48 protein-coding genes and 2 pseudogenes are annotated in these 56,890 nt (G+C 63.4%); 19 read left to right on the forward strand and 31 right to left on the reverse strand.

What is annotated here, in order from left to right; translation table 11 throughout:
• The 4 genes and pseudogenes from A9974_RS29295 to asnB (A9974_RS05330) form a co-directional block, all read left to right on the forward strand.
• Positions 1–549: pseudogene (locus A9974_RS29295) on the forward strand (hypothetical protein); the annotation flags it as partial.
• A 98-nt stretch (positions 550–647) separates the two neighbouring features.
• Positions 648–2,552, forward strand: a complete 1,905-nt coding sequence (locus tag A9974_RS05320) for a nucleoside-diphosphate sugar epimerase/dehydratase (protein ID WP_183003112.1) — start codon at positions 648–650, stop codon at positions 2,550–2,552.
• Positions 2,549–3,676, forward strand: coding sequence for a glycosyltransferase (locus tag A9974_RS05325; protein ID WP_183003113.1), 1,128 nt, complete (start codon positions 2,549–2,551; stop codon positions 3,674–3,676). Before A9974_RS05320 ends, A9974_RS05325 begins: the two co-directional genes overlap by 4 nt.
• A 21-nt stretch (positions 3,677–3,697) precedes the next feature.
• Positions 3,698–5,593 carry an asparagine synthase (glutamine-hydrolyzing) gene (gene asnB, locus A9974_RS05330; RefSeq protein WP_183003114.1) on the forward strand — a complete coding sequence of 632 codons (1,896 nt, stop codon included), beginning with the start codon at positions 3,698–3,700 and terminating at the stop codon, positions 5,591–5,593.
• Here asnB (A9974_RS05330) and A9974_RS05335 read toward each other — a convergent pair.
• From A9974_RS05335 to A9974_RS05355, 5 genes are all read right to left on the reverse strand, one after another.
• The gene (locus A9974_RS05335) at positions 5,583–6,761 is read right to left on the reverse strand and encodes a glycosyltransferase (protein WP_255468038.1); all 1,179 of its coding nucleotides are present in this window, start codon (positions 6,759–6,761) and stop codon (positions 5,583–5,585) included. The genes asnB (A9974_RS05330) and A9974_RS05335 overlap by 11 nt on opposite strands.
• Complete coding sequence (locus A9974_RS05340) at positions 6,742–8,013, reverse strand: hypothetical protein (protein WP_183003115.1); 1,272 nt, start codon at positions 8,011–8,013, stop codon at positions 6,742–6,744. The genes A9974_RS05335 and A9974_RS05340 overlap by 20 nt, the downstream gene beginning before the upstream one ends.
• A gap of 29 nt (positions 8,014–8,042) precedes the next feature.
• On the reverse strand, positions 8,043–8,951 hold the full coding sequence (locus tag A9974_RS05345) for an NAD(P)-dependent oxidoreductase (protein WP_183003116.1): 909 nt from the start codon (positions 8,949–8,951) through the stop codon (positions 8,043–8,045).
• Between the two features lie 11 nt (positions 8,952–8,962).
• Entirely contained in the window at positions 8,963–10,537 is a 1,575-nt protein-coding gene (locus A9974_RS05350; protein ID WP_183003117.1) for a hypothetical protein, read from the reverse strand.
• 66 nt (positions 10,538–10,603) lie between these two features.
• The gene (locus tag A9974_RS05355) at positions 10,604–11,746 is read right to left on the reverse strand and encodes a DegT/DnrJ/EryC1/StrS aminotransferase family protein (protein WP_183003118.1); all 1,143 of its coding nucleotides are present in this window, start codon (positions 11,744–11,746) and stop codon (positions 10,604–10,606) included.
• 120 nt (positions 11,747–11,866) lie between these two features.
• Between A9974_RS05355 and A9974_RS29630 the strand changes: the two genes are divergently transcribed.
• Genes A9974_RS29630 through A9974_RS05375 form a run of 4 tightly spaced genes read left to right on the forward strand, consistent with a single transcriptional unit; the run spans position 11,867 to position 14,353 of the window.
• Positions 11,867–12,508: a hypothetical protein gene (locus A9974_RS29630; RefSeq protein WP_183003119.1), complete on the forward strand. Its 642-nt coding sequence runs from the start codon at positions 11,867–11,869 to the stop codon at positions 12,506–12,508.
• A 53-nt stretch (positions 12,509–12,561) separates the two neighbouring features.
• Complete coding sequence (locus A9974_RS05365) at positions 12,562–13,182, forward strand: hypothetical protein (RefSeq protein WP_183003120.1); 621 nt, start codon at positions 12,562–12,564, stop codon at positions 13,180–13,182.
• 9 nt (positions 13,183–13,191) lie between these two features.
• The gene (locus A9974_RS05370) at positions 13,192–14,127 is read left to right on the forward strand and encodes a ketoacyl-ACP synthase III (protein ID WP_183003121.1); all 936 of its coding nucleotides are present in this window, start codon (positions 13,192–13,194) and stop codon (positions 14,125–14,127) included.
• Positions 14,120–14,353, forward strand: a complete 234-nt coding sequence (locus A9974_RS05375) for an acyl carrier protein (RefSeq protein ID WP_183003122.1) — start codon at positions 14,120–14,122, stop codon at positions 14,351–14,353. Before A9974_RS05370 ends, A9974_RS05375 begins: the two co-directional genes overlap by 8 nt.
• 45 nt (positions 14,354–14,398) lie before the next feature.
• On the opposite strand, the gene A9974_RS05380 is transcribed toward A9974_RS05375, so the two are convergent.
• From A9974_RS05380 to A9974_RS05420, 9 genes are all read right to left on the reverse strand, one after another.
• On the reverse strand, positions 14,399–15,376 hold the full coding sequence (locus A9974_RS05380) for a bifunctional 2-polyprenyl-6-hydroxyphenol methylase/3-demethylubiquinol 3-O-methyltransferase UbiG (protein WP_183003123.1): 978 nt from the start codon (positions 15,374–15,376) through the stop codon (positions 14,399–14,401).
• Between the two features lie 97 nt (positions 15,377–15,473).
• Positions 15,474–16,976 carry a glycosyltransferase family 4 protein gene (locus A9974_RS05385; protein WP_183003124.1) on the reverse strand — a complete coding sequence of 501 codons (1,503 nt, stop codon included), beginning with the start codon at positions 16,974–16,976 and terminating at the stop codon, positions 15,474–15,476.
• A gap of 25 nt (positions 16,977–17,001) precedes the next feature.
• A complete protein-coding gene (locus tag A9974_RS05390) occupies positions 17,002–18,402 on the reverse strand; it encodes a hypothetical protein (protein WP_183003125.1) in 1,401 nt (466 codons plus the stop codon).
• Between the two features lie 7 nt (positions 18,403–18,409).
• Positions 18,410–19,639 (reverse strand): GNAT family N-acetyltransferase, encoded by a 1,230-nt coding sequence (locus tag A9974_RS05395; protein WP_183003126.1) that lies wholly within the window; start codon positions 19,637–19,639, stop codon positions 18,410–18,412.
• Complete coding sequence (locus A9974_RS05400; protein WP_183003127.1) at positions 19,636–20,502, reverse strand: class I SAM-dependent methyltransferase; 867 nt, start codon at positions 20,500–20,502, stop codon at positions 19,636–19,638. The genes A9974_RS05395 and A9974_RS05400 overlap by 4 nt, the downstream gene beginning before the upstream one ends.
• Positions 20,486–21,820, reverse strand: coding sequence for an ABC transporter ATP-binding protein (locus tag A9974_RS05405; protein ID WP_183003128.1), 1,335 nt, complete (start codon positions 21,818–21,820; stop codon positions 20,486–20,488). Before A9974_RS05405 ends, A9974_RS05400 begins: the two co-directional genes overlap by 17 nt.
• Positions 21,817–22,653 (reverse strand): ABC transporter permease, encoded by an 837-nt coding sequence (locus A9974_RS05410; protein ID WP_183003129.1) that lies wholly within the window; start codon positions 22,651–22,653, stop codon positions 21,817–21,819. The genes A9974_RS05405 and A9974_RS05410 overlap by 4 nt, the downstream gene beginning before the upstream one ends.
• Positions 22,654–22,655: 2 nt before the next feature.
• Positions 22,656–24,533 (reverse strand): asparagine synthase (glutamine-hydrolyzing), encoded by a 1,878-nt coding sequence (gene asnB, locus A9974_RS05415; protein WP_183003130.1) that lies wholly within the window; start codon positions 24,531–24,533, stop codon positions 22,656–22,658.
• Between the two features lie 2 nt (positions 24,534–24,535).
• Entirely contained in the window at positions 24,536–25,513 is a 978-nt protein-coding gene (locus A9974_RS05420) for an NAD-dependent epimerase/dehydratase family protein (protein ID WP_183003131.1), read from the reverse strand.
• 324 nt (positions 25,514–25,837) lie between these two features.
• Between A9974_RS05420 and A9974_RS05425 the strand changes: the two are divergent.
• From A9974_RS05425 to A9974_RS05435, 3 genes and pseudogenes are all read left to right on the forward strand, one after another.
• Positions 25,838–26,392 (forward strand): annotated as a pseudogene (locus A9974_RS05425) (carbon monoxide dehydrogenase subunit G); the annotation flags it as partial.
• Entirely contained in the window at positions 26,362–27,714 is a 1,353-nt protein-coding gene (locus tag A9974_RS05430; protein ID WP_183003158.1) for an MFS transporter, read from the forward strand. The pseudogene A9974_RS05425 and the gene A9974_RS05430, both read left to right, overlap by 31 nt.
• Positions 27,715–27,727: 13 nt before the next feature.
• Complete coding sequence (locus tag A9974_RS05435; protein ID WP_183003132.1) at positions 27,728–28,612, forward strand: DMT family transporter; 885 nt, start codon at positions 27,728–27,730, stop codon at positions 28,610–28,612.
• On the opposite strand, the gene rfbC is transcribed toward A9974_RS05435, so the two are convergent.
• The 15 genes from rfbC to A9974_RS05510 form a co-directional block, all read right to left on the reverse strand.
• Positions 28,609–29,160 carry a dTDP-4-dehydrorhamnose 3,5-epimerase gene (gene rfbC / locus A9974_RS05440; protein ID WP_183003133.1) on the reverse strand — a complete coding sequence of 184 codons (552 nt, stop codon included), beginning with the start codon at positions 29,158–29,160 and terminating at the stop codon, positions 28,609–28,611. The two genes, A9974_RS05435 and rfbC, sit on opposite strands and share 4 nt — an antisense overlap.
• Positions 29,160–30,053 (reverse strand): glucose-1-phosphate thymidylyltransferase RfbA, encoded by an 894-nt coding sequence (gene rfbA, locus A9974_RS05445; protein ID WP_183003134.1) that lies wholly within the window; start codon positions 30,051–30,053, stop codon positions 29,160–29,162. Before rfbA ends, rfbC begins: the two co-directional genes overlap by 1 nt.
• Entirely contained in the window at positions 30,050–31,102 is a 1,053-nt protein-coding gene (rfbB, locus tag A9974_RS05450) for a dTDP-glucose 4,6-dehydratase (protein ID WP_183003135.1), read from the reverse strand. The genes rfbA and rfbB overlap by 4 nt, the downstream gene beginning before the upstream one ends.
• 63 nt (positions 31,103–31,165) lie before the next feature.
• A complete protein-coding gene (clsB, locus tag A9974_RS05455) occupies positions 31,166–32,377 on the reverse strand; it encodes a cardiolipin synthase ClsB (protein ID WP_183003136.1) in 1,212 nt (403 codons plus the stop codon).
• Positions 32,374–33,240, reverse strand: a complete 867-nt coding sequence (locus tag A9974_RS05460) for an endonuclease/exonuclease/phosphatase family protein (protein ID WP_183003137.1) — start codon at positions 33,238–33,240, stop codon at positions 32,374–32,376. Before A9974_RS05460 ends, clsB begins: the two co-directional genes overlap by 4 nt.
• A 323-nt stretch (positions 33,241–33,563) precedes the next feature.
• On the reverse strand, positions 33,564–35,351 hold the full coding sequence (aspS, locus tag A9974_RS05465) for an aspartate--tRNA ligase (protein ID WP_183003138.1): 1,788 nt from the start codon (positions 35,349–35,351) through the stop codon (positions 33,564–33,566).
• Positions 35,352–35,390: 39 nt separating this feature from the next.
• Positions 35,391–36,056, reverse strand: coding sequence for a DUF502 domain-containing protein (locus A9974_RS05470; RefSeq protein WP_183003139.1), 666 nt, complete (start codon positions 36,054–36,056; stop codon positions 35,391–35,393).
• A 17-nt stretch (positions 36,057–36,073) separates the two neighbouring features.
• Complete coding sequence (locus A9974_RS05475) at positions 36,074–36,403, reverse strand: FmdB family zinc ribbon protein (RefSeq protein WP_183003140.1); 330 nt, start codon at positions 36,401–36,403, stop codon at positions 36,074–36,076.
• Positions 36,404–36,650: 247 nt separating this feature from the next.
• Positions 36,651–37,934, reverse strand: coding sequence for a putative Na+/H+ antiporter (locus A9974_RS05480; RefSeq protein ID WP_183003141.1), 1,284 nt, complete (start codon positions 37,932–37,934; stop codon positions 36,651–36,653).
• Positions 37,935–38,084: 150 nt separating this feature from the next.
• Positions 38,085–38,981, reverse strand: a complete 897-nt coding sequence (locus A9974_RS05485; protein WP_183003142.1) for a hypothetical protein — start codon at positions 38,979–38,981, stop codon at positions 38,085–38,087.
• Positions 38,978–40,909 (reverse strand): iron-containing redox enzyme family protein, encoded by a 1,932-nt coding sequence (locus A9974_RS05490; protein ID WP_183003143.1) that lies wholly within the window; start codon positions 40,907–40,909, stop codon positions 38,978–38,980. The genes A9974_RS05485 and A9974_RS05490 overlap by 4 nt, the downstream gene beginning before the upstream one ends.
• A gap of 35 nt (positions 40,910–40,944) precedes the next feature.
• On the reverse strand, positions 40,945–41,853 hold the full coding sequence (locus A9974_RS05495) for a fatty acid desaturase (RefSeq protein WP_183003144.1): 909 nt from the start codon (positions 41,851–41,853) through the stop codon (positions 40,945–40,947).
• Entirely contained in the window at positions 41,837–42,613 is a 777-nt protein-coding gene (locus A9974_RS05500; protein WP_183003145.1) for a sterol desaturase family protein, read from the reverse strand. The genes A9974_RS05495 and A9974_RS05500 overlap by 17 nt, the downstream gene beginning before the upstream one ends.
• A gap of 124 nt (positions 42,614–42,737) precedes the next feature.
• Positions 42,738–43,631: a 4-hydroxy-tetrahydrodipicolinate synthase gene (gene dapA, locus A9974_RS05505; protein ID WP_183003146.1), complete on the reverse strand. Its 894-nt coding sequence runs from the start codon at positions 43,629–43,631 to the stop codon at positions 42,738–42,740.
• 308 nt (positions 43,632–43,939) lie between these two features.
• Positions 43,940–44,425, reverse strand: coding sequence for a GAF domain-containing protein (locus tag A9974_RS05510; RefSeq protein WP_183003147.1), 486 nt, complete (start codon positions 44,423–44,425; stop codon positions 43,940–43,942).
• Positions 44,426–44,595: 170 nt separating this feature from the next.
• Between A9974_RS05510 and A9974_RS05515 the strand changes: the two genes are divergently transcribed.
• The 5 genes from A9974_RS05515 (at position 44,596) to A9974_RS05535 (ending at position 49,332) form a co-directional block, all read left to right on the forward strand.
• Positions 44,596–45,798: a PLP-dependent aminotransferase family protein gene (locus A9974_RS05515; protein ID WP_183003148.1), complete on the forward strand. Its 1,203-nt coding sequence runs from the start codon at positions 44,596–44,598 to the stop codon at positions 45,796–45,798.
• 100 nt (positions 45,799–45,898) lie between these two features.
• Positions 45,899–46,825 (forward strand): 4-hydroxybenzoate octaprenyltransferase, encoded by a 927-nt coding sequence (gene ubiA, locus A9974_RS05520; RefSeq protein WP_183003149.1) that lies wholly within the window; start codon positions 45,899–45,901, stop codon positions 46,823–46,825.
• A gap of 70 nt (positions 46,826–46,895) precedes the next feature.
• Complete coding sequence (locus tag A9974_RS05525) at positions 46,896–47,300, forward strand: DUF1090 domain-containing protein (protein ID WP_183003150.1); 405 nt, start codon at positions 46,896–46,898, stop codon at positions 47,298–47,300.
• 317 nt (positions 47,301–47,617) lie between these two features.
• A complete protein-coding gene (locus A9974_RS05530; RefSeq protein ID WP_183003151.1) occupies positions 47,618–48,013 on the forward strand; it encodes a DUF4148 domain-containing protein in 396 nt (131 codons plus the stop codon).
• Between the two features lie 200 nt (positions 48,014–48,213).
• Positions 48,214–49,332 (forward strand): saccharopine dehydrogenase family protein, encoded by a 1,119-nt coding sequence (locus A9974_RS05535; protein WP_183003152.1) that lies wholly within the window; start codon positions 48,214–48,216, stop codon positions 49,330–49,332.
• Between the two features lie 19 nt (positions 49,333–49,351).
• On the opposite strand, the gene glcC is transcribed toward A9974_RS05535, so the two are convergent.
• Positions 49,352–50,116 (reverse strand): transcriptional regulator GlcC, encoded by a 765-nt coding sequence (glcC, locus tag A9974_RS05540; RefSeq protein ID WP_183003153.1) that lies wholly within the window; start codon positions 50,114–50,116, stop codon positions 49,352–49,354.
• Positions 50,117–50,354: 238 nt separating this feature from the next.
• Here glcC and A9974_RS05545 point away from each other — a divergent pair, with 238 nt between their 5' ends.
• The 3 genes from A9974_RS05545 (at position 50,355) to A9974_RS05555 (ending at position 54,431) form a co-directional block, all read left to right on the forward strand.
• Positions 50,355–52,529 (forward strand): malate synthase G, encoded by a 2,175-nt coding sequence (locus A9974_RS05545; protein ID WP_183003154.1) that lies wholly within the window; start codon positions 50,355–50,357, stop codon positions 52,527–52,529.
• Between the two features lie 121 nt (positions 52,530–52,650).
• Entirely contained in the window at positions 52,651–53,268 is a 618-nt protein-coding gene (locus A9974_RS05550; RefSeq protein ID WP_183003155.1) for a TetR/AcrR family transcriptional regulator, read from the forward strand.
• Between the two features lie 308 nt (positions 53,269–53,576).
• Positions 53,577–54,431: a cysteine hydrolase gene (locus A9974_RS05555; protein ID WP_183003156.1), complete on the forward strand. Its 855-nt coding sequence runs from the start codon at positions 53,577–53,579 to the stop codon at positions 54,429–54,431.
• Positions 54,432–54,494: 63 nt separating this feature from the next.
• Here the strand turns inward: A9974_RS05555 and A9974_RS05560 are convergent, their stop codons facing one another.
• A complete protein-coding gene (locus tag A9974_RS05560; protein WP_255468040.1) occupies positions 54,495–56,369 on the reverse strand; it encodes an autotransporter outer membrane beta-barrel domain-containing protein in 1,875 nt (624 codons plus the stop codon).
• Between the last annotated feature and the right edge of the window lie 521 nt (positions 56,370–56,890).

Below are 56,890 nucleotides of genomic sequence, written 5' to 3' on the forward strand. Positions count from 1 at the left end.
GCACCCGCCCCCGCCGCAAGCCCATCTACGCCCCTGGGCAACACGGCCCCGCCGGCGATTGCCCCCGCACCGGCAGGCGCCAATGCCTCGCCGGCCCCTGCCGCGGTTCCCGCGTACCCCCACGCCCCCGCGGCAAACGTGCGGATCCAGGCCAAGGACGGCGATGAATCCACCGCCTTCCGGGCCCGGCTGGCTATGGACATGATCGCCGAATGGCGCACCCTGCCCGGGTGGCAATGGCTCACCGGGCTGGGCGCGGGGCAATTGAACCTGATCTGGCCCGGCAACAAGGCGCCCTGGGCCTCGCCCCACTTTTTCTGGCTGGAAATGTTCTTCCATATCGGCCTGGCCTGGTTCGCCCTGCTCGGCTGGCTGGCGCTGCGGCTGGAATGGCTGGGCAGGATCTGCCTCCTGGTTGCCGGCATCGCGGGCGTGGCGCCCAGTTCCATGGTCTATTTCCAGCCATTCTGGTTGTTCCTGGGGGTGCTGGCCGCCCAGATGCCGCTGAAACGTACCCAATTGCCCCCTGCCCAGGCGGGTGCACTCTGATTTCGGGGCATGTAATTGCCTCGAGAATCAGCGACCCGAGCCAAGGCCTGTAGAATTTCATACATATATAACAAGGCACACACCGTACCGACGCCCCCATGATCCTTCCTCTTGCCATCCGGCGTCTTTTTGTAGATTTGCCCCGGCCTGCCAAGCAGGCGCTCGCCGTCATGCTCGATGCGGCAATTCTGCTGATTTCGTTCTATCTGGCCTTGTGGTTGCGTTTCGAGCTTTTCTTTCTGAACACCTCGTACGCCGCCCTGTCGCTGGCCGCCTGTGCGGGCGGAATTCTGGCCATGGCGGGATTCCGTGTCTACAACTACATCCTGCGCTACATGAATGAGCGGGTGATCCTGGGGATCACCGCGGGCGTCGCCGTCTCGGTCATGGTCGTTACCGCCGCCAACACCTTTCTCCAACTGGTCGGGCTATCGCGCGCGGTGCTGGTCATCTACGGCTCGCTGGCCATTGCGGGCCTGGTCGGTACGCGGTGGGTCGCTCGACGCGTGCTATTTACTGACACCAAGGACGTCAGCGACCTGCGCATTCCCGTCGTCATCTATGGCGCGGGAGGCGCAGGTTCCCAACTGGCGACGGCGCTGCGCGCCGGCCCCCACTACAAGCCCATCGCCATGCTGGACGATGATCGGCGCAAACACGGCCTGATGGTTTCAGGCCTGCGTATCCACCCTCCCGGGCATCTGCCCAAGTTGGTGGAACGCTACTCGGTACGCCAGTTGCTCATCGCCATGCCCACGGCTGGCCGGGCGCGCCTGCGCGAAATCGTCGAAACCGCGGAACAATACCGGCTGCGCATTCGGCTGGTGCCCAGCCTGCGCGAACTGGTCGATTCAAACGGACTGCGGCTGCGCGACGTTCAGGTCGACGATTTGCTGGGCCGCGACCCGGTCGCCCCCGTCCCGGAACTGCTTGGCCGCTGCGTCACGGGCCGCAATGTGATGGTGACCGGTGCGGGGGGGTCTATCGGTTCCGAACTGTGCCGCCAGATCATCGCGCTGGACCCGAAGCGGCTGGTTCTGTTCGAGATGTCCGAGCCCGCCCTGTACGCGATCGAACAAGAACTGATCCAACTCATCGGGAAACGCCCCATAGAACTGCACGCGACCCTCGGATCGGTCCGTGACCATGCGCATACCCTGAGCCGTATCCGGCAGTACGGCATCCAGACCATCTACCATGCGGCGGCCTACAAGCATGTGCCCATGGTCGAACAGAATATCGCGGAAGGGGTGGCAACCAATGCGCTGGGCACATTGTCGCTGGCGCAAGCCGCCATCGCCGCGCAAGTCAGCGATTTCGTCCTGATCTCCACCGACAAGGCGGTTCGCCCCACCAATATCATGGGGGCCACCAAACGGCTGGCCGAACTGATTCTGCAATCGCTGTCGCAGCGTCAGGCGGTCACGCGCTTCTCGATGGTTCGGTTCGGCAATGTCCTGGGCAGCTCGGGTAGCGTCGTGCCTCTGTTCCACCGCCAAATCCTGGCTGGCGGACCGGTCACCTTGACGCACGCGGACATCACGCGCTACTTCATGACGATCCCGGAAGCCGCGCAGTTGGTGCTGCAGGCCGGCGCCATGGGTGAATCAGGTTCGGTCTTCGTGCTGGACATGGGCGAACCTGTCCGCATCCGGGATCTCGCCGAGCGCATGATCCGGCTATGCGGCCTGACCATCCGCGACGAATCGGACCCGGATGGTGATATTGAACTGCGTGTGGTCGGTTTGCGGCCTGGCGAAAAGCTCTACGAAGAACTGCTCATCGGCGGCGACGTCAGATCCACACTGCACCCGCGAATCATGCAAGCGCGGGAAAGCGATCTGCCGTACGAAACCCTGATGGCCGGACTAGCCCGCCTCGAGCAAACCCTGGCCTCCTTCGACCGTGACCAGATGGTCCAGGCCATCGAAGCGCTCGTCGCCGAATACAACCCGCAGGCTGCCGACAAACCCCGCTGCCAGCCTCTACCCGTAGCGCAATGACGGCACGGATCGCGCATCTCACCACCGCCCATCCGCGCTTTGACGTCAGGATATTCCACAAGGAATGCCGTAGCCTGGCGCGGCAGGGCTACCAGGTCGATCTCTATGTCGCCGACGGCGGCGGCGACACTCGCCGCGATGATGTCTCCATCATCGACGTCGGGCCCTCTACCGGTCGCGTGAGCCGCATGCTGGGAAAGACCTGGGCAGTGTGGAACCGGGTGCGTAAAACAGATGCCCGGATCATCCATATCCATGACCCCGAGCTGCTGCCCGTTGCCCTGGCGCTCAAGTGCACGGGACGCGCCGTCATCTATGACGCCCACGAGGACCTGCCCCGGCAGATATTGAGCAAGCCCTGGATCAAACCTTGGATCCGGCAGGCCATTGCCTGGCCGGTCGAGCGCGTGGAGAATTTCATCGCGCGCCGCTGCACGGTCGTTGTCTGCGCTACGCCGCACATCGCCCAGCGCTACGCTGCGCAGGGCGCCAACAGCATCGCCGTCAACAACTACCCCATCCCCGGTGAACTCGGCGACAGCGCTGAACCGGATCGCCCTGCCACGCCCGCCCGCGGCGACAGGACAATCTGCTATATCGGCGGCATCGCCCGGATACGCGGTGCGGTCGAAATGATCCAGGCCCTTGAACACACCGATGCCCGTCTCATCCTGGCTGGCCCCATGGAAAGCGAGGCGCTGCACGCGTCGCTGCGGGCAATGCCCGGATGGAGCAAGGTCGACTACCGGGGCGTGCTGGATCGCCCGGGCATTCGGCAAGTACTGGCGGAATCGCAACTCGGGCTGGTGCTGCTGCACCCCATCCCCAACTATCTCGACGCCTTGCCGGTCAAGATGTTCGAATACATGGCGGCTGGCGTTCCCGTGCTGGCGTCGGACTTTCCGCTCTGGCGACAAATCCTTGATTCATCCGGCACCGGCCGCTGCGCGGACCCTTTGGATGCCACCTCGATCGCCCGCAGTATCAACGCCATGCTGGCCACGCCCGCCGACGAGCTGGAGCGCATTCGCGCGGCGTGCCGCCTTGCGGCTCGGACCACCTACAATTGGCGCAACGAAGAGGCAAAGCTCATCGACGCCTACGCAAAGATCGCGACGCCCTAACCATTCAGGACAGAACTATCCATGTGCGGCATTCTTGGCGGGTGGTGGGCCTCTCCTCCGGATAATCTGACGACCCAGTTGGCGCAGGGCCTGGCGCAATTGCGCCATCGAGGCCCCAACGACCAGGGCAGCGAAATCTGCGCCGCCCCCGCCGGCAAAGTGGCCCTTGGGCAAACCAGGCTGTCGATCATTGATCTTTCCACAGGCGGACATCAACCGATGTCCAGCCACGACGGCGCCCTGACGGTCGTCTTCAACGGCGAGATCTACAACTACCGCGAACTGCGCACCGAGTTGAAGTCGCTGGGTCACCGCTTCTCCTCGGACAGCGACACCGAAGTTCTGCTCGCCGCCTGGTATCAATGGGGCAGCGCCGCGCTGCGGCGCTTCGTGGGGATGTTCGCATTCGCCATGCTCGACCACCGCGCCCATACCCTCACGCTGGCGCGAGACGCCTTCGGCATCAAGCCGCTTTATTACCGGCCCACTGCGGGCTCGACAGCCTTCGCCTCCGAACTACGCGCCCTCATGGCGCTGGACGGGCAAGCCGCCCAGCTGGACTCCCAGGCCGCCTATGACTATCTGGTCCACGGGCACTACGACCACACCGAACGCAGTTTCGTCAAAGGCGTGCTCAGCTTGCCGCCGGCGCATTTCCTGACCTTGTCCACGCGCACCGGGCAGGCCAGCGCGCCGGTGCGCTGGTGGGCCCCGGAAATCACGGAGCGCAAGCCTGGCCTGTCCTACGCCGATGCAGCCGCCGAACTCCGCGAGCGCTTTCTCGATAGCATCCGGCTGCATTTGCGCAGCGATGTCACGCTAGGCGCGGCCCTGTCCGGCGGGCTCGATTCGTCCGCCATTGTCTGCGCCATGCGGCACGTCGAACCGGACCTGCCCTTGCGCACGTTCAGCTTCATCTCCCAGTCGAAAACCCGCTCTGAAGAACAGTGGGTCGACATCGTCAACGCCGAATCCCGGGCCATCGAACACAAAGTACGCGTCACGGCCGCCGAACTGGCCGGCGATATCGACGACCTGATCCGCGCCCAGGGCGAGCCCTTCGGCAGCACCAGCATCTACGCGCAGTACCGGGTATTCAAGGCGGCCAGGGCTGCCGACGTCACGGTCATGCTGGAAGGGCAAGGCGCGGATGAGTTGCTGGCCGGCTACAACGGCTATCCCGGGCAACGGCTGGTCAGTCTGCTGGAACGCGGGCGCTTGCCTACGGCCGTCATGCATCTGCTGGGCCAGCGCAATTGGCCTGGCCGCAGCATCAAGTCAACCCTCCAGGAGGCAGTGGGTATCGCGGCAAACGATCGCCTCTATCAGCGCCTGCGGGCCATGTCAGGTCGGGACCCCCGGCCCGCATGGCTGAATGCCGACATGCTGGAGGGCGCTGGCGTACGGCTGGAATATCCGCGCGCGGTCTGGCCGGGAAATGCCCGGGGCCGCCGCGCGGTCGCCGAAATGGCGGTATCACTGAGCCAGCGCGGGCTCGGCTGGCTGTTGCGCCACGGCGATCGCAATTCGATGCGCTTCTCCATCGAAAGCCGGGTTCCGTTCCTCACGCCGGACATTGCCGATTTCCTGATGGGCCTGCCCGAACATTATCTCGTGTCGGTGCAAGGCGAGACCAAGCGCATCTTCCGTACCGCCATGCAGGGCATTGTGCCGCCGGCCATTCTCAATCGCAAAGACAAGATCGGCTTCGAAACCCCCGAACTCGAATGGCTGCGCGAACTGGCGCCGCAGGTACGGCAATGGCTGGCGCCAGGTCAAGGCGCGGGGCTTCTGGACAATGCCCGGATCTTGCAGCACTTCGACGACGTCATGGCAGGGAGGCGGCCGTTCAGTTGGCAGATCTGGCGCTGGATCAATTTTCAGCGCTGGGCGCAGCTCAACGGCGTCAAGGGCTGAGGCGCCGGCGCGCAAGCGCCTCTTCATAATCCGCCCGGGTCTTGCGGGCAATGGCATGCGGATCATGCCACCGCTCGACATACGCCCGGCTGCGCCGCGCCCAGGCCACAAGTTCTGGCCGTGGCATGCCAAGCACCTGTTCCAGCGCCTGCTCGACCGTCGCTTCGGTCACCTGCAGCACCGGCAGCTCGCGCGCCATTTCCACGGGCAGCAACGGCAGGTCCTCTTGCCGTATATAGGAAAGCACGGGCTTGCCCAATGCCATCAACTCCACGGCCAACCCGCCATACCATCCCGCGAACAGCTGGTCGATCAGCACGTCCGCGCGCTCGTACTGCTGACGCGCCTGCGCATGGCTCATGCCCTCGACGAGAATAAGCTCGAACTCGAAACCGCGTCTACGCAGGCGATCCAGCGCCTTGAGAATGTGGTCCGTGCCCTTTACCTGGCGATTGCTCGGCGCATGAGCGATACGCAGCGGCCGGCTTTCCTCTTGCGCATATACCGGTGTCCATTCGTCCAGGAAGATGTGCGAATACGGGACGAATTCGGCTCGGGCGGGTAATACCCGCAACAGATCCGGATTGACGGAATAGATCCGGTCGCAGTATTTGTCCAACCGCTGAATCTGGCGCCGCTTGAAAGCATCGCTGGCCGCGTTGTAGTAGTCGGCGCCGACTTGCCTGGCGATACAGATGGGGAAATGCGCCAAGGAGTAGTCCCCCTGACGCGCATCATCACCCTGGTAGGTCACGAACATGGGCACGCCACGCCGCCGCGCGCGGGTCAGCTCAAGCCCCTGCAGCAGCCACAGGTAGGCGGCCCGCACGGGGTACACCAGACGCTTGAACAAGCCCGATCCCGGACTGGCCGACCACGCATGCGGCCGCGCCAGCGTCGTCCCGAAATTGAAGTGCAGCACGTCATAGCGCGGCACATCGCGCCACAGAGCGCTCCAGCGCCGCCATTCCCTGCGCAATGGCCCCGCCGCATCCGGGTTGATCACGATGTCCACGGGATACTGCAGATAATTCTGCTCCGTGGTCAAGGTATCGCTGCTGACGCCCTCTTGACGCAGGGCGGCGCTCAACCCTTGAGGGTTGCCGCCGACCGATGTCGGCAAATGCAGAACGCGGTATGGCTCCATTTCAGGGCGCCATGTTTTCATCGTCCTTGGCCAGCTCGAGCAAGGGATGGTAGAAATTGATCAGGTCTACCGGCTTGCCCAGCCACACCCGATCCAGAATGGCCGAAAACATATCCGCGCTGGCATCAAAGGAATGCCGCTTTTCGACAAAAGCGCGTGATCGTGCCGAAATTTGCGGCCACTCGTCGCGCCGCTCGATCAAGTCCCGCAGCACATTTTCAATGGTTCGCTGCCCCGCGGACACGATCGGGCATTCATCCAGATAGGAATAGGTCCGGAACAAATCCGTGGCCGGCAGCCCATCGACGGGGCTGACCACGACGCGCCCCAACGCCAATCCTTCGAGCGCGGCCAATGCATACCCCATGACCAATTGGTCGACGTAGATATCGGCACGTCCGATACGCTCAAGCGCTTCGTGATTCGGTACCCGCTCGATCAGGTCCAGATGGATGTCCAGGCCTTCCGCGCGCAACGCCTGCACCGCGCGTACCAGGAACTCGGTGCCCTTCACGCCACGGTGATTCGCTGCGTGCGCAATACGTATGGGGCCGCTGGTGGCGGGAGGCGTGAATGGACGGATGCGAGCCGTATCGACCGGATAACACGTCAACGGCAAGATGTCCCACCGAGGCAAGCTCGTGAAATGCACCAGGCAACCGACGACGATATCGGCGTCATGCGTCATGCGGCGAATGCGCCGCTGCACGCGGGCGGCATGGTTGCCCATCGCGGGATAGCTCATCATCAACCCGTGGCGCCACAAGGGATCACTCATCTGGTCATAGACGAACGCATCACTGCCGTAGGGCATGACGACGATCTTCTTACCCGCCATGCGCAGCAGCTTCAGCTCCCACGACGCGAGCAACGTATCGCGCAACACCCCGCCATCGAAATACATGAAGAACACGTCATAGCGCGACAGCGAATAGCCAAAAAACCGATACGCCATCCACCGCGAGCACAGGTAATCCGCGAGCTTGCCCCGCGATACCGCCGGGAACAGCAAATGATCGAAATCCTCCCGGCTGTTGATCGCATACAACTCCGTCACCGCGGTTTCGCTCACGTAGCCACGCTCGGCCATTGCACGCGCCATATAGGCCAGTGATTTGATCGGCGTGGACTGCCAGATCAGGCGCGGCCGCTCAGCGGCGCGATGCGGGGAAAGCGCATGACGCACGTAGCCAGCCACCACGAAGGGCAGCCCGGCAATCAGGACGAGAATGCCCAGCAGTATCGTGAGCAAACGTTTGAGCAAAACGGACATCCCGGGTTCTTTCCTTGTCGTCCGGTGGCCTAGGCCTGACTGAAGAAGCGAGCTCCTTCGTCAAATGATCTGAATCGGAAATCCGGCATGAGACCCGCAAGAACCGTGGTGGGCGGCACGATCGTCAATTGTCCGGCTTTGCCGGTCCGGGCGAATACCGGCTCACGGCCGATGATGCGGCCAATAGCCTCGGCCACATCCCGAATGCTCAGGGCTTCGGGCGTAGCGACGTTGACCGCGCCTTGCCAGCCCGTCAGCGCCGCGGTGCGCAACACCGCCACCACGTCGTCGATATGCGTGGGCGTGAACACCATGCCGCCCTCTTCGCCATCCAGCATTACCTGCTCGCCGGACTGCACGCGCTGGAACAAATTGGGGACCAGGCGGCCGGTCTGCTGCGGGCCATACGGAAAGAAGAATCGCAATGCGCAGACATTGAACAGCTTGGAATATGACTGAGCCAACAACTCCGCAGCCAGCTTGGTGCGCGCATAGTGACTCTCCGGCGCTTGCGCCGCGGCTTCATCCATCGGGTTGGCATAGGGCTCGTAAACGCTGCCCGTGGACGCCAAGACGAAACTCTTCACGCCGGCCTTGGCCGCGTAGTCCAGCAGCACTGCCGTGCTCGCCACGTTGACCTGGAACATGTCCATCGCCGAACCGGGAAAATCGCGGTAACCGTCAGATTGGGCGAGATGGATGATCTGATCCACGCCATCGGGCGGAAGCGCCGCCGCCAGATCGACAGGCGCGCCCAGATCGGCACGCACGCTGTGGACACCCAGACGCGAGAATTCCGGTACTTCCCGGCGGCCCAGCGCCAATACGTCGTGTTCGGCGGCGAGCTGCTGGATCAGATGGCGGCCAACAAAGCCGGTCGCGCCCGTCACAAGTATCCGCTGTCGAGAGAAAGACCCGTTGGAGTCGAGTGATTGCATGGTTGTCGTCATCACGTCTGCGCTTGGTCTCGATAGACATCGAGAAGCTTCTGCGTTATTAGTTCGTTTGAATGGTGAGCTTGATACCAGCGCTGCGATTCCTGGGAAACGTCGCGCATGTACTGCGGATCCTGGTGAAGCCGGCGCAAGGACTCGAACACGTCTTCCGGCGTGCGAACGTTCAAGACGGGCGGCAGCACGGGGAAACACCAGCGATGCTGCTCCTCGTTCAGGTAGAACATGGCCGGCTTGCCGCAACCCCAGGCCTTCGGCGCCGTGCTGCCGAACGAGCCCAGCCAGAATTGATCCGCCAGCAGATCCGTGGCGGCAATGTAGCGGCACATCAGGGCGTTCGGGACCGGCTGAATCCAGCGCACCCGATCCGCGACGCCCAACTCCTCAAGCAGTGCGCGCGACGCGGGCACGGATAGTCCCCAATCGACCATCACTGCCGAAGCGCGCGGATTGACTTCCTTGACGAAACGCGCAAAGCCGCGGATGAAGATATCGTTGCCCTTTTCCCAGTTAGGGCTGCGCACCTCCGGCTCCCAGTGCTGGCGGGACGGATGGAAAACGATGAAATCGGTATCGAGCTCCTGGCATAGCGACTGGCGCAACGCCTGCGATTCCGGTGTTTCATGCAAGCTGTCTTCGTTGACCGGATGTGGGATGAAGCTGTAGCTGGGCAGTTCCAAGCGTTGCGCCGACCCCAGCACATCCGCATTCGTGATGAACGCATGCTTGGCGCGCGTGTAGGTCAAATAGGTCAGCTGCCCCATATAGGACGGCTCGAAAGGCAAGCTGCGCAGCGTGCCGTGCTCGAACGCCAGGAACGGCGTGCCTGCGATGAGCGGCAAACGCCCGCCTGCGCCGTAGACTTGCACGATATCGTATCGGCTCATCAAGGTCTTGATGGCATCCCGGTAAGCGGGCGCGGTGGACTCGATGTCACGCAAGGCGTTAGGGCCGGCGAGATCGACGACGGCAACCGGCGGCGTATCGATACCGGCCGCAACCGGAACGGGAACCGGAGCCACGGGTTTACGCTCGGCGCGCAAGCGTCCTTGCGTGATCAGCCGAAAACCGACGCGAGCGCAAAGCTTGAACAGCCGCTGCAATTTGCGCACGGCGGCCATTCCTTTGCGCGCGAATTTGTATCCACCCACCAGGCCGCTGCGGACGGCCTTGCCCGCGCCGCCGTTGCTGCAATCGATTTCCCGGTCCAGATTGCCGATCTTCCACCAGAAACGCGCGGCCAACTGGCGTCCTTCGGTCTTGGCCAACAGATAACGCAAGCCGAACGGCTCGCGCATCTGTATCACCCAGTCGGGACGCGTGTAATTCAAGTCTGCGGTCCGCGTCCAATCAGGCTGATTGTGCGTACCGGCGAAGTGGGTGAATCCGCCTTCCTCCCATTCCGGGCAGGCCATGATGTGGTAATAACCGCCAACATACACATCGACCTCGACGCCATGGCGGCGCAGGGCCTTGGCATTCAGATAGGCGTTGTTGGCAATATTGTCGATGAACAAGACGCGCAACGGCCGCGCGTCTTCTCCGTCAATCTTGAGCTGTGCGTTTTGCACCAGAGCTTCCCCGTAACGTGAATATGGCTCGCGAGAGCCCCCGCCCCACGCGAGCCTATTGCGCCCTCAGGCGCTACGCAACGCGTCGGCCAGGGTTTTTACCACCAAGGCTTGGTCTGCATCGGTCATATTCGGGAAAATCGGCAGCGTAATGGTGGTGTCTTCGCACAAGATGGCGTTGGGGAAATCCTCGGCCCTCAGGTTGTACTTATTCACGTAGTAACCCAGACGCACCACGGCATGCGTGCCCGGGCGCGTCTGGATGGACTTTTCGTCCATCGCCCGCATCACCGCATTGCGACGCTCACGGCCACCTTCGCGCACGCGCACAACGTAGCTTTGATAGGAGTGGCCATCGACGTCCGCCGCCTCGGTAGGCAGCACCAGATCAGACTCTGAAGCGAGCAGCTTGGAATAGGCCAATGCGCGCGACCGGCGCTCGGCAAGCAAATGCTCCAGTTTCGCGAACTGCGCGATTCCGACCGCTGCCTGGATATCCGACAGGCGCAGGTTGTACCCCAGGTTGTCGAACGTCGACATGGTCCACGGGCCGTGCGGCTCGATTTCGGCGGAAGGCAACCCGGACGAGCCGTGGTTGCGGAAGCTATTGACCAGCTTGGACAACGCCTCGGAACGCATAGTGACCGCGCCGCCCTCACCCGTCGTGATCACTTTGCGGGGGTGGAACGAAAAGCAGCCCAAGTCGCCCAACGTGCCGATCGGGGTGCCCTTGTAAGTGGTGCCGATTGCGCAGGCGGCATCTTCGATCACGGCAAGGTTGTGCTTCTTGGCGATTGCCAGGATCGGATCCATTTCGGCGGCCAGGCCGAACAGGTGGACGGCCACAACCGCTTTGGTGCGCGGCGTGATCGCGGCCTCGAAAGCCGCCGGATCCAGGTTGAAGGTGTTCGGGTTGACGTCGGCGAACACGGCCTTTGCGCCCACGTATTCGGCGGCATTGGCGGACGTGATCCAGGTAAACGCCGGGATGATCACCTCATCGCCGGGACCCAGGCCCAGGGCCAGCGTGGCCAGATGCAGTGCGGCGGTGCAGGACGTCGTCGCCAGCGCGTACGGCGCGGCGTGGCGTTTGGCGAGCAACTCTTCGAACTGCCGAGTCATCGGGCCTTGCGTAACCCAGCCGCTGGCGAGACAGCGGCGCACACTTTCGATTTCGCTTTCGTCAAACGAAGGGGCAGCGAGTTGCATTGTTCAAATAGCTCCGAGGGGCAAGGCGAGCCGGAAATCCACGGGGGGGAGGCCTTGCAGGGATTAAAATGCCGAATTGACTATTTTACCGCGCAACCCAGGCGCGGAACGGAGCGGTCTGTGCCTAAGGTACTGATTTTGGGCGGCCACGGCGATGGCTTGGTCGCGGCACAAGTGCTGCGGGACATGCAGCGCAGCGGCCAGGATATCGAATTGGCGGGTTTTCTGAATGATCGCGTCCCCAAGGGGGGCGACATCTCTGGCATTCCCGTACTTGGCACCACTCGAGAATGGAACACATTTCCATCCGACATGATGTTCCACATCGCCCTGCATAAAGTGGGACACATGCGTGCGCGTGTGGAGCTCATCGAATCGCTGGGCCTGCCGGCCGACCGGCTCGCCAGCCTGGTGCACCCTTGCGCACAGATCGCCGATGACGCCAGGATCGGCGCCGGCGCCCTGATCGCCTCTTTCGTCACCTGCCAGCCGGGCGTGACCGTTGGCCGCTGTGCTACCGTGCGTGCGGGCGCCAATCTGGGACATGACGTACAGATCGCTGACTTTTCATATGTCGGGCCGAACGCCACCCTCTGCGGGCGCGCCAATACCGGCAAGGGTAGCCATGTCGCCCCTGGCGCCATTGTGGTGGACGGAATTGCCCTGTCCGACTTTGCCCTGCTGGGGGCTGGCGCAGTCGCCTTCAGGCCTCTGGGTCAAGACGAAGTCTGGATGGGAAACCCGGCGCGGAAAGTAAAATAGAAACCATCGGGACGCTCCTCCACGGGGCTCCCGCGATTTCACATTGGATCTGCATGCACAAGGACCTCGATTTATCTTTCAAGGGCAACCGGAACTATCTGCACGGCACCGACATCTTCGACACGTTGCTAGCGTGGCTGTACGAGCAGGGTTTCGAGACGGTCGAGGGCCTGGATCTGTCCTTCCATCAAATTGCGACAAGCGCCTTGCGTGCCGAACTGGACCCCCCTGAGGCCAGTGAACACAGGGACGCGGCAGTCCTCTCCTTTAAATCTCAAGGGCTGCGCCACCGCATCCACCTGCGGGAGACCGCCGCGCCTGTTCTCGGACGGCGGCCCTACCCGGAAGACCGGCTCGTAGCCGGCGCCAATATCGACCTCTCGGCCCAGACTATCATCGTCGAGAACTGCCTGCCCGGCTATAGCGCTATCGAATATTGGGTCGCGTTGACCAAGGCGCTGCATTTGCGCGCCTTGCCCGACGCGGCAGGAAAATGGCTATTCGTGCGAGCGCGCCTTCCCGAACTGGGAGGCCCCCTCGAGTGCATCCGTCCCGCCGTCCAACTGGTATCCAATTATCAGGGCAAGCTGACGCGCAGCGAAGTCAGCCTTGACGGCAGAAAATTCGGCGATATCTATTTTTCGCTGCTCCAAGAAGCTGATGAACGCCGCTAGGAGGTGAACATGATCGGCATTCGCGACATCGCCGCCTATATTCCGCCACGCCGTGTAGACAACGCCACAGCCGCTGCCCGGTTCGAGGTAGACGAAGCATTCCTTGAGCGTAAGCTCGGCGTCCTGCAACGCTCCGTTGCCGAGGTCGATGAACATAGCTCGGACATGGCGCTGAAGGCGCTTCGATCACTCTGCGAACAATCCAGTCTGGATACGTCGAAGATCGGCGTCCTGGTCGTCGTGACCCAAAATCCCGATGTGAATTTGCCGCACGTGTCGGCCATTGTCCATGGCAAGGCTGGATTGCCCGAAACGTGTGCCGCCTTTGACATCTCGCTAGGCTGCTCGGGTTATGTCTACGGCCTGTCGGTCATCCACGCTTTCATGCAAGCCAACGGAATCAGCCACGGCGTGCTGATAACGGCCGATCCTTATAGCAAGATCGTGGATGACCAAGACAAGGCAACCTCGCTGCTGTTCGGCGACGCTGCAAGCGCCACTCTCATCGGGCCTGATCCCATATTCACCTTGGGGCCGTTCTCGTTCGGAACACGGGGAGCGGCGCATGAGGCGCTGATCACTCGCAATGGTCAGTTGCACATGGACGGCCGCGAGGTGTTCAACTTCGCAGCCACCGGCATACCGGCTGATCTTGCGAAGCTCCTGACCCAGGCACATCTGCAACTCGAAGACATCGACTGCTTTATTCTTCATCAAGGCAGCCGCTACATCGTCGACACAATCACCAAACGCGCCGGCCTGCCCGCCGAAAAAGTACGCTTCGGCATGCAGGGCTACGGTAATACCGTATCTTCCTCGATCCCGCTGTTATTGCGCGATGAGCTGGATAATCAAGCTATCCGCCAGATCATTCTGAGCGGTTTCGGCGTGGGCTTGTCGTGGGCAAGCTGCGTCATAAAGAGAAATGGAGTTATACGTGGTTAATGTTGACACTGTTGCCGAGATCATCCAGTCGCAGGACTTGATTCCCGATTTTTCCACGTTCGATCCTGCCGCGACGTTCACTGAAAATGGCATCGATTCGCTTGATCAGATGACGATTCATCTGGCGGTGGAGGAGCACTTCCGCATCAAATTCACGGAAGATGAGCTGGGCCAGGCCCAAAGCGCCGCGCAGATCGTGGCGCTGCTCAACGCGCGGGGACTCTGACCCGCTGGCGGCCGGGCACTGCACTTCGCCCGGCCCCTTCCGTGCCTAGGCCGCAGGCCGATGCGCCATGATGTGCAGGTTGCGGTTATCCAGGGTCCGCGTGATCTTGGAAAATCCGGCGCGATGCAACCAGTCCTCGATCTCGTCGTAGCGATATAGATCGTTGATCGCCGGACTGATCGCATCGAAATAACCGTGCACCAGTTCGTCGGGATAAATCTCTTTCAGATACGCCACTTTTTCCGCGAAGCTCATCGCGACCGTGGCGCGGCGGTGCTGCACATAGGTATTTATTTCGGTGTATTCGCCCGGCCGCATGGGTTCGCCATAAAGCATCAGGAACATCGCGCCGTCCGGCTTCACCGCGGGCAGGATATTGTCGAATGCCCGCTTGGTGTCGCCCGTGTGATGCAGCACGCCATAAGACCACACCAGGTCGAACTGATCATCGAATGGCAGAGGCTCCAGCAAGTTCACTGCCCGGTGGCGAAAGCCCGGATAGGACTCGCATAGCCGGCGAACATTCTGCAGCCCATGGTCGGATTGGTCCACGGCGGTGACATGGGCCCCCAGCCTAGAAAAGGCGTAAGCCCAGCGGCCATTGCCGCAGCCCGCATCGAGAATGGTCTTGCCCTTGAACCATTCCGCAGGCAACTGCGTATAGGTTTCGATCAAACGGGTGGCGTTGGCCACGAACGTCTCATCTGTCGTGAGATGCGCGCCTTCGGGCAGGATATCCCATTGCGTGTCGAAGCTGCTGCGGGTCTGGTTCATCGACGTGTGAAAACGTTCGGAATCACCCAGCAGAAGCCTGAGATATTGCCGGGCCTCGCTGACTTCGTTTTGAAGATAAGTCAGCCGCTCTTCCAGCGCGCCGACTTGCCCCTTCAGGATGGCGACGTCGGCGGCCCCATTTGCCCCTTGGGGATCAGGCCCGAGCAATTTATCCCTTGCCTTGCGCAACCTGCGCCGCACGGCGCCCACTGCTCTATTTTTGAACGACTGCGCCCGACCTCCACCCATGTCCTCTTTCTCCTATCCGGTCGGGCGCGGCGCGCCGGACCATAACAGCAACGAAAATACGGAAACTACGCGGTAGACAAGAATACGAGCGCTGATGCTACCACTGATAGTTGGGAAACGGCGGCGCGGCAGTCAGGCCAGCGTGATGATATGCCCACTCCTCATCGCTGATCGCCGCCTGCAGAGGCGAACGTCGCCAATCCACCTTATGGCCCGCCGCAGTGGCATTCAGAAGCGCCTCATGGTGCGGAATCCAACGGGCGGAGCCGTGGTTCTCCAGGAACCATTTGCGCGTCAACTCGCCGACCTGCTTGCGCCGAGCGGGATTGGACTGCAGCCCGCCAAGAACCTCCGTCACGCCCTGAGCATCTTCCGCCTGCAGGATGGGCGGGGCCCCGGTTTCACACAACGCCTCGTATTGCGCCACCTCAGAACGGCCAATCACCGGCAAACCGGTGGCCATGGCTTCCAGACCCGCAGCGCCGAAGTATCCCAGCACGAACTGGTCGATGAACACATCAGCGCTGCGCAGATAATCCCGGACTTTGGCCTTGCCGGATAGCGGTAGCCATATGACCCGGTCCGCGATGCCTAGTTTGGCCACGGCTTCATCGGCCTGCTTGCGGTCATTCCCCCAGCTCGGCGCAACCAGCCGGGCGCCGGGACAGGATTGCGCAAATTTGGCAAATCCCTCGATCGCCAGGAACGACCCCTTGTTCTTCTCATCCAACCGCGAGGTCGTCAGCACAAAGAAATCGCCGCCGCTGATGGCCTCCCATTCCTTCCTGGCTTCACCATGCCCGGGACAATACTGCGTCTCATCGAGCGTCATGGGCAGATAGATCAGGTTCTTCAACCCGTAGCGGCGCGCGTGCGCGTAGCTCCATGGGTTGGATACGATAAAGACACGCGCCTTCGCGTAAGCCATACGTTGCAAATAGCCCAGCATGTCACCGCGGGCAGCTTCCAGCCAGATGTCGCCACCGGTCTGGGATGCAATGTAGGGACGGTTGGCCAAATAGGCGAGGTAGGTCGCCTGTGCACCCCAGAGCACGTCTTTGGCATGAAGCGCCGACAACGTACCGCGGTAGGGCCCTTCGACATAGGAAGCGAAATGCGTCTTGTCGTACTCGCGCAAAAACGGCAAGGGCACGGAGGTATCGGACGTATCGGGCAGCCGGGAATAGACGTTAGGCACCTCGGCCACCGCCACGCCCATGGCTTCCAGTTCGTCCAGCGTAGCCGGACCTTCCAGCACGCCGTCGAACTCCTCCCAAACCGGATGCGCCATCACATATTTGTCATCTGGATGGAGGAAAATATCGATATCGAGGCCAGCTCGACGCAATGGACGGCCCCGAAAATACAGATTATTGGCGAGGTTCCCGCAAAAGCCGATTTTCAATTGCCGGGCATCCATGCGTGCGGTTTTCTTGAGCTCCCGCTCGAAAAATGCACGGCTATAGTCGCGCATCTTGCGCAGATTGTTCGATGTCAGCCACGGATGCTTCCATGGATGCGGGTCCCAACTGTGCCATCCATCTTCCAGCGTCGGGGCAGGCTGCCGATTGAACGTCGCCAACAAATTCTTTAAAAACATTCCAAACCTATCGTCTCCAGAGTTCTCAGAACCTGAACCTGTTGAGTAAACGCGCAAGCACACCGCCGCTTTGCGATCGCGTGCGGGGTGGCGAGCCATCCATTTCAAGCGCCCAGTCCAGGCAATCACGCATGTTCCATGGCAGGAAGCCCTCGGCGATCAAGTCATGGACGGCCTGATGCAGGCCCGGCATCTCGCTGATGTTCTGGGGGTGAAGATTGAAAACCAATACGCCTGGCAAGCCGCTCTCGCGCACCGCACGTCCATAATCAACCACTTTCTGTCGGGCTTCTTCCTGAGACCAGCCGTAAATCGAACACATGCCATCGCCAAACGTCGTCAGCAGGGACCAATGGCTTGTCAGCTTGCCGTCCAGCGCCATTCGCGCAGGCAGAAGCGAGCCGTTCAGCGCAGTGCCGCAAACGCCTGGCAGATTCGAGCTGAAGACAATTCCTTCCCGCTCCCAAGATGGCAAATGGCCCCAGTACCCGTCATTGAGGAAACCGTGATTGCGCACGGACTCCGGGGATTCACCCACCAAATCCCGATACCATTGAACTTGATCGTGCAAGCATTCCGCGTACGCAAGCGGGGTCTCAAGCGCATCAGGATGAATACCCAGATCCACGCGCGGATTATTCTTTTGCATCTGCCGCAGCGTTTTTCGTGAATGCTTTGTCAACGGATGCAGAAGGTAGGTGATCGGCACCTGATGCAGCACTCTCTGCTGTTCGGCATACTTATCGAGAAATGCCTGGTCGTCATCGCCGGTGATCACTACCGCCCCCGGCGCGTTGCCCGGGAACATCGGGCGGCGTTCCTGGCCCGCCACCTTCTCCAGTGCGCTTGCGATCAGCAAGGCCCAATAATCCGCATGCCGGCAATGCTCCGGCTCTCCTTCGCGTTGCTGCGTATAAAGATAGATCGGACGCTCGCCCGCAATGCCCCACATTTCCCCGCCACGATCCCCGTTGATTTGCTGCGGATCTCCTTGGCGATACCGGATGAGATCATTGGCCAGGTCAGTGCCAATCACGATCACAGTCTTCCCGTCGCGCTCGAGCCAGATCCAGACGGGACCCCGCATCTCATCGCACAGCAAGACATTCGCAGCGGCCTCATAGGCATGAAAGGCGTGCAACGTCCGCAGTCTCGCGGCGCCGGGCAGGCCTACGCACTCCTCAAATACCCTGGGTGCCTCGTTCACGATTCTGCGGGACAAGCCCAACAACGCGCACGCCGTCTCAGCCGGCTGCACCGCGACGATGACGGCAGCATCGCTATCCAGTTCCGACAGGGCTCCCGCAAGCTGATCACGGTCCGGCGCGGACAGTATCCGAACCTTGCGATCATCGCGAATGCCAAATAGGCGCAGGTGATGCGCGATCAAATCACAAGCCATTACAGTATGGTTGGAGGGGGTCATTTCCACATCAACAATCTAGAAGTCTCGCCGCATACCTGCGCAAACGGCGCACCAAGGAAACATTGCCAGTCTTGACTACGCCGTCCTCCGACTGAGGCACGACAACGGCTTGGCCGCCTTCATCCTCGGCCGCCGACAGCAGACGCAACAGCTCCATCCCTCGATCCCGATAATGCGCCGGCTGGATGAAATGACTTCCCACCACCAACGGAATCGCACGTGCGCCGAATTTTGTCTTGAAACGCGACACCCGGACGATGGGCCAATTTTCCGGAAGCCCTGGGAATGCGGGACCCAACCGATAGCAACGCTGCCCCTCTTCTTTCAAGGTCCGTATCAGTCCCCAATGGACCATATCGTTCGCGCGCAGTTCCAGGCCCTTCGCCGTCGAAACCCCACCCAGATAGCTCGCTGCGCCCTTGTCGATCAATACCAGCAGCATGGCGACTTGAGTGCCTTCATGTTCCGCCGCCAGCAGACGGCATCTGTTGGAAGTCAGAAGTGCGTTCCAAATGTCCTGGTAATAGGCCATCGGCGCCAAGGACTCTCCGGTGCGCTGTGCCGATACCTGTGCCATCTCGTAATAGAGCGCGATGGAATCCGGCTCGTCCAGCCACCGCACGCTGACGCCAGACTTTTGCGCCTTGCGAACGTTGCGCCGGCAGGCCTCGGCTAAACGAGAAAAGAGCGCGTCCTCGTCGCCATCCAGCATGACGATCTGATCGCAAGCCGCCGTACTCATGCCCGGGGCGGGATATAACCCACCAGGTCCGAACGCGATACCGGAAAAAAAGCCCCAGTCCTGAACGAAGTAAGGCGCTTCGCGGCTCCACGCTCCATCCATCCCGGCCGGCGACAGGTTCTGAGCGCCAAGGTGGATACGATGGCAGCCGTGCAGCGCCGCCTGCTCGAGCAGGTAGTTGCGCATCTGCGACTTCAACGCGGCCAGGCTCTCTTGACCAAGATCCGGCAGACAAGCCAAGCCGGCATGTCGATGAATGCCCGAATGCAGCAGATTCTCTTGCGCCGCGCCTGTGTTCGTATCGGAGAAGTAAAGCGGCAGGACTGCCACCAACCGCCCCTTGTCTTCAAATCCGACCGAGAGATTCTCGCCAACGAGATACCGCTCTTCGATGGCGACCCAGTCCCACCGATGAAACAGCCAAGCTTCCTGGGAAGCGTCGCACACGGCATCCCAACTCTCGGAGGGAATCTCGCGGAATGCGACCAGCTTCATACTGGCTTCGTCAGAATGACGTTATAGCGATAACCGTAGAAGGGATGGCGTGCGTGTACCCCCTCGATGTTGCAAGCCGCACCCAAGTGCCGTGCAAAATTCTCAAAATCCTGCTTGGCAAAATAAAAGCACGTAATGCCGCCCTGGTCCACGGGCAATTGTTCAGCGGGCGCGGCGGCGGGTATAGCTGCGGGTTGCGTGACGGCTGCCTCCCTCATTCCCAGCATGGCGCGGCATTTGGCCCAAAAACCCGATTTGGACTCCGTCGCAACAACTGGTGCTGCCGCGGCGACGGCTGCCGGCAGCGCCGGCACGGCAAGCTCTGCCTGCATCCGCGCCACGGCCTCAAGAAACTCCTGTTCCTTGGCGACATCCGGGATCGACCCCAGCAACACTTTGCCGCCCGGGCGCACAACCCGGAACATGTCGCTGACCAGGCCAGTCACGCTGTCGAACGATGGAAAGTTGGTCAGTACATCGTAGCAATAGATGCCATCGAATTCGTCGGCCTCAAAGGGCAGTTTCCCGCCATCGCCCACTTCGAATGTCGCGTTGCTGAGCTTCAGGCTGCGAGCACATTCGATCGCGCCTTCCGCCACGTCCACGCCGACATACTGGCCCACTTTGGGCGCCACGCCGCATGCCACGAATCCTGCCGCGCACCCCACCTCGAGTACACGAGACGTATCGTTTGCACCCATGCAATGCACGACACTCTCGATCATGTCGTCATAACGCGCCTGATCCGCCCACACACGGGGGTCACGGCCGCTTACGTAACACAGGTCTTTAAGGGCTGGGCTCTCGCCTACAACCTTGGCGCGATGTGAGAAAAACTCTCGCGCGTCATCCTTCCAGTTCATTTCGCCCCCTTTTTTCTACTTCCATATGCGTGTCCAATGCCTGCACGCCGTCATCACCATAGGTGAACGTAGCATGCACCGTCGGCTCATACAGGAAGCTTTGATTCCAGAGCACCTTGCGCTTCACCGAAAACACTGCGGCCTTCTCTACGTAGTGCAGCACATCGGTCTTATTCTTGGGGATCATGTAGAAACGCAGACCTGCGCTGAGGTAATAGCGGCCCAAGCCCAGATCCAGGCTATCGATGCGGTAATACACCGTTCCCCGACCGCTCAGTGGCCGGCCTTCATTGATGAACACCTTGAAGTCTGCCGCGTCATATCCTGAAACGGCCTGAGTGGTCTCGCCATCAATACGCAAGTTGCAGTAGACCTGGGAATGCTCCGTCTCCCCTTCCCAGTCAATGGCAACCGTGAAGGGGTTACCAGCAGTGAATATCGTCGCCTCGTCGCCTTCCGCATTCAAGAGCCGCACACCGGCAATACGGATGTCATGACCCGCGAGCTCGTATTTGCCATTGGCTTGCACCGTTTCTTTCGCGCGGTCAAAAGCCACCGACGATTCACGGCGGTTGCGTTCGTCCACCACTTCCCAGACGCTCTGTGAATACGCCTTGCACACGGGCTCGGCGGGGCCATCGATACGCACACGCCCGCCATCGATCCAGATCGCGCGGTCGCACAGCTCCATGACCGTCGCTTCGGAGTGGCTGACGAACAGCACCGTGGAACCGCTGGCGCAGATCTCGCGCATGCGCCGCATGCACTTGTGCACGAAGCTGGCGTCGCCGGCCGCCAGCGCCTCGTCCACGATGAGCAGGTCAGGATCCACGCAGATCGCGGTCGAAAACGTCAGCCGCGCCTGCATGCCGCTTGAATAGGTATGGAACGGCTGGTCGATCACGTCGCCAAGCTCGCTGAAGTCGATGACCCAGTCCATCTTGTCCTGGATCTGCTGCAGCGTCATGCCCATGCACATCGCACCCATGATGACGTTCTCACGGCCCGAATATTGCGGGTTGAAGCCCGTACCCAGCTCCAGGATGGCCGACACCTTGCCGTTGATGTGCACCTCGCCGCCCGTATGCTCGAGCGTGCCGGTCAAGATCTTCAGCAGCGTGCTCTTGCCCGCGCCATTGGATCCGATAATACCCAGGACCTCGCCTCGCACGACGTCGAACGAAATGTCGCGCAACGCCCATTTCTCGGCGTGGCGCGGTTTGCCCGTGAGCATCTCGCGCACGAGATTGGCCGGGCTGCTATAGATGCGATAGCACTTGGACAGATTGCGGACGCTGATGGCGATATCGGCTGTCATAGCGCATCTCCGAAAAATCCCTTGAAGCGCGCAAACAGCCGGCTGCCCATCGCCAACGACACGATGGCGAACACGAACGTCACTCCCCAGGCAAGAGGGTGCGCGATGCGTCCGAAATACAGCACGTCCTGGTAGCACCAGATCAGGTAGCTGAAGGGATTGGCATAGATGACCGGCTTGAAGACCGCGGGCACCCAGTCCGGAAGAAACACGACCGGCACCAGGAAAATACCCACCAGGGAAAATACCTGGACGAACTCTTTCATGTCGCGCACGATCACCGAAACCGCCGACAATACGAAAGCAATGCCCAGCATCAATGCCAGGTGCATTATCAACAGGGGCGGCAACAGCAGGTAGGTCCAGAACAGGCTACCGTGCGTAGCCAACACATAAATAATCAACACTCCCAGAGAAATTGCCTGCGGAACCATGGCGGCAATAACCGACCGGGCAGGCAAGACTTCTACGGGAAATATGGTCTGTTTGACCAAATTCGCGTTCGAGATAATCGCGGAGGCTGACTTCGCCATGGCGAGTTGAATCGCCAGCCAAGGCACCATGCCGCTGAGAATATATGCAGAGTAATCCAGCGGCATCTCATGAGACTGATTGACGCGCGCCTTCATGACGACGCCAAACAGAAACATGTAGACGCCCATCATGAACAACGGATGCAAGAACGTCCAGACCCCACCCAGCACATGGCCGGCATGGGGATCCAGGATGTCCCGCTTCACCATTTCGACTAGAAGATGGCGTTGTTTGATATACAACGCCACAATCCGCCGCACCGCCTTGTAGTTGGCGACCGGATTCAGTGCGGTAAGCATTGCTATTTGCCCAGATAAGCTTGACAGAAACTCTCGACGTTCAGCAGCGACCAGATCAACAAACGTCGATTTTGCTCGCCGTTCAAATGCTGCTCTACCAGCTTCTGAACCGTGGAACGATCCAGGAAGTCATAAATGCGGGCATTGCTGGAGAACAGCTGCCGGCGAACATAATCCATGCTTTCGCCCTTGAACCAGCTGGCATCCGGCGCGGAAAAACCCTGCTTTTCGCGCTCGACGATATCCTGGGGCACATGGCGGGCCATCATCTTGCGCAACAGCAGCTTGCCGTCGCGCGTCTTCTGGAAGTAGCGAGCCGTCTTGCTGCCCGGTTCGTTCTCGTTGAGTTGCACCACGTCTTCAAGATGCCCCAGCTTCAGGCGGGTAGGCAACTTCATGGCAAAGTCGACCAGATCGTTGTCCAGGAACGGAACTCGCGACTCCAGGCCATGCGCCATGGAGAGCTTGTCCTCGACCACCAGCAGACCATGCAGGAAGGTCTTGGCCTCCATGTACAGCGAGTGGTTGACGTAGTCCTCGGGGCGGGTCAGCGTATTGGCGTGCGACGCGAACACATCGCGGAAGATGTCCCGCGTCCAGACCTGCTTGACGTCTCCCCAGACCGGCGAGAAGACTTCGCGGATCTGCGAATTCGGAATCAGGCGCTGCCAATAGGCGTAGTACTTGTCGATGTAGTGCTCGAAATCGTCGTTCACGACAGCGCGGTAATAGCGCCACGGATAGCCGCCGAAAATCTCATCGCCACCCGTACCGGCGAGCACGACCTTGTTGAACTTGCTGGCCAGCTTGGCCGCATAGTAATTGGGATAGCTCTGTCCAACGCGGGGCTCTTCAAGGTGCCAGGCCATGGCGGGCATGATCCGCTCCATGTCGCCAGCCTTGAGCACCATTTCGTAGTGCTCGGTCTTGAACAGATAGGACATGCGCTCGGCGGCTTGGCGTTCGTCGAAATTCAGTTCGACGCCGGACGCGGAGGTCATGTCAAAGCCGCACGTGAACGTGCGCATGTACGGAACCTGGCGTGCAGCCAAGGCCGTGATGGAACCCGAGTCCATACCGCCAGACAGGTAGGCGCCGACATCGACGTCCGACACCATCTGCCGCTTGACCGCGCGCTGGAAGAGGAAATCCAGCTCTTCCATGTACTCGGCATCCGACTTCGGATTCTCCGGTTCCTGGAAGCAGTAGTCCCAATAGCGTTCGATAGCGCCCACTCCCTGGGCCGCGTCGATTTCAATCGAGCAGCCGGCGGGCAAGATGGAAACGCCCTCGAACAGGGTCTGGTCGGTAAAGAAGTTCTGGAACGTGAAGTACTCCAGCAAACCCGGCAAGTTCATCTTCGCGCGCGATGCGGGGTGCGCGAGAATGGCCTTGGCCTCGGAACCGAAAAGGACCGATTGACCCGACTTGGAGTAATACAGCGGCTTGATGCCGTAGCGATCACGCGCCAGCAACAGGCGGCGTTCGCGGCCGTCCCAGAAGGCGAAAGCGAACATGCCGTTGAAGCGTCCCAGCGCAGCCTTGCCCCATGCCGCCAAGGCATAGAGCACGACTTCTGTGTCGCTGGTGGAGGTGAACCGGTACCCTTTGCCCTCGAGCTCGGCGCGCAGCTCGCGGTAGTTGTAGAGTTCACCGTTGTACGTAAGCGAGTAACGGCCATCGCCCGATCGCATGGGCTGATGCCCGCTTGGCGACAGGTCGATGATTGCCAATCGCCGGTGCCCAAGCCCGACGGCGCCTTCGGTCCAACAACCCTCGCCGTCCGGACCTCTATGCGCGATGGCATCGGTCATCCGCTTGACGAGATCCGGTGCGGCAGGGGCACCGTCAAGATTAAAAAAACCGGCGATTCCGCACACGATTAAGCTTCGCCCCCGTGCTTTTCACGCCAGTCGATCAGGGACTGGAGGCCCTCACGCAGTTCGTACTTGTACGTGAAACCCAGGTCGCGCTCGGCCTTCTTCGGGCAGCCGATGCGGTTTTGCACCATGCGGCGGGCGTCGTCCGCGCTGTACGGACGGTACTCCACCTTCAGGTCGGAGTTCTTCATGTCCAGAATCGTGTCGCAGAGTTCCTTGATGCTGGTCTGGACGCCCGTGCCGACGTTGTAGAACTCGTCGGTAGCATCCGATTCCAGCGACAGGACGTTGCAACGTGCGACGTCTTCGACGGAGATGAAGTCGTAGGCCTGGGTGCCGTCGCCGTTGATGACCGGCGCTTCGTTGGCATCGATCTTGTTGAGCATGATCGGGATGACGCCGGTGTAGGCAGCGGTCTGGTCCTGATGCGGACCGTACACGTTCATGTAGCGCAAGCCCACGTAGCTCAGGCCATAACGGTCATGGAACGCATGGCACATGGCTTCGCCGGCGATCTTGCTGGCGCCGTAGAAGTTGCGGTTGTTGAACGGGTGCTCTTCAGTCATCGGCACCTCGACGGCATCGCCGTAGACCGAAGCCGAGGACGAGTAGACGAGGCGCTTGATGTTGTTCTTCACACATGCTTCGAGCACGTTGAAGGTGCCTTCGATGTTCACGTGGAACGCGGTGCGCGGGAAGTCCTTGCAGTGCAACAGCCACATGGCGGCCAGATGGACGACGCCATCCATGCCGTACATGGCATCGTTGAGCAGGTCGATGTCGCGGATGTCACCGCCGTTGGGATACATACGGCAGCGCGGATCCTTCAGGTACTCAGCAATATTGCTGTGTTTTCCGCGAGCGAAGTTGTCGTAAATGACGACTTCGGCGACGTCGTGCTTAAGGAGTTCGGCGACGACAAAACTGCCAATGAAACCGGCACCGCCGATAACCAGAATCTTAGAACCAGCAAGCTTCATGAGAATGCCCTTTTTTCTTTCTGAGCGAAAGTGGCATTGTATCCAGTTTGGCCGCCGTTCCCTAAGGCATGTAGGGCTTTAATCGACCCTATTTCCATGGTCTATCCGCCGGCTCCTCCGGGCTGCGCCTTGTGATGGCGAAGGCTGGCGAATCCCCATTACAACCAGGCAAGGTGTGTATTCTCCGTAACCGTACTTAATTATCAATATCATTTAATGACAGTATTTTTTCTATTTACGCTGCGGTGCACCCAAATCCAGCAGTAGCCAGCAGGGGGTTTTGGAACCACAATAGGACGAGGATCCCGACACAAGGAGACAGTCATGCGCATTGCAGATGCCCAGTGGATTCCTTCAACCCAGCACCAGACTTGGGATGCGTTGACCGATCCCGCCGTGCTGCAGCGATGCATCCCCGGCTGCGTCGAAGTCGTCCAGCGCAGCCCCACCGAATACGGGGTCACGCTGCGGGCCAAGATCGCCGGCCTGGATACCGACTACGAAGGCGAGATCCTGCTCTCGGACGTCGATCCCCCCAACAGCTGCACCCTGGTCTTCGAAGGCAAAGGCCGCGCCGCCTGCCTGGCCATCGGCACCGCCCAGGTCAATTTGTCGACAAAAGACCAGGGCACGCGGGTCGCCTACACGGTGGCCGGCATGACCGGCGGCAAGCTGGCCGAATGCGGCGAAGGCCTGATCCTGAAGGCCGGCGAAAAAATCATCTCGAAGTTCTTCACGGCCTTCATCGACTACATGGCCGCTCAGCCCCGGCTGGCGCCGCCCCCGCCTCCGCCCGAGCCCGAACCCCGCGGCCTGTCCAATTCCCGCTGGTCCTGGGTGCTGGTCGTATTGGTGGTGGCCGTATTCTGGGGTTATCACCCGCCTTCGATTCCACCATCATCAGCACCACCCTGCCGCGCGTGGCCGAGGCCCTGGACGGCATGGCGCTGTACGCCTGGGTCGGCACCGGCTACCTGCTGGCGACGGCGGCATCCATCATGATCTTCGGCCGCCTGGGCGACATGTTCGGCCGCAAGCCCCTGATGCTGGTTTCCGTGCTGATCATCGCCTTGGGCTCGATCGCCTGCGGTCTGTCGCAGACCATGGGGCAACTGATCCTGTTCCGTACGCTGCAAGGCATCGGCGGCGGCATGATGATCGCCACCGCCTTCGCGGCCCCGGCCGACCTGTTTCCGGACGCCAAGCAGCGGGTCAAATGGATGGCCCTGGTGTCGGCTGCCTTTGCCATGGCCAGCGGCATCGGCCCGGTGCTGGGCGGCGCCGCCACCCAGGCGCTGGGCTGGCGTGCCGCGTTTTTCATTTCTCCCATCGCGGCCGGGGTCGCCCTGTTCCTGCTGGCCAGGTATTTCCCGCGCATCAAGCCGGTACATACGGGGGAGCGCCGCATCGACTGGATCGGCGCCATCCTGCTGGTGCTGGCCGTGGGCGCGCCGCTGGCGGCGCTGGAACTGGGCTTCGCCAAGGGCGAGCATGCCCATCCGATGATGGGCTTGGCGCTGGCGGTGATCGGCATCGCCGCCATCGTGCTGCTGATCCCCATCGAACGGCGCGTGGCATCGCCCATTTTTCCGTTGCGGGTGCTGGCAGGCCGCGAACCGCAACTGCTGAACCTGGCGGCGATGACCGTCGGGGCCGTGATGTTCGTGCTGATCTTCTACAGCCCGTTGCTGCTGCAACAGGTGCTGGGATACACGCCCAGCGAGGCCGGGCTGCTGCTGACGCCGCTGGTGGCGGCCATTTCGGTGGGCAGCATCATCAACGGACGCCTCTTTCCCCGCCAGACCGAACCGCAGCGCCTGATGGTTTTCGGCGCCGGCCTGCTGGCCGTGGGCACGCTGATGGTGCTGCTGATTTCCCCCGGTACATCGGCCTGGTGGATTCTGGCGGCATTCTTCGTGAACGGCTGTGCGCTGGGCTTTCTGCTGCCCAACCTGACACTCTTCATGCAGATGCTGAGCGAACGGCGTGACGTGGGCGTGGCGTCCGCCCTGGTGCAGACGACGCGAGCCATCGGCAGCGCCCTGGGCACCGCGGTGGTCGGCATCCTGATTTCGCACGGCACGATACTAAACGGAGTGCGCACGGGGCTGGTGTTGTGTATTGTCCTGTGCCTGACCTGTGCGGTACTCGCGCATCGGGTCAAGATGAAGAATCTGGCCACTGGCCGGAACCAAGCCTGACTCGGGATTGACCATGCGCCGTCGCGATTTGCTGGACCTTTTGCTCCTGGCTGCCGTCTGGGGCGGCTCTTTCCTGTTCATGCGCGTGGCCGTGGGCGAATTCGGCCCGGTGGCGCTGATCGAACTGCGCGTCGGTCTGGCCGCCCTGTTCCTGCTGCCCGCCGCCCTATGGCGGGGCAAGCTGCCCATCATCGCCAGGCATTGGAAGGCCATTCTGGTGGTGGGCACGTTGAACGCCGCGCTGCCCTTCCTGCTGTACGCCTATGCCGCCCAGTCGCTGGGCGCCGGGTTCCTGTCGGTCGCCAATGCCGTGACGCCGGTCTGGGGCGCGGTGGTCGGCTGGCTGTGGCTGAAAGACAGACTGCCCTGGGCGCGTTCGCTGGGCCTGGCGATCGGCCTGCTGGGCATCGTGGTGCTGGTTTGGGACAAGCTCAATTTCCAGGCCGGCGGTACGGGGCCCGCGGTGCTGGCGGCGGTATCCGCGCCCGTGTTCTATGGCATCGCGGCCAACTGGACCAAGCGCTTCCTGACGGGCGTGGATGCGCTGTCCAACGCCACGGGCAGCATGCTCGCCGCGTCGCTGCTGCTGCTGCCGCTGGCGCTGGCCACCTGGCCGCAAACCCCGGTCTCGGGCATGGCATGGGGCGCCACGATCCTGCTGGCCGTCGTCTGCACCGGCGCCGCCTACATCGTCTTCTTCCGCCTGATTGCCAATGTCGGGCCCACCGGGGCGGTCAGCGTGACTTTCCTTGTCCCCGTCTTTGGCGTGGTGTGGGGCGCCTGGTTTCTGGACGAGGCCATCACGGTATCAATCCTGACGGGCGCCGGCATCATCCTGGTGGGTACTGCACTGGCGTTGGGCCTGGTCGGCGGCAAGCGCCGCGTTGCGGCCGGCTAGCCGATCCGCACTCGGGGCGCCTGGCTCAGCGGCAAGCCGCGCTGGTCGGGCGCCGACAGGTGAGGCGCGCCGCTCAGCGGCCAGGTCACCGCCACGGCGGGATCGTTCCACAACAGGCATTGCTGGTACGCGGGCTGGTAATACGCGGTGGTCTTGTACGACACCACCGCACGCTCGGACAGCACCAGAAAGCCGTGCGCATACCCCTCTGGAATCCAGAGCTGCAGATGGTTGTCGCCCGACAAGCGCTGAGCGGCCCATTGTCCGAAGGTCGGAGAATCCTGGCGCATGTCCACGGCCACATCGTAGATCTCGCCTTCGGTCACGCGCAGCAGTTTGCCCTGGGGATCCACGGTCTGATAGTGCAGGCCGCGCAGCACGTGGCGATGGGATTCGGACTGGTTGTCCTGCACGAAGCGCAGTTCGCGCCCCACGGCGGCATCCAGCACCGATTGCCGGTAGGTTTCCAGAAAGCAGCCCCGCGCGTCCCGATGCACTTCGGGTTCGATCAGCAGGACATCGGGCAGGGACAGGGGCGTAATGATCATCAGAACGGCAAGCGCTTGAGCAAACTCATCAAATAGTCGCCGTAGCCGCTCTTTTGCAGCGGGCGGGCCAGGGCTTGCAGCTGGTCAGCGGTAATCCACTGCTTGCGGTAGGCGATCTCTTCGGGACAAGCGACCTTCAGGCCCTGGCGGCGCTCGAGCGTGGCGATGAACTGGCTGGCCTCGAGCAGGCTGTCATGGGTGCCGGTATCCAGCCAGGCGTGGCCACGGCCCATGATCTCGACGTTCAAGCGGCCCTGCTGCAGATAGGCCTGGTTCAGGTCGGTGATTTCCAGTTCATTGCGCGCGGAAGGACGAATCCCGCGCGCCAACTCAACCACCTGGTTGTCGTAGAAGTACAGGCCGGTAACCGCGTAGCTGGACTGGGGCGAGGCCGGCTTCTCTTCGATCCGCAGCGCCTGGCCGCCGGCATCGAACTCGACCACGCCATAGCGCTGCGGATCCTGCACGTGATAGGCGAACACGGTCGCGCCTTGCTGCCGGGCGTCGGCGCGCATCAGCAACTGCGGCAAGTCGTGGCCGTAGAAAAGGTTGTCGCCCAGGATCAGCGCGCACGGCGCATCGCCGAGAAAGTCCGCCCCGATCAAGAACGCCTGCGCCAATCCGTCCGGCGACGGCTGCACCGCGTATTGCAGGCTCAAGCCCCACTGCCGGCCATCGCCCAGCAGTTGGGCAAAGCGCGGCGCGTCTTCGGGCGTGCAGATCACCAGGATGTCACGGATGCCCGCCAGCATCAGTGTGCTGAGCGGGTAGTAGATCATCGGCTTGTCGTAGACCGGCATCAGCTGCTTGCTGATGGCCAGCGTGGCCGGATGCAGGCGCGTGCCGGAACCTCCGGCCAGGATGATGCCTTTGCGCTGCACGGATTCGCTCATGACGGCACGGCTCCCTGGCGGTATGCGCCTGAAACGATATCCGCGACCCACTGCGGGTTGTCCAGGTACCAGCGCAACGTTTTTTCGAGCCCTGAATGGAAGGTCTCGATCGCGCGCCAGCCGAGCTCGCGCTGCGCTTTTGCAGCGTCGATGGCGTAGCGGCGGTCGTGCCCCGGACGGTCCGGCACCATCGCGACCTGCGTCTTGTAGGACGCGCCGTCCGCGCGCGGACGCAGCTGATCCAGCAATTTGCAGACCGCCAGCACCACATCCAGATTAGTGCGCTCGCAGTCCCCGCCCAGGTTGTAGGTTTCGCCGGCGCGGCCACGCTCCAGCACGCGGCGCAAGCCGCTGCAATGGTCCGCCACGTGCAGCCAGTCGCGCACATGCAGGCCGTCGCCATAGACCGGCAGGGGCTTGCCCGCCACGGCATTGTGGATCGTCAGCGGAATCAGTTTCTCGGGAAACTGCCGCGGCCCGTAGTTGTTGGAGCAGTGCGTGGTCAACACGGGCAGGCCATGGGTCTTGCCACAGGCCCGCACCAGATGGTCGCTGGCCGCCTTGCTGGCGGAATACGGATTGTTGGGCCGATAGGCGCTGGATTCGGTGAAGGCCGGCGCATCGGGATCGAGCGATCCATAGACTTCGTCGGTCGAGACATGCAAGAAGCGGAAGGCATCGCGGGCCGGGCCGGTCAGATCCGCCCAGTAGGCGCGCGCCGCTTCCAGCAGGCCGAAGGTGCCGCAGATATTGCTTTGGATGAAGTTACCGGCTCCGGCGATGGAACGATCCACATGCGATTCGGCCGCGAAGTGCAGGATCGCCCTGGGCCGGTGCGCCTGCAGCATGGCCGTCACCAGCACGGTGTCGCCCACGTCGCCCACCACCAGCTGATGACGGGCATCTCCCTTCAGGCTGGCCAGATTGGCCGGGTTGCCGGCGTATGTCAGCTTGTCCAGATTGACCACGGGCTCATCGCTCTGCGCCAGCCAATCCAGCACAAAGTAGGAACCGATGAATCCGGCGCCGCCGGTGACGAGAATGCTCATTGCGTAGTGCCCGAAAGAAGGCCTGGCCTTCCAGTCCTGCAGTTTACCGCCGCGGCCGCCGGCTCAGTACTTGTCCGAAGTCCCCGTCAACGCCACGCCGATGCGCAGCAAGGTGTAGGACGCGGCGTCCACCCAGCGCCGTATCCAGCCGCGGCGCTGGTACTCCAGCGGCCGGATGAAGCGGCCGCCTTCCAGGATGGCCGTCTCGAGGCGTTCCTGCAGATCCCACGAGAACGGTTGGTCGTCCACCACCACATTGGCTTCGCGCGCCAGCAGCAGGCTGAAGGGGTCCAGGTTGGACGAGCCGACCGTAGCCACGTTGTCGATGACCGCCACCTTGGCGTGCAGGTAACTGGGCATGTATTCGTAGATCTCGATGCCGTCGCGCAGCAACTGGTCGTAGAGGGAGCGCGTGGCATGGTACTGCATGCGGTATTCGACCTTGCCTTGCAGCAGCAGGCGCACCCGCACGCCGCGCGCGGCGGCCTTGGCCAGGGCGCGGCGGAACTGCCGGCCGGGAAAGAAATACGCGTTGGCGATGAGGATGTCGCGCCGCGCCTGTGTGATGCCGTAAAGATAGGCGCGCTCGAAGGTCTGGCGGAACCGCAAGTTATCGCGCAGCACCAGCGCGGCGCGCAGCTCGCCGCAAGGCGCCACCGGCGCATGGCTGGGCTTGGTCAGCCGCATGCGGCTCCAGTCGCGCGGATGGCGCCGCAGGCGGGCCCAATTCAAGCGCACCCACAGCAGGTCCTGGGCGCAGGCCGCCTCGGTCACCACCGGCCCCTGCACCTGCACCGCGAAGTCGAAGCGTGGCGCCGAAATGCCGTCGGTCGGGTCCAGGTCGTCGTAGTCGTCGATGATGTTGATGCCGCCGATGAAGGCGATGCTGCCATCGACAACGGTGACCTTGCGATGCAGGCGCCGCAGGCGGCTGCGGGACGGAATGAATTTGGCGAACCAGCGCGGCTCGGGACGAAAGATGCGGCACTGCGCGCCGGCGGCCGTCAGGCGTTCGCGCACGGCATCAACCGTTTCCGCGCTGCCAAAGCCGTCCAGCACGACGCGCACCTTCACGCCGCGCCCGGCCGCGGCCATCAGGCAGTCCAGCACCTTCAGGCCGGTGCGGTCCAGCATGAAGATGTAGGTTTCCAGGTGCACGCTGACCTGCGCCTGGTCAATGGCCTGGCACAGCGCGGGGAAAAAATCGGTACCGTTCTGCAACAAGTGGATCTTGTTGCCCTCGGTCCATTCCAACTTGACCTGCTCGGCCTTCACGGAAGTTCCAGCTCGGCCAGCAAGGGGGAATGATCGGATAGCCTCGCCCATTCGCGGCCGCGCAGCACGCGCGCGCTGCGCACGGCAAAGCCGCGCTGGTAGATGCGGTCCAGGCGGAACCACGGGAACACGGCGGGAAACGTGCGCGGCGGCGGCAGCAACAGGCGCGAGCTGCCGTCCATGCCCAGCTGGTTGGTGCGTTCCATGACAGACACGCCGCTGTTGGGCAGCCCGCGCAAGGCGTTGCTCAGGCGTTTGACCGAATCGCGCAGGCGGGGCAATTCGCCGCCATGGCTGCGCGGCGCATGCGAGAAGACTTCATACAGTCCCAGCTGCTGCACGAACAGCGGCGCCAGCCGGTCGCCCCAATCGTTGAAATCGCCCGCGATCAGGATGGGTTCGCCATCCGGCACCATGCGTCGGATGCGCTCGGTCAGCGCCAGTATCTGGCGGCTGCGGCTGCCGGCGAACAGGCCCAGGTGCACCACGAAGCAGTGCACCGACCGGCCGTCGAGCTCGATGGTCGCATGCAGCAGGCCGCGTTGCTCCAGCCGGTGGTCGGAGATGTCCTGGTTTTCGTGATCAAGAATGGGAAAGCGCGACAACAGCGCATTGCCATGGTCGGTTTCATGGCGGACCGCGTTGCGGCCGTAGGCCACATCCAGCTTCAGCGCAGCGGCCAGGGACTCGTGCTGGGCGTCCAGCAACGACTTCTGTTCGTTACGGCCCTGGACCTCCTGCAGGAAGACCAGGTCAGGCCGCAGGCCATACAGGCCCAGGCGCAATTCATTCAGGGAGTCGCGCCGGCCCAGCGCCGAACGGCCCTTGTGGATGTTGTAGCTGACGACACGGATGAGCGACATAAAAGCGATGGCGCCTTTGAAAGCAGAGGAACCACAAGCCAGGCCCTGAAGCGCCCCGGCAAGCGCCGCCACAAAGCGGCGTTTGCCAGATTACCCCAATTCAGCAAACCCTAGCCGCAACAAAAAGCTGCTCACCGCAAGCTCAGTGGCTCCAAGGACACAGCACTCCGCAAACAAATGCTGCCTCACAAGCCGGGCCGCCGAGGATCCGGCTCCGCCGGTCCCTTGAGGCGCCCCCCTTGGGGGGAGGCGCCCCCGGCGCCTCAGGAGCTTACTTCAAGGCGCCTCCCTTGGGGGGGAAGCACTCCGCGCCTCGGGGGGACTTACTTTTGCTCTACGTTGCGCAGGCGGATGTGCAGCTCGCGCAGTTGCTTCTCGTCAACTTCCGAAGGCGCTTGCGTCAACAGGTCTTGCGCGCGCTGCGTCTTCGGGAAGGCGATCACGTCACGGATCGATTCGGCGCCGGTCATCATCGTGACGATGCGGTCCAGGCCGAAGGCGATGCCGCCGTGCGGAGGCGCGCCGTATTGCAGCGCGTCGAGCAGGTAGCCGAACTTCTCGCGGGCTTCCTCGGCGCCGATCTTGAGCGCGCGGAACACCTTGCTCTGCACTTCCTCGCGGTGAATACGGACCGAGCCGCCGCCGATTTCCCAGCCGTTCAGGACCATGTCGTAGGCCTTGGCGAACGCTTTGCTGGGATCCGTTTCCAGGAAGTCTTCGTGACCATCCTTGGGGCTGGTGAACGGGTGGTGGGCGGCGGTGTAGCGGCCGTCTTCCTCGTCGTACTCGAACATCGGGAAGTCGACCACCCACAGCGGCTGCCAGCCGGCCTTGAACAGGCCCGACTTCTTGCCGAATTCGCTGTGGCCGATCTTCACGCGCAGCGCGCCGATGGCGTCGTTGACAACCTTTTCGCGGTCGGCACCGAAGAAAATGATGTCGCCGTCCTGCGCGCCGGTGCGCTTGACCAGTTCGGCCAGGGCAGCGTCGTGCAGGTTCTTGACGATGGGCGATTGCAGACCGTCGCGGCCCTTGGCCACTTCGTTGACCTTGATGTAGGCCAGGCCCTTGGCGCCGTAGATGCCGACGAACTGGGTGTAGGCGTCGATTTCGCTGCGCGACATTTCGGCGCCACCGGGCACGCGCAGGGCGACCACGCGGCTGCCGGGCGCCGTGGCGGCGGCGGCAAACACCTTGAAGTCCACGTCGCGCATGACGTCGGTGATGTCGGTGAACTCGAGCTGCACGCGCAAGTCCGGTTTGTCGGAACCGTAGCGGCGCATGGCTTCGGTCCAGCTCATGATCGGGAACGGCTCGGCCAGGTCAACGCCCTGCACCACCTTGAAGACGTGGCGAATCAGGTTTTCGAAAATCTCGCGGATCTCGAATTCGTTCAGGAACGACGTTTCGCAGTCGATCTGGGTGAATTCGGGCTGGCGGTCGGCGCGCAAATCTTCGTCGCGGAAGCACTTGGTGATCTGGTAGTAGCGGTCAAAGCCCGACACCATCAGCATCTGCTTGAACAGCTGGGGCGATTGCGGCAGCGCGAAGAAGTGGCCGGCGTTCACGCGCGAGGGCACCAGGTAGTCGCGAGCGCCTTCGGGCGTGCTCTTGGCCAGCATCGGGGTTTCGATGTCGATGAAGCCCAACTGGTCCAGGAACTTGCGCGTTTCGATCGAAACGCGGTAGCGCAGCATCAGGTTGCGCTGCATCTGCGGACGGCGCAGGTCCAGCACGCGGTGCGTCAGGCGGGTGGTTTCCGACAGGTTGTCGTCGTCGAGCTGGAACGGCGGGGTGACCGACGCGTTCAGGATTTCGACTTCCTTGCAGAGCACTTCGATTTCGCCCGAGGCCAGCTCGGCGTTGGCGGTGCCCGCCGGACGCTCGCGCACCAGGCCGGTGACGCGGACGCAGAATTCGTTGCGCAGGCGCTCGGCGGTGGCGAAGGCGGCGTTATCCGGATCGAACACGATCTGCGCCAGGCCCGCGCGGTCGCGCAAGTCGATGAAGATGACCCCGCCGTGGTCACGGCGGCGGTTCACCCAGCCATACAGGGTGACGGTCTGGCCGAGATGGTCGCGGCAAACCTGGCCGGTGTAGCAGGTACGCATCGGGATAACTCCGTTGTGTGCTTGGTTGTAGCGTAAGGGTTACGAATCGGCGCCCGGCGCGTTCTGCGCGCCAGCCGCCGGAGAGAGCGGCGCCGGCCGGATCCCTGGCGCTGCGGCCGGGCCCGGGGCGACGACGCCCATGGAAACGATGTACTTCAAGGCCGCGTCCACGCTCATCTGCAGGTCCACCGTGTCGGCACGGGGCACTATCAGGAAAAAGCCGGACGTGGGATTCGGCGTGGTCGGCACGTACACGCTGATGTGGTCGCCAGGAAGATGGTCGGCCACCTCGCCGCTGGGCGTGCCGGTAACGAAAGCGATGGTCCAGCTGCCGGCGCGCGGGTATTGCAACAACACCGCGCGGCGGAAAGCCTGACCATTGGGGGCAAGCACGGTATCGCTGACCTGCTTGACCGAGTTGTAGATGGAACGCACCAGGGGAATGCGGCCCAGCAGGTTTTCCCACTGGTCCACCATGGTGCGGCCAAGCAGGTTGGCCGCGAAGATGCCCGTCAACAGCACCACCACGATGACCAGGACGAAGCGGAAACCGGGAATGTCGACGCCAAACAGCGATTCGGACGACAGAAAGCCAGGCACGAACCCTTCGAGGGTCGCGACCAGCAGTCCCAGCACCCACACCGTGATGACCAGGGGAACCCAGATCAGCAGGCCGGTGATGAAGTACTTTTTGATGACGCGCATCCGCATCGCGCGCGGTCTCAGGAAGCGGAAGCCGAGCCAGCGGCAGGCGCGGGGGCAGCAGCCGGTGCCGGCGTGCTGGCGGCGGGCGCCGGGCTGGCTGCCGGGGCGGCATTGTCGGATGACGATGCCGGCGCTGCGGCGCCGGTGGCCTGGTTGCCGCCACTGCCATTGCGGAAATCGGTGACGTACCAGCCGGACCCCTTGAGCTGGAATCCAGCCGCGGTCACCTGCTTGGAGAACGTGCTTTGGCCGCATTCGGGGCAAACCGAAAGCGGCGCGTCGGAAATCTTCTGCAAGACGTCTTTGGCATGGCCGCAGGCGCTGCACTTATAAGCGTAGATGGGCATCGAGGGCTCCCAGGCGCGGGCCCGGCGGTTCAATAACCGTCGGCCGGACGGATGCGGCGCCAGGATCGCCGGCAAGGCCCTGCGGACAGGGCAACGAGGCCGGGACTGGCTCTGCACCGGACAACGGGCGGGCAAGGCCGGAAAAATACGGGAAAGTCTTGAATTTTAGCGGTTTTTCATGAAGGGCCGGCGGCAACCTCGCGGCGGGCCTTTCGGGGCGGTCGCCAGGGCGCCGCCCCCTGCCCCGTCAGACGGGCAACAGAAACATCAGGGCGGCCACCAGCGTCGGGCCTAGGGCGGACAAAAACAGCCGCCCGGACGAGATGCTGCCATCCGGAAAATGGTTTTTCAGGATGGCAAACCCGGCCGGATTGGGCGCATTGGCGATGACCGTCAGTCCCCCCCCCGTCACCGCCCCGGCCACCAGCATGTAGCGCCAGGCCTCGCCGGTGCCTTCCACTAGCGAACCCAGGTAGGTCAGCGCGGCGTTGTCGGTCACTGCCGTCAGGGCAGTGGCGCCCCAGAACAGCACGAAGGGCTCCAACCCGCCCAGCAGGTCCTGCAGCCACCATTTCTGCAATCCCCCCAGCACGACCAGCCCGGCCAGGAAGAACCCCACCATCAGGCCTTCCTTGATCAGCAGGCGGTTCTGGTGGCGCTTGTAGGCCTCGGCAAAGCCGATGAACATCATCAGCAGGCCGAGGAAAATGGCGGGATGATGCGCGCTCAGTACGACGGCCACCAGAAACACCAGGTGGATCAACATCACCACGGCCGGCACCGGCGCACGCTTATCCTGGCCCTCGGGCGCATCCACGCCGCCCCCCGTGCCCACCGAGCGCTCCAGCAGCGCCTTGCGGCACACGAAAGTCAGCAGGCCGGCGTTCAGGCAGACGGCCACCGCCGCCCGCCAGCCAAAATGCTGCGCCATGAAGGCCGAATCCCAGCCGAACGTGGACGCCACCATCAGCACCGGCGGCGCCGCATACGAAGTCAGCACGCCGCCGATCGACACGTTGACGAACAGCACGCCCAAGGTCAGGTACTTGAAGCCGGCGCGCCCGCTGGTGCGGAAATACGCGTCGCGCAACAGGATCGCCGCCAGCGTCATCGCCGCGGGTTCGGTGATGAACGAGCCGCCCAGCGGCACCAGCGACATCACCACAAAGAAGGTCGCCAGCTCGCGCGGCAGCGGCACCACGCGCGCCGCCAGGCGCACCAGCAACCCCACCAGCTCCAGGATCGGGCGACTGGCCGCCACCACCATGATGGCGAAGACGAACAGCGGCTCGGTGAAGTTGCGCGTGTCCATGTAGTCGATGGCCGCGGACGGCCCGGACAACGCCGCCATCGCCACGATCAGGGCAAAGGCCCAGACGCCGAACACCGCCTCCACTTCCGAGAACAGATGCCAGAAGCCGGCATGCGGCCCGCCACGGTGGGCGAGGCGGGCAAACACAGGGACGGAAAAGGTATGAAGCACCGCCACGACAAACAAGACAGTGGCAAGGACTTCGATGGGCTGAGACATTGCAAGCGCTTCCGAAATAGACATTCAGGCCGCGCGAGCGCGGCCTGGCGAGGCACGGCGGACAAGGGTCGCAATATAGCGCAGCCACTTTGCCCTGCCACGCGGGGACAACCCGGACTTGCATCCGGGCCGGGCTGCGGTCCGCGATCCTCAGGCGATCGGCGCGGGCGGCTCGGCGCCGGCCTGGGCGGCCTTCATTTCCATCAGCAGGCTGTGCAACATCTCGGTCGACAGGCCATGCAGCACGAGCCGGTACCCGGCACGCAACGTCGACATGGGCACCAGCGGATGGCTGTTGTTCACCAGAATCAGGTGCTGCGGCGCCCCCAGCAGCTTGGCTGCATAGATGCCGATGGTCTCATCCAGCTGCAGCGAGTTGGCCGCGCGCCAGAAATCGTTGTCGGTCAGCATCAGCTGATACAGCGGCGTGAACAGCTCGATGGCGCTTTGCAAATCCAGAAAATTCAGCTTGCCTTGCGGCATGTCTTCCAAACGCAGGTCCGGATCGCGAATCATCGAGAAATCGACCCGCTCCGGCGCATGCATTTCCACGCCGGCGTCGCGCAACGCCTGGTTCAGCCGAATCACGAAATTGAACAGGTTCAGGTCGTGCTTGACGAACAACTCGTCCTTCAGGTCGTCGATCTCCATCGGCTCGAGCGGCGTGGTGGTGATGCGCACCGGCGAGTTCGCCGCGATGAACGACAGCGCCTGCGCGCCCAGGTGGAAATGCCGCAGGATCAGCCAGTTGGCCTCGGGCGACACGAAGCGCTTCAGGCCCCACGCCAGGATGCGGTGCAGCAGCCGGGAATGCGACCAGCGGCGCGGCAGGAAGGTCTTGATGACCTGGATGAGGATGATGAACGCGCGCGCCAGCGGCCGCAGGAACGGCAGCAGATACTGGCGCGAAGCGCAGCTCGAATCCGTCAGCCAGGCCTTCTTGACCTTGTCCGGCAGCGGAGTGCTGCGGTCCAGGTACAAGGCCAGCCACGGGCTCGGATCGGCGGGATCATGCTCCTTGGCAAGGAAATCCGGTTCCTTGTTCATGTGGCATCGTCCTCCATCACATGATGAAACTGCATCAGGTACAGCGCGGCCGTGCGGCGTGCGGTATCGACGATGCGCCGCTCGGCGCGGCCGTCTTCGTCGCAGTCCAGCGCCAGCTCCACCGCGGTCAACCAGCGAGCCAGGTGGTTTTCGTCATTGTGGCCATGGTATTCCAGGAAGCGGAACGCATCGGGCGGCAGCGTCAGGCTGGCCTTGAGCAGCGGCAGCAGCGCCGGCACGATGCGCTGGCCGGTGCCTTCGATGATGTAGATGGCGCCCAATAGGCCGATCGGGTCGCGCGTGGCGGCCAGGCTGTGCAGATAGGCGTTCAGGGCCTCGCCGCCGGGGTTGCGGCGCAGCAGATCGATGTTGTCGATCGCGCCGCCGGCCGTGCGGTAGTCCTGGAAGAGGATCTGGAAGTCGTTCTGCTCTTCGCCGGCGTGCATGTCGATCAAGGCGGCCAGCGGCTGGTATTGCTCGGTCAGCGAGGCCGCGCCTTCGCGCATCCATTTGCTGCCTTCGCGCACCTGCGGAATCCAGTTTTCCATCCAGTTCAGGTAGTCGGCGGTCTGGAACTGGCGGTTGCGCAGACGCCGCACCACCGGCGTGCGCCAGACGCGCGACCGGTAGTCGTGCCAGATCGCCGCCAATTCGGTCAGCAGCTGGCCCAGGCCCTGGGGCGCCATGTCGGGATCGTGCGGCGGCGCGATCGCCTCGGCATCCGCGCTATGGGCGTCTTCGTACCCCTTGGCCGCCGGCGCGGCGCCGGAGGACACGGCCACCGTGGCACCCTGCACCGCCTCGGCTTCCAGCAGCATGTAGGCGGCCATGAAACGGCCCGACTCGGGGATATAGCAGAAGATCTGCTCACCCGGCTTGACCTCGCGCGTCTCCAGGAATTCGGCCAGCATGATCAGGATCGATGCCGCGCCCGTATTGCCGCGCCAAGCCAGGTTGCTGAACCAGCGCTCGCGCGGGATCACCAGGCCGGCCTTCTCCATCAGGTCTTCGACCACCGGGATGAACTTCTCGGACGAGTAGTGGCACAGGAAGTGGTCCACCTGGTCCGGGTCCAGCCAGCCGTCGCGCACCAGCTTGGCATATTCATGAATACCGATGTCGAACAGGTGCGGCAGCAGCCGGATGTCCTGGCGCAGCGACAAGGCGCCATCCGCCTCGGCCTCGTTCCACGACGGATAGTCCAGGTGCCCCTTTTGCCGGTCGGCCGACAGGCCCAATTGCATGCACACGGGGTAATCGCCCGAGAAGGACCGCTGGTGCACCCATTTCAGGCGCAGCCGCACGCCGCTGGAGGCGCCCGGCAACGGCCGCCCGCCCTGGCCCAGCAGCACCGCGCCAGCGCCGTCGGACAGCATCCAGCGCAGGAAGTGCGCATCGAAGTCGGCGTCGTAGCCGCGCGCCGCGAAGCGCGAGCGCTTGAACAGCCGCGACGGCAGTTCGGCGGCCACGGCCAGCGCGCGGGCATGGCCGCCCATTTCTACGCCTTGCGCGGCCGTCTGGATGGCGGACACGCCCGCGGCGCAGATGCCATGCACCGACAGGGTTTCCATCGGATGGGCCGCCAATTCGCCCTGGATCATGTTGGCAAAGCCCGGCATCAGCGCATCGCCGCCGGACGACCCACTGGTCAGCAGCGACACGTCCGCCAGGTCGCCGTCGTTGCGCCGCAGGCAATCACGGATCGCGTTGGCGGCCAGCTGCGCATTGGTGAAGACCGTGGCGCCTTCCGGGTCAATCGCGTAGTAGCGCTGCTTGATGCCGTTTTCGGCCAGGATGCGGGTCTTGATGCGGCTGGACATACGGTTCAGCGGCGCGATGTAGCTGTCCATGGCCTCGTTGGAGACGGGCTCGCCCGGCATGAAGTAGCCGGCGCTTTCCAGATAGACACGATTAAACGCGATAGGCATGACGGGTCTCTAGTGGCAGGTATTGGTAGGCGGTGCTAGCGCACGTGCTCGGGCGCCATGCACGAGCGGCTGCGAAAGCGCGGCAGGAAGGTGCCCAGCACGAACACGCGGAACATGTAGGGGGTCAGGCCGCCCTCGTTCAGCGCGGGCGTCACGCGGGCCCGGTAGTGGACGCGATGCAGACGGGTCAGTTCGGACCAATGGGCGCGCGGGTGCTCGTGGTGCGCGGTGTGCAGGCCGATGTTGAACAGCAGCGGATTGACCAGTCCTTCGAAATTGCGGGCGTAGTTCAGGCCGGCCACCGCTCGCGGTCCGCCGTCGGCATGCGCGTGTTGCAGGTAGTTGGTGGCCAAGAGCCAATGCAGGCCGTGCAGCTGCGGCACGATGACGAACACCAGCGCCTTGACCGGATTCACGGCCAGCAGGCCGCCCCACAGCCCGAGCCAGGCGCCGTACTGGCACAGGCAATAGCGCCAGGCGCCCGGCCAATGCCGGCGCAGGCGGCCCAGCCAGGTGAAAAACAGCGGATACAGCACCCAGACGGCTTGCGCCGGGTGGATCAGGTAGCCCCACAGGTGATTGGTATCGCCGCCGAACCGGTAGGTACGCGCCGCGTCCAGCGCGCCATGTTTGTAGCGATGATGGGTGGCCACGTGCGCCGGATAGAACACGAACGTGGGATGCCCCTGCAGCAGCGTGATCCAGAAATCGGTGGCCCGGTTCGTCCAGCGCCCCCGCCACATGCGGATGTGTGTGTGATTGTGATGGATCACCCCGATGCCCAGGGTCAGGAACAGCATCAGCGCGTACAGCGGCCACCAGAAGCCATGAAACCACTGCCACGCCGCCAGAACGGGCAGCGCGGCCAGGTACGCCAGGCTCTGCCAATCGCGTCGGTTGCGCAGCGCAGGCAACCGGCGCCGCTGCTTAAGCCTGTCCGCCAAGCGATTCTCGCTTTCGGAAAGCCTCCAGCTGGGCCCCGGCCGCCTCGGCCTTCAGCCGGGTGCGGAACAGGCGGTCCATGAAGGTGAACTGGAAGCCGAAATTGCCGTTGTAGCAAGCGTGGTGCAGATGGTGCCGGCGGCTGGCGGCGAACCAATGTGAATAGGACACATTGGGGAAAAAGTCATAGTTGGCGTGGCCGATGCAATTGAAGAACAGGCTGAACAGCGGCACCGACGCCAGCGACCAGAAGCTGAAGTCGTGCAGCACCATCGGCAGCATGATCACGTTGCCCAGCATCAGCGCTTCGATGGGGTGAAAGCTGTAGGTCGAGAACGGCGTGGTCACCACCGACCGGTGATGCGGCAAATGGAAGCGGCGCAGCAGCTTGGTGTGCAACAAGCGATGGTTGACCCAGAAATGCACGTCGTTCCAGGCCACCAGCACCAGGATTTCCAGCGTGATCTTCTGCCAGCTGGCGTCCGGATCCAGGTGCGCCCAGCCCAGCTGCAACAGACCCCACGGAAAAATCATGCCGGTGCCGAATAACAGGACCGACAGGCCCGATTGGGCGAACTCGCGCCGCAGCTGGCCCGGGGCCAGAGGCCGAGGGTCCAGCGGCCGGCCGATGCCCAGCGCGGGCAGGATGTGCTGGGTCAGCAGCCAGGTGGCCGCGCCGAAAAGCAGGTAGATGCCGCCGAAGAACAGCAGGCCCGCCAGCATGACTTGCCAGGCGGACAACGCTACAAAAGCTTGAGCCATGAACGTTTTGTTTCACCCCGGAGAATGGCGGCATCATAAGCAATCCGTCAGCATCCCGCTGAGACATTTATTACCAAATGAATCTGAGCGCTAAAAAGCCGCCGTCCAGGCGGCTCCAATCCCGCTACTGGCAGGGAAACTGCCGGTTCAGGCCCGCCACGGCGGCGTCCATGCGCAGCGCCAGCGCCGCGCTGGCCGTGGGCATGGGCTGGCGCAACTCGTCGCTCAACAGGCCCTGGCGTCCCAGCTGGGCCTTCACCGGGCCGGGATTGGGCTCGGCGAACACCAGCTGGATGATGGGCGCCAACGCCTGGAACAGGCGGCGGGCCAGATCCAGCTGCTGCGCCTGCACGGCCTGGTACATGGCCACGAACAGGTCGGGGCGGATATGCGCGGCGGCCGCGATGATGCCGGCGCCGCCCAGGCACAGCAGCGACAGCGATTGCAGGTCCTCGCCCGCCAGCACGGCCATGTTGCCGTCGGCGATCAGCGCCAGCGTCTTGTCCAGCGATCCGCCGCAGTCCTTGATCGCGGCGATATTCGGATGCGCAGCCAGCGCCAGTAATGTCGCAGTCTCGAGCGATGTGCCGGTACGGTAGGGAATGTCGTACAGCACCAGGGGAAAGCGCGACGCATCGGCCAGGCAGCGGAAATAAGCGGCCGCGCCCTCCTGGCCGGGGCGCACGTAGTACGGCGCGGGTGCGAGGATGCCGGCCAGCGGACGGGTGCCGAACGCCGCCAGGCGCTGCAGCACGTGGCCCTGGTGGTTGCCGGCCAGGCCCATCACCACGGGCAGGCGGCCGGCCTCGGCCAGTACGGCATCGAGCACCGCCAGCTGCTCGGCGTCATCCAGCGCAGCGGCCTCGCCCGTGCTGCCGCAGACGACCAGGCCGTCCACCCCGGCGGCCAGGAAATGGCGCACCAGGCGGCGCAGGGCGCCGCCATCCACGGCGCCGCCGGAAAACGGCGTCACCAGGGGAACCCAGACGCCTTGGAACAGAGATTGACGAGTTTGCATGAACACTCCTTCGGTGTAAGCGGACCGTGGTTGGGCCGTACAGAAGTGCTCGGGATACTAGGGGGTGCGCACGAAGGCGCCATGGCGCCGCCGAGAGGCCGCTGTTCCGTCGCCCATCTGACGGAACAGCATGCTCCGGTCAGATGAGCGGCTGTTTTTTGGATTTCAGGCCGGCGCAAACCGTCGCCACGCCCAGGGCGCGGAACAGGTAAGCGGATTGATTGGCCTGACGAATCATGAATGGAATAAAGAGGTTGATACGGCCGCTGACGGCCGATGCGCAAATCTACCGGGCCGCCACGAGCCTGTCAACGCAGGTTGGCCAGGAACACGGCGCATAGCGCCTCCATGCCCTGGCGGTCGTCTTCGTCGAAGCGGTCCGGCACCGGGCTGTCCACGTCCCACACGCCGATGAGTTGGCCTTGGTGCAGCAGCGGCACCACGATCTCGGAGCGCGATGCGGCATCGCAGGCGATATGGCCGGGGAACGCGTGCACATCAGGCACCAGTTGCGTCTGGCGCTGGCTGGCGGCCGCCCCGCACACGCCGCGGTTCAGCGCGATGCGCACGCAGGCCGGCTTGCCCTGGAACGGCCCCAGCACCAGTTCCGTGCCGTCGAAGAAGTAGAAACCCACCCAGTTCAGGTCGGGCAAGGCCTGGTAGGCCAGCGCGCTGAGATTGGCGGCATTGGCAATGCGGTCGTGCTCGCCGTCCAGCAAGGCGCGAGCCTGCTTGGCCAGTTCGGCGTACAGCGCGGCCTTGGATTCGGCGGCGATCGGAGCGGCTTCAAACATATTGATAAATGTAACTGTACAGGCGATTATCGATACAAGTGATTTTAGGGGCTTGCCGCGATAAAGGGGCCGGCTCGCCTCGCTGTGGGACAATAGTTTACGCAGTAACGTCTTTTCTGCGCCGTTGTCATCACCCTTCCGCCCCCCTCTTCTTGATTAAGAAGCAAGCCATGGACAAGCCTTTCGAACCTGCGTTTTCCTTCTCGGAACGCGCCCAGCAACTCACTAGTTCCGCCATCCGCGAGATCCTCAAGGTCACCGAGCGGCCCGAAGTCATTTCGTTCGCAGGCGGTCTGCCGGCGCCCGGCGGCTTCCCGGTAGAAGTAGTGCGTGCGGCATTCGACAAGGTATTGGCCACCAACGGCCGCGCGGCCCTGCAGTACGGCCCCACCGAAGGCTACGCGCCGCTGCGCCAATGGGTCGCCGACGACCTGAACCGCGCCGGCGCCAACGTTGCCGCCGACCAGATCCTGATCGTCTCCGGCTCGCAGCAGGCCCTGGACCTGCTGGGCAAGGTGCTGATCGACAAAGACAGCAAAGTGCTGGTCGAGGACCCCAGCTACCTGGGCGCCCTGCAATCGTTCAGCCTGTACCAGCCCAAGTTCGTGCCGGTGCCCACCGACGAAGGCGGCCTGATCCCCGACGCCATCACCCCTGAACTGGCCGATGGCGCGCGCTTCCTGTACGCGCTGCCCAACTTCCAGAACCCCACCGGCCGCACGCTCAACCTCGAGCGCCGCATCGCACTGGTCAAGCGCGCCGCCGAGCTGAACCTGACCATCATCGAAGACGACCCCTACGGCGAACTGCGCTACGCAGGCGAGCCGCAGCCGGGCCTGATCGCGCTGGCCGCCGAGTACGGCGCCAACGTGGTGCGCCTGGGCACGTTCTCCAAGGTGCTGGCCCCCGGCCTGCGCCTGGGCTACATCGCCGCCGCCCGCCCGCTGATCAACAAGCTGGTGCAGGCCAAGCAAGCCACCGACCTGCACACGCCCACGCTGACCCAAATGGCCGTGTACGAAATCGTCAAGGACGGCTTCCTCGAAGAGCACCTGCCGAACGTGCGCGAAATCTATCGCGCGCAGGGCAGCTGCATGCTGGAAGCCATCCAGCGCGAATTCCCCGCCACGGTCACCTGGACCAAGCCCGAAGGCGGCATGTTCATCTGGCTGACGCTGCCCGAACACATCGACAGTACCAAGCTGCTTGAAAAGGCCATCGCCCAGAACGTGGCGTTCGTGCCCGGCGCGCCGTTCTACAGCGGCGCCGGTCGCGCCAACACGCTGCGCCTGAGCTTTGCCACCGTGCCGGAAGACAAAATCCGCACCGGCATCGCCATCCTGGGCAAGCTGCTCAAGGAATACACGGCCTGAAAATCCGGCCCTGATCTGCCTTGACGGTCCAGCGGCCGGGCGCAATGCCCGGCCGTTGTTTTATGCTGTCGGCTTTCCTCCCATTACTTTCGCCGTGACAGTGAGCGCTCCGCAACAACCTCCCGTCGACCTCAGCGACATCGTCTTCACCGACTGGGTCGAGCGCTGGCTGCCCAAATCGTGGCGGCCCTACGCCCGCCTGTGCCGCCTGGACCGCCCCATCGGCACCTGGCTGACGCTGCTGCCCTGTATCGCCGCGCTGATCCAGGCCGCGGGCGGCCTGCCCGACCTGCAGCGCCTGATCGTCTTTTCGGTGGGCGCGCTGCTGATGCGCGGCATCGGCTGCACCGTCAACGACATGTGCGACCGCAACTTCGACAAGCACGTCGAACGCACCCGTTTCCGGCCGCTGACCAGCGGCCAGCTGACGATGCGCAACGCGGTCTGGTTCCTGATCGGTCAGTTGCTGGTCTGCGGTTCGCTGCTGTTCTTCCTGAACGGCATGAGCCGCTGGCTGGCCTTGGCCGTGCTGCCCTTCGTCTTCATCTATCCGCTGTGCAAGCGCGTCACCTATTGGCCGCAAGTGGTGCTGGGCATTTGCTTCAACTGGGGCATGCTGATGGCCTGGTCGGACACGCAGAACCAGGTTCCCCTGGCCGCCGTGGCCATGTGGATCGGCGCGGTGCTGTGGCAGGTTGGCTACGACAGCATCTACGCCTACGTCGACGTGCGCGACGACCGCAGCCTGGGCCTGCATTCCACCGCCATGCGATTCGGCGACCAGGGCAAACTCTGGATCGGCGGCTTCTACCTGGCCACCGTCGTCCTGTGGGGCTGGGGCGGCTATGCCATCGGCATGTCGTGGGCCTATTACATGGGCATCGCCGCCATCGCGGTGCACCTGGCGTGGCAACTGAAGGTCTTCGACATCCAGCGACCCGACCGCAATTTCATGCTGTTCCGCGCCAACCTCTGGCTGGGCGCACTGCTGGTTGCCGCCGCGCTGGCGGGCACGCTGATCGCTTGATGCCGCGCATTGCGGGCCACGCCCGCATGCGCGATGATGGGGTCCCCGACACGCCTTACGGAGACACCGCATGCCTGCTTTGACCAAAACCCTGACGGCTCTGGCTTGCGCTTGCGCGCTGCTCGGCGCCCTGCCCGTCCAGGCCGCCACCGACTGCTCGGCGCAACGCGGCTGCGCCGCCAAGTTCTGCCAGATCGAAAACGACATCGCCGCAGCCAAGGCCGACAACAACTCCCGCAAGGTGGCCGGCCTGCAGAAAGCGTTGGCTGAAGCGAAGGCGCACTGCACCGACAGCCGCCTTCAATCCCAGCGCGAAGCCGACGTGCGCGACAAGCAAAGCAAGGTCTCCGAACGCGAGGCCGAACTCAAGGCCGCCCGGGCCAAGGGCAAACAGGACAAGATCGACAAGGCCCAACGCAAGCTGGACGAGGCCCGCGCCGAGTACGACGCCGCCCTGGCCGACCTGAACCGCTGATTGTTCCCCTGCCAGCCCCGGGACCGCCCCCGGGACTGCGCGCCGGCTTCCCCCTGTTCTGCCCCCTGTCGCCCGAGGCACATTGCCCGGGCGACTACCACCTATTGCGTCATCAAATGGAAATATCGCCACCTATGGTGCCATTTGAGAAGTTCCTCGGTGATTAGTACGTATTTTGGAAAGATGTTTTCAGGTAATAAGGGTTTATCCCAGGGTTGTTTAGGCACAGAATGCATCTCATCGGGACACAGCAAGCGAACCCCCAGCAATCAGGCCAGAGGTTCGGATCCCAAGCTCAAGACATATGGAGGTCTGCTATGAAAACCCTTGCTACCGCTTTGATGCTGTCCATGTCCGTTCTGGCTGCTGCCGGCGCCCAAGCCGCTGAAGCCGACCAAGGCCCCTCGCGCGCCCAGGTTCAAGCCGAACTGCAACAAGCCAAGGTTTCGGGCCAATACACCTTCGGCGAAGAAGGCTACCCCGCCGCCATCGCCCAGAAGTCCAGCCTGACCTCGCAACAAGTGCAAGAGCAACTGGCCCAAGCCAAGAACGCTGGTGAAGTGACCTTCGGCAACATGGACTACCCGCCCGTCGCCCACGCCGCCGCTGCCTCGTCGCTGACCCGCGCCCAAGTGCAAACCGAACTGGCTCAAGCCAAGACGGAAGGCCTGGTCACCTTCGGCAACATGGACTACCCCCCCATGGGCAGCTGATCGCGCGGCCTGATCATCAGGCCCGGCAATCACCCCTAGAGCCCTCCGGCCCCGCCGGAGGGCTTTGTTTTTGACGAATCGACATCAAATTAAGTCATAACGGCATTACTTAAAGCCGTTACGACGCTTTAGTCTCTACAAATCGACAGCGCCCGCGCATAGGATGAGGCCAACCCATCCCCCTCACGCAGGAGCGCAATATGTCCACCTCCACCAAGCCCGTCCTTCTCCTGGGCGCCGGAAAAATCGGTTTCGCCATCGCCCTGATGCTCGAGCGTAGCGGCGATTATTCGGTCTTGGTCGCCGATCAGGACCCCGCGCGCCTGCGAGCCGTTGCCGAACTCGGTTGCGACACGCGCGAGATTTCCGATGACGCATCACTGGCGCGCTGCATCGAAGGCCGCTACGCCGTGGTCAACGCCCTGCCTTTCCATCGCGCCATTACGGTGGCGGGCCTGTGCGCGCAAGCCGGCGTCCACTATTTCGACCTGACCGAAGACGTCGCCAGCACGCACGCCATCCAGGCGCTGGCCGCCGACGCCCACAGCGTGCTCATGCCGCAATGCGGCCTGGCGCCGGGCTTTATCGGCATTGTCGGCAACGCGCTGGCGCGCCGCTTCGACACCCTGCTCGACCTGCGCATGCGCGTGGGCGCGCTGCCGCGCTACCCCTCCAACAGCCTGCGCTACAACCTGACCTGGAGCACCGAAGGGCTGATCAACGAATACTGCAACCCGTGCGAAGCCATCGTCGACGGGCAATTGACCAGCGTGCCGGCACTGGAAGGCTACGAGACCTTTGCGCTGGACGGGGTCGAATACGAGGCCTTCAATACCTCGGGCGGGTTGGGCACGCTGCCCGCCACGCTGCTGGGCCGAGCCCGCAACGTGGATTACAAGTCGGTGCGCTATCCGGGCCACTGCAACCTGATGAAGCTGCTGCTGAACGATCTGCGCCTGCGTGACCGCCGCGACCTGCTCAAGAACATCTTCGAAACCGCTATTCCCACCACCGAACAGGACGTCATCGTCATCCAGGCGCAGGCGTCCGGTTATCGCCACGGCCGGCTGGAAGAAGAGTCCTACCCCATCCGTATCTTCGGCGCCGACGTCGACGGCCATCGGCTCAGCGCCATCCAGTTGTCGACCGCAGCCGGCATCTGCGCGGCGCTGGATCTGGTCGCGCAGGCCGCGCTGCCGCAAAAGGGATTCGTGGGGCAAGAGCAGATCGCGCTGGAAGCGTTGCTTGGCAACCGCTTTGGCCGGGTCTACGCGGGCAAGCCGCTGGCCCTCGCGACCGCAATGACCGAAGACCGTTAAATCCTGCGCGCTAGCCGCGCTACGTCCAGCCCTCGAGGCGCAACGTGGCGCGCACCAGGCGCTGCTCTTCCTGCTCGATCTCGGCCAGGTTCTGCCGCACGCTATCCACATGATCGGCCGCGGCGCGGCGCGCCTGCTCGGGTTGGCGCCCGATCACGGCGTTGAACAGCTTGGCGTGCTGCTTGTCGATCTGCCGCTTTTCCGGCTCGCGGTGATACAGGTTGTTGACGCACGCGAACACTGAACCCAGCATCAGGTCGTTCAGCGACTGCAACGTGTGCACCAGCACGGGGTTGTGCGATGCCTCGCAGATGGCCAGGTGAAACGCGTGGTCCAGATGCGCATGCGTGGCCGTGTCGGCGGCGCCGACCGGCGCGTTCACCATGTCTTCGTAGCGCCGCCGGATCATGATGAAATCCGCCTCGGTGCCGCGCAGGGCCGCCAGCCGGGCCGAATCCGCCTCCAGCAGCGAGCGGACCTCAAGCAAGTCATACAGCGTGCGCGGCTGCGAGTTGAACAGGTGCATCAGCGGGCCCGCATCCACCTTGGACATGCGCGCCACGAACGAGCCCTTGCCCTGCGAGGTATGGATAATCTCGCGCGCGCGCAGCAGTTTGAGCCCCTCGCGCAGCGCCGTGCGCGACACGCCCAGCTTTTCCGTCAGGCGCCGTTCGGACGGCAGCGCCTGGCCGGCCTTCAAGACGCCGTCCAAGATCAGGCGCTCGATGCGCTCGGCCACCTCGTCCGCCACCTGGCGGGGTTTCGCTTCTGTTTCGGCGTGCATGCGTTCTCCGTACCAGTGGTATGACCAAGTAGCCCGTGCAAATAGCCTGCCAAGCCATCCCTACTGTAAGTAGCTGATATAAAACCATAAAAAAACGATGTTTGCCTGGCGACAGATAAACAAACTGGTATGACCAGCTGGTTTTGATATGGACTTTGGCGCAAGCGCGAACGATGATGTCATGACAGATTCGCCCGGCGCGCGCGCCGCCCAGACCTCCATACCATCAGAGATCCGCATGACTCAACGCACCCAGCACCACGGCCTGCAAGTGGCGGCCAATCTCAGCCAGTTCATCGAAAAGGAAGCGTTGCCCGGCTCCGGCCTGGATGCCGACGCTTTCTGGAAGGGGTTCTCGGCCCTGGTGCACGACCTGGCCCCCAAGAACCGCGCCCTGCTGGCCGAACGCGACCGCCTGCAGGCCGAGCTCGATGCCTGGCACCGCGCCCACCCCGGCCCCATCAGCGATCCGGCCGCCTACCGCAAGTTCCTGGAAGGCATCGGCTACCTGCTGCCGCAACCGGCCGCCGTGCGCGCCACCACCGACCACGTCGACACCGAAATTTCGCAACAGGCCGGCCCGCAGCTGGTGGTGCCGGTGTCCAATTCGCGCTACGCCCTGAACGCCGCCAACGCGCGTTGGGGCAGCCTGTACGACGCGCTCTACGGCACGGACGCCATCCCCGCCACGCCCGGCGATACCGGCAAGGGCTATAACCCCGAGCGCGGCGCCGCCGTCATTGCCCGCGCCCGCAGCTTCCTGGACACGGCCGCGCCGCTGGCGCAGGGCTCGCACGCCGACGCCCGCGGCTACACCGTCAAGAACGGCCAGCTCAGTGTCGCGCTGGCCAACGGCGCCACCACGCTCAAGGCGCCGTCCCAGTTTGCCGGCTACCAAGGCAGCGCCGAAGCGCCCACGGCCATCCTGCTCAAGAACAACGGCCTGCACTTCGAAATCCAGGTCGACCGCAGCCACGCCATCGGCGCCACCGATGCCGCCGGCGTCAAGGACGTCCTGGTCGAAGCCGCGCTGACCACCATCATGGACTGCGAGGATTCCGTCGCGGCGGTCGACGCCGACGACAAGGTTCACATCTACCGCAACTGGCTCGGCCTGATGAAGGGCGACCTGACCGAAGCTGTCACCAAGGCCGGCAAGACCTTCACCCGCAAGCTCAACGCCGACCGCCAATACACGCGCCCCGACGGCTCCCCGCTGAACCTGCACGGCCGTTCGCTGATGTTCGTGCGCAACGTCGGCCACCTCATGACCAACCCGGCCGTGCTGGATCGCGACGAGCAAGAAATCCCCGAGGGCATCCTGGATGCCGTGGTCACCAGCCTGGCTGCCCTGCACGACCGTGAGCGCAAGCTCAATTCGCGCACCGGCTCGGTCTACATCGTGAAGCCCAAGATGCACGGCCCGGCCGAAGCCGCCTTCGCCAGCGAACTGTTCGACCGCGTCGAAGACCTGCTCGGCGTGCCGCGCAACACCCTGAAAATGGGCATCATGGACGAAGAGCGCCGCACCAGCATCAACCTGAAGGCCTGCATCCAGGCCGCGGCATCGCGAGTCGCGTTCATCAACACGGGCTTTTTGGATCGCACCGGCGACGAAATGCACTCCAGCATGGAAGCCGGCCCCATGCTGCGCAAGGGCGACATGAAATCCACCGCCTGGATCACCGCCTACGAACGCAACAACGTGCTGGTCGGCCTGGACGCCGGCCTGCGCGGACGCGCCCAGATCGGCAAGGGCATGTGGGCCATGCCGGACCTGATGGCCGCCATGCTGGAACAGAAGATCGCCCATCCCAAGGCCGGCGCCAACACCGCCTGGGTGCCGTCGCCCACCGCCGCCACCCTGCATGCGCTGCACTACCACCAGGTCGACGTGCAGGCGGTGCAACAGGAGCTCGAACGCACCAAGCTCGACAGCGTGCGCGACGACCTGCTGGCCGGCTTGCTCACCGTGCCGGTCGGCGACCGCTCCAAGTGGTCCGCCGCGGACATCCAGCAAGAGCTCGACAACAACGTGCAAGGCATCCTGGGCTACGTGGTCCGCTGGATCGATCAGGGCGTGGGATGCTCCAAGGTGCCGGACATCCATAACGTCGGCCTGATGGAAGACCGCGCCACGCTGCGCATCTCCAGCCAGCACATCGCCAACTGGCTGCGCCATGGCGTGACCAACCGCGACCAGGTCATGGAGACCTTCAAACGCATGGCCAAGGTGGTCGACGGCCAGAATGCCGGCGACGCCAACTACCTGCCCATGGCGGGCAACTTCGACAGCTCGCTGGCCTTCAAGGCCGCCTGCGCGCTGGTGTTCGAAGGGCTGACCCAGCCCAACGGCTACACCGAGCCGCTGCTGCATAAGTTCCGCCTGGAATTCAAGGCCGCCCAGGCCTGACGGCCCGGCAGGCCCTGCCCCGGAACCGGACCGCGCAAGCGGTCCTTTTTTTCGTTGCCTGGCCGCAGCGCGCGACGCAACGAAAATCCGCTTTTTCGCACGATCGTGCTAAATTGTCGCCATGACTGCCCTGACTGAAAAGAGCGAACTGACTTTCGCGGCCATTGTGGACGCGGCCTTGGACTTGGCCGCCGCCCAAGGGCTCGAGAGCCTGTCGCTGGGCCAGGTAGCCAAGCGGCTGGGCATCAGCAAGAGCGGGGTGTTTTCCCGGGTGGGCTCGCGCGAAGCCCTGCAGCACGCCGTGCTCGAAGAATACGATCGCCGCTTCGTGGCCGCCGTCTTCACGCCGGCCATGGCGTACCCTCGCGGCCTGCCGCGGCTCAATGCACTGGTGGCTCACTGGATCGACCGCGCCTGCCACGTCGAACTGCTTACCGGCTGCATCTATGTCGCCGGTGCCTTCGAGTACGACGACGTCGATTCCCCCCTGCGGCCGATAGTCGAGAACCATCTGCGGGGATGGCGGGCGGCCATGGTGCGTACCGTGCACCAAGCGCTGGAGGCAGGCCACCTGCGCCCCGACACAGACCCCGAGCAATTGGTTTTCGAGGTCTACAGCCTAATGATCGGATTGATGCATGACGCCCGCTTCCTGCGGGACCCCAAGGCCCACGAACGCGTGCGCGCCGCCTATGAACGCCTGATTTCCACGTATCGCAGTTTCAAGTACATCGAGTAGTCACATCCGACGCCGGCGCGAGCCGGCATTTCTTGCAGTCAATTTCGCACGGTCGTGCGAATTCATGAACGGAGCAGGCCATGGTCTTTTACATAGCAGCAGCGGTCGCCATCGCGGCGCTGGCGCGCATCTGGTTTCTGTGGCGTGCCCTGCTGCGCCAGTTGCCGGACTGCGCCCGGCACCTGGTCTTGTTCTAAGGCCGCCCGCCGCTCATCGCGGGCCACGCTCCAGCGCAGCCAGTGCCATGAAGTTCCCGCCAGCGGGCGTCCCGGTCTATATTTCGTATTCACTTCCCGCCCTTGCCCCCAATGTCGCGCTCTGTTCATCTACTGATCATCGATCCGCAGAATGATTTCTGCGACCTCCCCAAAGGGTATCTGCCCGCCGATCCCCTGACCGGGCAGCCGATCGCGCCCGCGTTGCCGGTACCCGGCGCGCACGCCGACATGCAACGGCTGGCGCGTTTCATCGACGCCACCGCGCCGGCGCTATCGGCCATTACTGTGACGCTGGACTCGCATCATCGGCTGGACATCGCGCACCCGACCTTCTGGCGTACCGGCGACGGCCGCCCCGTCGCACCGTTTACGCCGATCACTGCCGCGCAGGTGCGTTCGGGCGCCTTCCACCCGCGCCATGTCGACGACCTGCCGCGCACGCTGTCCTATCTGGACGAGCTGGAAGCGCGAGGCCGCTACACGCTGATGGTATGGCCGGTGCATTGCGAAATCGGCACCTGGGGCCACAACGTCCATGCGGATGTCCGCGCGGCCTACAGCCGTTGGGAAGACGAACGCCAATTCATCGTGCGCAAAGTGCCCAAAGGCACCAACCCGTGGACCGAACACTACAGCGCGCTGATGGCCGAAGTGCCCGACGCTGACGACCCGCGCAGCCAGCTCAATCGCAACCTGCTCGATTCGCTGGACCGCGCCGACCTGATCGTTGTCGCCGGCGAAGCCGGCAGCCACTGCGTCAAAGCCACGGTCGAACATATCGCCGAATACCTGCCGGGCGGCAACCTGTCGCGCGTCATACTGCTGACCGACTGCATCAGCCCGGTCACCGGCTTTGCCGATGCGCAGGCGGGTTTCCTGCAACGCACGCGCGATCTGGGCATGCAAGCCCGCAGCAGTGTGGACATGGCCCGCGCGCTGGCCTGATGAAGGCCAACCCGCAGATCCCGATGCTTGGCCATCCCACACGAATGAATAGGCGTTGCCGCCTCAGAATGCCCACCTCACATTGATCGTGCCCGCGTTCTCGCGCGTATTGCTGGCAAATTGACCCGAGTAAGCGATACCGATCGTCGCGGAGCGCGAGACCGCCACATCCATGCCCAGCTCCAACAGCGCCGCGTCGCGTGCGATCGCGGCGCCGGCAACCGTGAACGTGCTGCCTCCGTCCAAAGCCATTTTGGACACCGGCTTCACGTCGCCGAAAGCATGACGCCAGCCCAACGTGCCGCGCACGGCGCCATCCAATCGGCCCAGCGACCAAGGCGTCTGCGCCCGCAAACCCAGCGTAGTGATCGTTTGCGTGTCATGTGCGCTGCGCCCGGACAGCGCAGCTGCCCCCCCGCTTTCTGAAAAGCCGCGCGTGCGTTGATCGCTCCAGGCCACGCCTGCAAATGGCTCCATCGTGACGCTCGAAAATCGCATCGCGTAGCCCAATTCCGTAAACAGCTGGCCGGTGCTGGCGCCGTAGTCAGCGCGCAAAGTCTGGTTCAGCCCAGGCAGGGCAACACGCCGCTCGCTGGAAATGTCGTGCCAGGTATACGCCGCGCCCAGCAGCCAATTCAAGCGGTCCTTGCCCACTTCGAATGCCTTTCCTCCGTATATCACCGCGCTATAGCTATCGATGTCGGACTTGGACGACCGGTCATCCACCGTCAATTTGCCATTGGTGTAGCCCAAGGCTGCGCCAAGCCGCCAACCTGCGCCGACAGCGCGATCCGCGCCCACGAACACGCCCCCCGTCGACTGCCGTCCTGCCGGTGCATTGCCGTCGCCATCGAACCGCTGCCAGTTGCCGATGACCTCCGCCCAAGCCGGCAGGGCTGCGGAGTAAGGCAACGCCGCCTGACCGGATACGGCGTTGGTGGCGCCGGCTTGCGCCGTTGGCGCGCCCGGCATCATGCCAGCGCTCAGATTGGCGCGTAGATGATTCAACGGAACGCTGCGGATTGTTGCCGCACCGGCCTGCAACGCGGATCTCTCGCTGGTGTGCATATCGCCGGACAGGGCCGCGAATGCCGCAGGAGGCGCCCCGCTCTCCAAGTTCAGCACGGCGCGATACACCTCGTTGTTCGCGGGCATATGGTCGATGGTTGCCGCGACGGCCTTCTGATTGCTCGTCACCGCGGCATCCGCGAAGCTGATCGGCTTGCCGCCCGATGACTGTCTCTGCATGAGCAGTTCCACATCCATCAGACCCTGCACCAGCGATGGCGTCAAAAAGGCAAGGTTGGACGTCGCGCCAGTAAATCCGCCAGCCATTGTCAGACCCGCCCGGACAATGGTGTATCGCGTGTTCTCCGCCCAGGCTCCCGGCGAAGCCAGGACCCTCACCGTGCCGCCGACATTCGCCACATTCGTCACGTAGATCTGGTCAGCTTGCCCTGCGGCATTGGCGCGTACCTCGTATACCGAACCGCTGCCCATCAGCAGACTGCCATCGATCGTGACCGAAGCCGGCAGCCCGCTTGCGCTGCCCACGGCCAGCGTATTGCCGCTGCCCGAGAAGGTCACATCCCCCGTCGTAACGGCACCCTCCCATAGTTCGAGTCGGTTGCCGCTGCCTTGAAAGAGGACGGCTTGGCGAAACGTCTGTCCCTGGTACAGACCGCCCACCATCGTCCCGCGGTTGACCACCGTGACGTTGTCGCCTGCCAGCACGGCCAGGCCGCCTTCCGCCTGGGCTGCGCCCGCCATTCCTCCGTCGCCGCCGCGCAGAGTGCCGAAATTGATCAATGAGCCGGAACCGATCGATACCGCGGCGCCTCCCAATCCCGCGCTGTTACCCGAGCCTGCCGCGCCGCCCGCGCCCCCGATTATCTGTCCGCCGGCATTGACCTGGACGTTGCCTTGAGTCATCACCATCCCGACGCCACCACCGCCGGCGTTGCCAGCCGACGGACCTCCCGCGCCGCCGATCACGGCGCCACTCACAGTGATTGAACCGGCGCTCGCCGCGATGCCTGCTCCGCCGCCGCCGGCACCGCCGGCCGCCGGCAAAGAGAGGGTATTCGTGCCTGCGCCGGCCCCGCCCGTGACCGTGACCCCACTCAGGATATCGATGGCTGCCCCCCCGGTGGACAAGAGACCCGCTGCACCGCCGCCTCCGCCACCCACGCCCACAGGCGTTGGAGCCGCACTGACACCGGCCGTGCTGACTGACTGGACGTACGAACCCGACCCCGTGATCACCGAACCCGAACCTATCGTGGCGCCATTGCCGCCGAGTGAAGGGCCGGGCGTGGTGCCGTCCGTAACGCCCCCCCCACCTCCGCCACCCGAACCCTGGCTTCCGCCGCCACCGCCGCCTCCACCGTTCACAGGGATGAGCGGGCCGGGTACGCCTGCGAGACCGCCTGGGCCTCCCTGCGGGCCGCCGCTAGATC

This window comes from Achromobacter sp. UMC71 (assembly GCF_014170305.1).
Lineage (GTDB): Bacteria > Pseudomonadota > Gammaproteobacteria > Burkholderiales > Burkholderiaceae_B > Achromobacter.

Bases quoted from the DNA above. Each gene is read 5' to 3' on its own strand.
- A9974_RS05320 (WP_183003112.1), top strand. From the start codon at position 648: ATGATCCTTCCTCTTGCCATCCGGCGTCTTTTTGTAGATTTGCCCCGG.
- A9974_RS05325 (WP_183003113.1), top strand. From the start codon at position 2,549: ATGACGGCACGGATCGCGCATCTCACCACCGCCCATCCGCGCTTTGAC.
- asnB (WP_183003114.1), top strand. From the start codon at position 3,698: ATGTGCGGCATTCTTGGCGGGTGGTGGGCCTCTCCTCCGGATAATCTG.
- A9974_RS05335 (WP_255468038.1), bottom strand. From the start codon at position 6,761: ATGAAAACATGGCGCCCTGAAATGGAGCCATACCGCGTTCTGCATTTG.
- A9974_RS05340 (WP_183003115.1), bottom strand. From the start codon at position 8,013: ATGTCCGTTTTGCTCAAACGTTTGCTCACGATACTGCTGGGCATTCTC.
- A9974_RS05345 (WP_183003116.1), bottom strand. From the start codon at position 8,951: ATGCAATCACTCGACTCCAACGGGTCTTTCTCTCGACAGCGGATACTT.
- A9974_RS05355 (WP_183003118.1), bottom strand. From the start codon at position 11,746: ATGCAACTCGCTGCCCCTTCGTTTGACGAAAGCGAAATCGAAAGTGTG.
- A9974_RS05365 (WP_183003120.1), top strand. From the start codon at position 12,562: ATGCACAAGGACCTCGATTTATCTTTCAAGGGCAACCGGAACTATCTG.
- A9974_RS05370 (WP_183003121.1), top strand. From the start codon at position 13,192: ATGATCGGCATTCGCGACATCGCCGCCTATATTCCGCCACGCCGTGTA.
- A9974_RS05380 (WP_183003123.1), bottom strand. From the start codon at position 15,376: ATGGGTGGAGGTCGGGCGCAGTCGTTCAAAAATAGAGCAGTGGGCGCC.
- A9974_RS05385 (WP_183003124.1), bottom strand. From the start codon at position 16,976: ATGTTTTTAAAGAATTTGTTGGCGACGTTCAATCGGCAGCCTGCCCCG.
- A9974_RS05390 (WP_183003125.1), bottom strand. From the start codon at position 18,402: ATGACCCCCTCCAACCATACTGTAATGGCTTGTGATTTGATCGCGCAT.
- A9974_RS05395 (WP_183003126.1), bottom strand. From the start codon at position 19,639: ATGAAGCTGGTCGCATTCCGCGAGATTCCCTCCGAGAGTTGGGATGCC.
- A9974_RS05400 (WP_183003127.1), bottom strand. From the start codon at position 20,502: ATGAACTGGAAGGATGACGCGCGAGAGTTTTTCTCACATCGCGCCAAG.
- A9974_RS05405 (WP_183003128.1), bottom strand. From the start codon at position 21,820: ATGACAGCCGATATCGCCATCAGCGTCCGCAATCTGTCCAAGTGCTAT.
- A9974_RS05410 (WP_183003129.1), bottom strand. From the start codon at position 22,653: ATGCTTACCGCACTGAATCCGGTCGCCAACTACAAGGCGGTGCGGCGG.
- A9974_RS05420 (WP_183003131.1), bottom strand. From the start codon at position 25,513: ATGAAGCTTGCTGGTTCTAAGATTCTGGTTATCGGCGGTGCCGGTTTC.
- A9974_RS05435 (WP_183003132.1), top strand. From the start codon at position 27,728: ATGCGCCGTCGCGATTTGCTGGACCTTTTGCTCCTGGCTGCCGTCTGG.
- rfbC (WP_183003133.1), bottom strand. From the start codon at position 29,160: ATGATCATTACGCCCCTGTCCCTGCCCGATGTCCTGCTGATCGAACCC.
- rfbA (WP_183003134.1), bottom strand. From the start codon at position 30,053: ATGAGCGAATCCGTGCAGCGCAAAGGCATCATCCTGGCCGGAGGTTCC.
- rfbB (WP_183003135.1), bottom strand. From the start codon at position 31,102: ATGAGCATTCTCGTCACCGGCGGCGCCGGATTCATCGGTTCCTACTTT.
- A9974_RS05460 (WP_183003137.1), bottom strand. From the start codon at position 33,240: ATGTCGCTCATCCGTGTCGTCAGCTACAACATCCACAAGGGCCGTTCG.
- aspS (WP_183003138.1), bottom strand. From the start codon at position 35,351: ATGCGTACCTGCTACACCGGCCAGGTTTGCCGCGACCATCTCGGCCAG.
- A9974_RS05470 (WP_183003139.1), bottom strand. From the start codon at position 36,056: ATGCGCGTCATCAAAAAGTACTTCATCACCGGCCTGCTGATCTGGGTT.
- A9974_RS05475 (WP_183003140.1), bottom strand. From the start codon at position 36,403: ATGCCCATCTACGCTTATAAGTGCAGCGCCTGCGGCCATGCCAAAGAC.
- A9974_RS05480 (WP_183003141.1), bottom strand. From the start codon at position 37,934: ATGTCTCAGCCCATCGAAGTCCTTGCCACTGTCTTGTTTGTCGTGGCG.
- A9974_RS05485 (WP_183003142.1), bottom strand. From the start codon at position 38,981: ATGAACAAGGAACCGGATTTCCTTGCCAAGGAGCATGATCCCGCCGAT.
- A9974_RS05490 (WP_183003143.1), bottom strand. From the start codon at position 40,909: ATGCCTATCGCGTTTAATCGTGTCTATCTGGAAAGCGCCGGCTACTTC.
- A9974_RS05500 (WP_183003145.1), bottom strand. From the start codon at position 42,613: ATGGCTCAAGCTTTTGTAGCGTTGTCCGCCTGGCAAGTCATGCTGGCG.
- dapA (WP_183003146.1), bottom strand. From the start codon at position 43,631: ATGCAAACTCGTCAATCTCTGTTCCAAGGCGTCTGGGTTCCCCTGGTG.
- A9974_RS05510 (WP_183003147.1), bottom strand. From the start codon at position 44,425: ATGTTTGAAGCCGCTCCGATCGCCGCCGAATCCAAGGCCGCGCTGTAC.
- A9974_RS05515 (WP_183003148.1), top strand. From the start codon at position 44,596: ATGGACAAGCCTTTCGAACCTGCGTTTTCCTTCTCGGAACGCGCCCAG.
- A9974_RS05525 (WP_183003150.1), top strand. From the start codon at position 46,896: ATGCCTGCTTTGACCAAAACCCTGACGGCTCTGGCTTGCGCTTGCGCG.
- A9974_RS05530 (WP_183003151.1), top strand. From the start codon at position 47,618: ATGAAAACCCTTGCTACCGCTTTGATGCTGTCCATGTCCGTTCTGGCT.
- A9974_RS05535 (WP_183003152.1), top strand. From the start codon at position 48,214: ATGTCCACCTCCACCAAGCCCGTCCTTCTCCTGGGCGCCGGAAAAATC.
- glcC (WP_183003153.1), bottom strand. From the start codon at position 50,116: ATGCACGCCGAAACAGAAGCGAAACCCCGCCAGGTGGCGGACGAGGTG.
- A9974_RS05545 (WP_183003154.1), top strand. From the start codon at position 50,355: ATGACTCAACGCACCCAGCACCACGGCCTGCAAGTGGCGGCCAATCTC.
- A9974_RS05550 (WP_183003155.1), top strand. From the start codon at position 52,651: ATGACTGCCCTGACTGAAAAGAGCGAACTGACTTTCGCGGCCATTGTG.
- A9974_RS05555 (WP_183003156.1), top strand. From the start codon at position 53,577: ATGTCGCGCTCTGTTCATCTACTGATCATCGATCCGCAGAATGATTTC.
- A9974_RS05560 (WP_255468040.1), bottom strand. From the start codon at position 56,369: ATGGTGATGACTCAAGGCAACGTCCAGGTCAATGCCGGCGGACAGATA.